A 57,671-nucleotide genomic window follows, 5' to 3' on the forward strand; every position below is an offset into this window, starting at 1 on the left:
GACTTCTGCGACCTACGCGCGCGTGCTGGTGCATCGGCGGCTGCGGATTGCGGCCGCCGCGCTGACGGGCGTGCTCGCGCTGACTGCGCTGACCGCGTGCAGCGACGACGGCTCCACGGACGACTCCGCGCCCAGCCCCAGCGCGTCGTCGGCCGACACCGGCGGTGGTACGGGCGGTGGCGGCAGCAGCGGGTCGCCGTCCGCGGCCGGCGACCTGCAGGGCAGTTGGCTCGCCACGACTGACGGCGAGGCGGTGGCGCTGGTGGTCACCGGTGACGACGCCGGGCTGTTCGCCACCGGCGGGACCGTGTGCAGCGGGCGCGTGGGCAAGGCCTCGGGCACGCCGACCATCCGTCTCACCTGCCCGGACGGGAGCAACGAACGCGGGACCGGCACGGTTGGCTCCGTCGGCGCCACGACTCTGAAGGTGACGTGGGAGGGCGGTCTCGGCTCGGAGACCTACACCAAGGCCGAGGGCGGAAAGCTGCCGTCGGGTCTGCCGACGGCAGGGCTCGGGTCGTCGTGATGTGACGCCCTGACAGTTGCGGTGGTCTATGACGGCCGGATCCGGGTCGTGAGGTCACGTCCCTGACCGCTGCGGTGGGCCGCGGTCGTCCGACGAGGGCGGCGTCGGGTCCAGGGCCTCGGAGAGTTCCGTGAGGCAACGGTTCAGCATGCGGGAGCCGTGGCGTACGACGGGGTCGTCGGCGATGCTCCACGTCGGGTCGTCGAGGGCGTCGCGTACGGCGTCCCAGCGTGGGATCCGGCGCTCGCGGACGGCCTTCGCGCCCTTTTCCGTGGCCGTACGCAGAGCGTCGGCGAGGCGGGCGGCAGGTGGGACGGAGCGGGCGCCGCGCTCCGGGAGATGGGCCTCCATCAGCATCGTCACGCGGCCCATCTGCATCAGGGCGTCCTCCGCGTCGTCGGCGGCGACCCGGGACAGGCCGCGTTGGCGTACGGGCTCGTCCGCGGCCCGGGCCACCGCCGCGTGCCAGGCCGCGCGGGCATCGCGCGCGGCCAGGAGGGCCTCGCGGACGTCGGGCGCTGCCTTGCCGACGGGTTCGGCGTAGTGCCGCACGACCGCGGCGGTGTACCGGCCCTGCGCGGCCAGCCAGTCGGCGAGGAGGGTGCGCAGGCGCGGTGTCTCCCAGGCCGGGTAAACGGCGTACGCGACCATCGCGAGGAGACCGCCGACAACGGTGAGCAGGATGCGTTCGGGGGCGGTCTGCGTCCACTGCTCGCCGGCCGTGCCGAGCAGGAACACGACGTACGCGGCGATGCAGGCCTGGGCCACGAACTGGGCGGAGCTCATCAGGAGGTACATCAGCCCGGCGCTCGCCACGGCCAGCGCGGCGGAGAGGTGCGGGCCGGCGTGGGTGGCCTGGAGTGCGCCGGTGGCCACGCCTACCCCGATGACCGTGCCGGCCAGGCGGGCGACCGCACGGCTGTAGGTCTGGGAGAAGTCCGGGCGCATGATCATGACCGCGGCGAGCGGTGCCCAGTAGCCGTGGCCGAACGGGAGGGCGGCGCCGAGGAGGTAGCCGGTGGCGGTGACGGCAGTGGAGCGGGTGGCGTGGCGGGTGACCGGTGAGTTCGGGTGGAGTTCCTTGCGGATGGACCTGAGGGCAGCGGGGATCAGTGCGGGGAAGGTGGGGGGAGGAGGGTCTTCGGGGAGGAGGGAGGGCCGGCTGACGCCTCGGGTGTCGCTACGGGCGGACGTTGCCCGGTGCCTCTGCCGCTCTCGGACGTCGCTACGGGCGGGCGCTGCCCGGTGCCTCCGCCGCCCTTGAGCGTCGATACCTGCTGGAGTCGCCCGGCGCCTCCCCCGCTCGCCGTCTCCACCACGTCCCCCAGCAGACGGCCCAGTCGCGACGCCGCGCGGTGGGCCGGGCCCGTCAGGACGGCGCCCGTGGCCGGGGTGCTGAACGCGGCCACCGCGGCCGGCGGGAGCTCGACCGGGTCGCCGCGGCGGATGGCGCCGGCGGCGGCGTCGAGGATGGTGGCCGCCGCACCGAGGAGTTCGCGGACGAGGTCGCGTGCGCGGCCCTCCTCGGGTACACCGACGGCCGGGTCGGCGAGGGAGGCGAGGACCGGGCGGATGCGCTCGGCCAGGCCGCGGGCGCCGTGCAGTTCGGCGGGGCGGCGGCGGGCCTGGCGGGGGTCACGGCGGCCGCTTCGCGGGCCACCATCAGGGCAGGGGTCGAAGGGTGCGACGGGGTCGTGGCGCAGCCGACGTGCGTAGTCGGCCTCGGCGGCCAGGGCGTCCGCGAGCGCGTCGCGATGGCGGCCCCAGCGTCGTACCGGAACAAGCACGATCAGTGCCGCCTGCACCAGACCACCGAAGATCATCATGGCCGCATGCCCCGCGGCCTGGGCGACCGAGGTCGGCAGGGTGACCGTCACCAGCATCATCGCCACGTTGGACGAGGCGATCAGGCCGGCCGTCGGGCCCGCGGCCCAGGTCAGGCCGGCCGCGAAGGTCCACAGCACCAGCAGGGCCACGAAGAGGGCGAGGTGGCTGATGGTGAGGTAGCCGAGGAAGGTCGAGACGGCCAGGCTGGTGCCGGAGGCCAGGGCCAGCTCGGGGCGCGGGCGCCAGCTGCGCTGGAAGGTGGCGATCGCCGCCTGGAACGCCCCGAAGGCCGAGCTGACCGCCGCCTCGGGCCCCAGCGCCCACATGCTCACCCAGACGGTGATCGCGAGTCCGGCCGCGCCGCGCAGCGCGAGCAGCGGTTCCAGCCGGGTCCGCTGCACACTGAGCCCCGAGCGCGCGGCCTTCCTCAGCGCCCGAAACCAGCTCATTCCGTCAGATTACGGTAGATGCGGTGCGCATCAGGGGGGACATGTGGGGTGCACCAGGGGCGTGATGGAACCGGGGCGCCGAGTGCCCCCTGGACGGCTTTCCCGGCCTCGGCCTGACCGCCGGCGGTACGTCGGTGGCCGTGCCCTCAGCGCAGGGGCCGACGCGGCTTCGTCTGCGCCCGGTCGGCCGCCTCGGAGCCCTCCGTCCAGCCCGCCTCGTCAGTGACGCCGCGCAGGCGGGTCGTGGTCGTCTCCGGGAACATGCGGTCCAGCCGGTCGGTGACCGCGACCTCGCGCGAGGCGAGGACCGGGAGCAGGTCCTGGGTCACCTGCGTCTGTGCCGCCGCGGCCAGGCGGGTGCCGATGCGGTGGGTGTAGGCCGCCAGGAAAGACTGCCGGAAGGTCTTGGTGCGCTTGCGGCCGCCCGCACGCTGGGCGGCCTCCGCCTTGGTCATCGCCGTCTGGGCCTGCACGAGGAGCGAGGTGTAGAGCAGCTCGACCGCCTCCAGGTCGGCCTCGAAGCCGACGACGGTGGAGAAGCCGAAGGGTTCGTTCCACACGGCACGGCAATGGTTGGCGGTCGCCACCGCGTCCAGCAGCACGACCTTCGCCTGCTCGTACGGCGGTTCGACGCCGATCCGACAGGCGCCGGGGACGTCGTGCGGGGTGTGGTCGCGGCTCGACAGCAGTGCCTCGTCGATGCTGTGCCGGGCCATCAGCTCCTGCGCCTTGGCGCTGAGCGCCTCCGCCTCCTGAGGGAACCCGGTCGCCTCCGCCTTCGCCAGCAGCGCGCGGATGCGGGCGAGCACGCGGGACTCGGACCTGCCCGTCTGCCGCGGTTCGTCCTCCAGTGGCTCCAGCGCAGGCAGGCGCAGCAGGAGGCGGTACAGCTCCAGGACGGCGGTCGCGTGCGAGAAGCGGTCGGTGCGGGGCGGGGCTTCGGCGGGCAGGTCGTCGAGCTGTGCATTCCAGCGGGGGCCGCGGGGGCGGTCGCACGGCTTCTGCGCGCAGATCAGCGCCGAGAGCAATCGTACGTGTACGTCGTCCAGCTCGCGCCGCACGAGCCGTACGACGTCCGCCGGCTGCCAGCCACGCCGCCAGGCCGCAGCGACGAACTCCTGGCCGCGGCGGGCGAGTTCGGCGTCCGCCGCGGGGTCGGCGGCGAGGAGGGAGGCGCCGGTGTCGAGGGCGGTGTCGGTGTCGGCGTACAGGGCGTGCCGGAAGGCTCGGTCGACGGTGCCGGGGGCGTCGCCCGGACTGCTCGTGCTGCTCACCGGGCGATGGTGCCATGGGGCGGGTGCCGAGCGGCTCCGGCCTTGTGCAGGCCGAGGGCCGCTGCTTCGCCGAGCCACCCCGAAGCGGTTGTCAACCTCGGATTGACGCCCTTCCCGTGTCAACCTACGGTTGACACATGTCGACGAACCCGCCCATCACGTCATCCGTACGTCTCGACGAACTCATCGCGGCCATCAAGAAGGTCCACGACGAACCCCTCGAACAGCTCCAGGACGCGGTGATCGCCGCCGATCACCTTGGTGAGGTGGCCGACCATCTGATCGGCCACTTCGTGGACCAGGCCCGGCGATCGGGTGCCTCCTGGACCGAGATCGGCAAGAGCATGGGGGTCACCCGGCAGGCCGCGCAGAAGCGGTTCGTGCCCAAGGAGTCGACCGACCTCGACCTCAGCCAGGGCTTCCAGCGGTACACCCCGCGCGCCCGCAATGCGGTCATGGCCGCCCACAACGAGGCCGTCGCCGCCCGCAACCCCGAGGGCCGCCCCGAGCACCTCGCCCTCGGGCTGCTGGCCGAACCGGAGGGCCTGGCCGCCAAGGCGATCACCGCGCAGGGCGTCCTCCTGGACACCGTGCGGCAGGCCGCCACTGCCGCACTGCCACCGGCCGCGGAGGAGGCGCCGGACCTCGTCCCCTACGGCTCCGGCGCCAAAAAGGTCCTGGAACTCACCTTCCGCGAAGCCCTCCGCCTCGGCCACAACTACATCGGCACCGAGCACATCCTGCTGGCCCTGCTGGAGTTCGAGAACGGCGAGGGGGTCCTGTCGGGCCTCGGCCTCACCAAGGCCGCGACGGAGGAGTACCTCGCTGCGACACTCGCCAAGCTCAAGGTGACATTCGACGAGCAGGGCGAAGCGCAGAGCTGACGGCGTTGTCAGTCCCGCCTGCCACACTCGCTTGCATGACCGACCGGTGGGCACTCGCTCCGGCCGAGGACGGTGGCGTGGAGATCGCCCCCCTCGGTCCGGACGGGCTGCTCACCGGGCCGGCGCGGTGGGCGGCGGATCCGGCCGAGGCCGTGCGCGGACGGCCGGAGGTCACGCGGTGGGTGTGGCGGTCCACCGCCGAGGTCTATCCGCGGCTGCTCGCCACGGGGGTGCGAGTGGAGCGGTGCTACGACATCGAGGACGCCGAGACGCTCCTGCTCGGCCACGAGGGGCGGTACGGGGAGCCGAGGTCGGCGGCCGCGGCCCTCGCCCGGCTGCGGGGCGGCCCCGTGCCGCCGGATCCGCCCCAGCGTGCGGCCGAACCGGGCTCGCAGTCCTTGCTCTTCGAGCCGCAGTCGGTGCACGTCCCGCTGGCCGACCTCGTCGAGGTGTACGCCGACCAGCAGCGGCGGCACGACGCGACCGCGCACCCGGAGCGGATGCGGCTGCTGACGGCGGCCGAGTCGGCGGGGATGCTCGTCGCCGCCGAGATGAACCGGGCCGGGCTGCCGTGGAGCGCCGAGGTGCACCGCCGGGTGCTGCACGAACTGCTCGGCGAGCGGTACGCGGGCGGCGGGGAGCCGCGGCGGCTGGCCGAGCTGGCGGACGAGGTGTCCGACGCGTTCGGGCGCCGGGTAAGGCCCGATCTGCCGGCCGATGTGATCAAGGCCTTCGCACAGGCCGGGATCAAGGTCAGATCGACCCGCCGCTGGGAGATCGAGTCCCTCGACCATCCGGCGGTGAAACCGCTGGTCGAGTACAAGAAGCTGTACCGCATCTGGGTCGCCCACGGCTGGTCCTGGCTCCAGGACTGGGTGCGCGACGGGCGCTTCCGGCCGGAGTTCCTCGCGGGCGGCACCGTCACCGGACGCTGGGTCACCAACGGCGGGGGCGGGCTCCAGATCCCCAAGGTCATCCGCCGTGCCGTCGTCGCCGACCCCGGCTGGCGGCTCGTCGTCGCAGACGCCGACCAGATGGAGCCGCGCGTGCTGGCGGCGATCTCGCGCGACCCCGGCCTGATGGAGGTGGCCGGCCGGGAGACCGACCTGTACCAGTCCGTCTCCGACCGTGCCTTCTCCGGCGACCGCGCCCAGGCCAAGCTCGCCGTGCTCGGCGCCGTCTACGGCCAGACCTCCGGCGACGGCCTGAAGAACCTCGCCGCCCTCAGACGCCGCTTCCCCAAGGCGGTGGCGTACGTCGACGAGGCCGCCCGGGCGGGCGAGGAGGGCCGACTGGTGCGGACGTGGCTGGGGCGGACCTGCCCGCCGGCCGCCGGGGCGAGCGAAGACGCGGCCGAGGAGGCGGGCATCCCCCAGGACGACCCCGGCGAGACCGTCGCCGGCGGCCAGGAATGGGTCCCCGGCTACGCCTCCACCAACGCCCGTGCCCGCGGCCGCTTCGCCCGCAACTTCGTCGTTCAGGGCAGCGCCGCCGACTGGACCCTGCTGCTGCTTGCCGCGCTACGGCGGACCTGCGCGGACCTGGCCGCCGAACTGGTCTTCTTCCAGCACGACGAGGTGATCGTGCACTGCCCTCAGGAGGAGGCCGAGATGGTCGTGGCGGCGATCCGGGAGGCGGCGGAGCTGGCCGCGCGGCTCACCTTCGGAGAGACACCGGTGCGGTTTCCGTTCACGACGGCGGTGGTGGAGTGCTATGCGGACGCGAAGTGACGTCAGGTGTGAGGACTCGAATGCGTCGGGTGCTTCGGCCGCTCGGCCTGCTCACTCAGCCGGGTCCGCTCCTGCGCCTGAGGAGATCAGCTCCCTGAGCTCCCCGACGACCGCCCGTTCGTCCGTTCCGTCCAGGGCAGCGAGGGCCGAGCGCCACTCCTCGTACGCCTCCTCGGCCCGCCCCTGGTCGCGCAGCAGCAGACCGTGCTGGTGGCGGGCGAGACCGTCGGTATATCGGTCGGCGCGGGCCTCCGCGCGGCGCAGCAGCTCCGCGCACTCGCGACCGGCGCGTTCGGCGAGACCGAGCAGCCGCAGGGCGCGGACCAGGCCGAGCCGGGTCTGGGACTCGCCGTGCCAGTCGCCATGACCGCCGAGGATGCGCAGGCTCTCCTCGAAGTGCTCCGCTGCGGCGTCCGGTTCACCGAGCGTGAGGTGGGCGTAGCCGATGTTGCAGTGCGCGGAGTGCTGCACGATGACGGCACCGACCTCGACGCCGATGGCGAGTGAGCGCCGGTGCTGTTCGATGGCGGCGCGGGGGTCCGTGTGCTCGTACAGGTTGCCGAGATGGCTGTAGGTGACGGCCTCGCCGTACGGGTCGTCCAGCTGCCGGGAGTACTCCAGGCTCTGCCGCAGCGCGTCCTCGGACTCGGCGTACCGGCCCAGCCCTTCCAGCAGCAGCCCGCGGTTGTTGAGGCAGCGCCGGATCCAGGAGACGGCACCGAGCCGCCGCCAGATCTCCAGCGCCCGGTCGTTGAGCGCAAGCGCCTCGCTCTGACGTCCGCTCAGGAAGTGCAGTCTGGCGAGGTCGCCCAGCGCGTACGCCTCGGCTGCCGCGTCCTGAAGCCGCCGCGCCAGATCGAGCGCGGCCCGCCCGAGCAACCCCATCTCGGCGACGCGACCGCTGCGCTGGACGTAAGGGAAGAGCAGACGGAGGAGGGTGGAGAGCCAGGCAGGTCGGTTGTCCGTGCGTCGGTTGTGGTCCGGGCCGCGGTCGCCCCATCCTCGACGCCGCGCGTCCAGCCGCCGATCAGCCGGCCGCCGGCCCTCGAGGCGTCCGTCGTCCGCGCCCGGGTCAGCCCCCGTGTGCGCGTGGCGCTCGACCAGTGCGACCACATTGGCGAGCTCGACATCCCCCCAGGCGAAGGCCGCTTCCGGGCTGTCGAACGGAGGAACCGTTCCCACCTGGGAGGCGTGTTCGGCGGGCTGGGTCGCGGTCGGGCGGCGGCGGTCGTCCTGGTCGAGGCCGGGTTCGACGATGGCGGTGAGGATGCGCTCGGCGACGGCGGCGTACCAGCGCAGGGCGGTCTCGGCCACGTCGTCGCCCTGGTCCGCCTCCGCAAGTTCCCGGGCGAAGTCCCGGACGAGGTCGTGGGGTGCGTAGCGGCCGTACGCCGTCTCCTCCAGGAGCGCCACGTCGACCAGCCGGTCCAGCGCGGCCTCGGCGCGCCGCTCGTCGGTGCCGGTGAGCCGGGCGAGCAGCGGCGCACCGTACGCGGGCAGATCCAGCGCGCCGACGCGCCGCAGCGCCAGCGCCGCGTCCCGGTCGGCTTCGCGGTCGGAGGCGGCGAGCGCGTCGTGCGCGACGGCGAGGGAGCGGCGCACGCTCAGGTCGTCGTACTCCAGATGGTGCAACCGCCCTTCAGCGGCGGCCAGTTGCCCGGCGAGCACGTCCGGGGTGAGCGCCCGGCGGGCGGCGAGCCGGGCCGCGACGACGCGCAGGGCGAGCGGGAGCCGTCCGGTGAGTTCGACGAGCGGGTGGGCGGCGTCGAGGCCGTCCCGTCCGGAGACGGCGCGCAGCAGCTCCGCGCTCTCCGCGTCGGTCAGCGGCGCGAGCGGGAAGCGGCGGGCGCCGTCGAGGGCGGTCAGCGGGGAACGGCTGGTGACGATCACCGCGCAGCCGGTGCCGGCCGGCAGCAGCGGCCGTACCTGCGCAGCGCTCGCGGCGTCGTCCAGCACCATCAGCGTGCGCGTCGGCGCGAGCAGGGAGCGCAGCAACGCGGCTGCTGCATCGGGGTGTTCGGGGATACGGCAGGGCTCGGTACCCAGGTCGCGGAGCAGGGCGGTGAGTGCTTGGCCGGGGGTGAGGGGGGTCATGCCCGGAGTGGCGCCGTGCAGGTTGACATAGAGCTGCCCATCGGAGAAACGTTCCGCCATCCCATGCGCCACATGCAGCGCGAGGGCGCTCTTGCCGACCCCGGCCATACCGCTGACGACGGCCACGGCGGCCGGCGCAGCGAGAGCTCGGCGCAGTGCGCCCCGTACGTAGTGCCGTCCGGTGAAGTGGCCCGGCGGGCGGGAGTTGGGAGGGACGGGCACGCGGGGCGCGGCGTCGGCCACCGGCCCGTCCCCCACGGACGGATCATCGGCACAGGTGGAACCACCGTCGCACGCCCCGCGGTCGTGCCGACCCTCACCACCCGCGGCCGTACCCTCCTTGACCTCGCCGGACGGCCCCGCGAACCGCCCTCTCGCGGCCCCCCGCAACACCTCCATATGCGCCTCCCGCACCCCCGCCCCGGCTCGACCCCCAGCTCCTCGACGAGCCGGGCGCGAAGATCGCGATGGACGGCCAGCGCCTCCGCACGGCGGCCGGTTCGGTGCAGGGCGAGCATCAGCTGGCGGTGGTACGCCTCCCGCAGCGGATACTCAGCAGCCAGTGCTGCCAACTCCGGTACGACACCGGCAAGTCGCTCACCACCGAGGGCCAGCTCGGCGTCGTACCGCCACTCCCGCAGGAGCAGCCGCGCCTCGATCAGCCGCTGCACGAAGGCGTACCCGCCCACCTCGGGCGGCAGCCCGCTCAGCGGCGCCCCCCGCCACAGCGCGAGCGCCCCCGCGCACTCGTGCACCGTGCGCTCCCAGTCCCGCCCGGCGTGCGCGGCGCGCGCCGCTGCGACATGCGCCTCGAAGACGTGGACGTCCAGCTCGCCCTGTTCGACCCGCAGCAGGTACCCCGGCTGCACCGCGCGCAACCGTTCGGGATCGTCGAGCAGCCGGCGCAGCCGGGCGACATGGTTGTGCAGGGAGGCGTGCGCGGACGCAGGGGGTGCCCCGCCCCACAACGCGTCCTTCAGCGACTCGGCCGGAACGACCCGACCGGCTTCCAACAGCAGCGCGGCGAGCAGAACACGAGCCTTGGCACTACGGACGGCACGCACCGCGAGCGCCGGCTGCCCGGCGCCCACGCCCGCGCTCCGTACTCCTTCCCCACCTGCGCTCGCACCCCACGCGCCCGCGCGCCGAGCAGCAACCGCACCGCCCGCACTCCCCGCGCCCCCGACACCACCAGCGGCCCCAGCAGCCCCAGCTGCCCCAATGTCTCCAACGCGCCCGGCTGCCCCAAGCTCCCCAGCGCCCGCGGCGCCGTCCGACCCACAGGGCTCGCACCACTCCGCCTCACACGGCTCGTACAGCACAGGCGGCCCCAGCAAACCGAACCGCAGTCCGAACCGAGGCCCGCACCGCAGTTCGCCCTGCATCACACCGCCCACAGCCTTCCCGCGCGCCCGCGCCGCCCGACCGCGCTCCACGACGGAGGACCACCATTCCTGGCGGATTTCCGCCCTCGTCACGGCGGTTTCCCGCCACCTGCACCATGACGGCCTCCGCCGGAGTCCGCTACCGTTCCGGCCGTTTCCCGGTACCGATCCCGGCGCAGCCGGGCGACTTCACGCCAATTGGCCGACAACAACATGGAGAACCGTTGGCCATATGTTAGCGATCCGTTGGTGGGGCCTGATGTGATCACCACAACGGATCTGGCCCGACGGTGCGCGCGTCACGCGTCGCTCGGGGGAGTGTCGCCGCCGCGGCCGGATTCGGGGACGCCTGTGGGCTCCGGTCGGCTGAGGTGAACGACCGGGGCCCGCGTCCCTCCACGCGGGATCGCCCGCCACCCTTGGGTGAGACACCGACACCCCGGGGAGAGAACCGACATGCGATTCCGCTGCGCCGTGCTCGACGACCACCAGAACGTCGCGACCTCCGTCGCCGACTGGTCACCGGTGAGCGACCGGGTGGAGGTCGTCACCTTCTCCGAACATTTCACCACCGAGGACGAACTCGCCACGGCCCTCGCGGACTTCGACTTCGTGGTGACCCTGCGCGAACGCGTCCGTTTCCCGGCCTCTGTCCTGAACCGTCTCCCCCGCCTCAAGCTGCTGATCGCCTCGGGCATGCGCAACTCGGTGATCGACTACGCCGCCGCCCGCGCAGGCGACGTCACCGTGTGCGGCACGGAGAGCTCCTCCACTCCCCCGGTCGAACTCACCTGGGCCCTGCTGCTGGGTCTGACCCGCGGAATCGTCCAGGAGAACAACGCCCTGCGCGCCGGCGGCCCCTGGCAGTCGACGGTCGGCGCCGACCTGCACGGCCGCAGGCTCGGCCTGCTGGGCCTCGGCAAGATCGGCAGCCGGGTCGCCCGGATCGGCCTCGCCTTCGGCATGGAGGTCACCGCCTGGAGCCAGAACCTCACCGAGGACCGGGCGGACGAGGTCGGAGTGCACCGGTCCGCCACCAAGGAGGACCTCCTCACGACCAGCGACTTCGTCTCCGTCCACCTGGCCCTCGGCGACCGCACCCGTGGCCTGCTCGGCCCCGCCGAACTCGCCCTCCTGAAGCCGACCGCCTACCTGATCAACACCTCGCGCGCGGCGATCGTCGACCAGGACGCCCTGCTCACCGCCCTGCACGAGGGCCGCATCGCCGGCGCGGCCGTCGACGTCTTCGACACGGAACCCCTCCCCACCGACCACCCGATGCGCACGGCCCCCGCCTCCTGGCCACCCCCCACCTCGGCTACGTCACCCAGGCCAACTACGAGCGCTACTACGGCCAGGCCGTCGACAACATCCGTGCCTACCTCGCCGGAAACCCGGTACGCCTCCTCGGCTGACCCGCCCCCGCCATCTCACGCAGCCAGGGCTCGAGCCCGCTCAGCGGGACCGGAGGGCCACAACAGCAGCAACGGTGCCCCCGCAGGGGCAAGTCTCTTCAGGCTTCTGCACCTCTGTGGCCGGCCCCTGGCTCGGCCGGCGCGTACCCGGTGGTCCGGCCGGTCAAGTACCGCAGGGCGTGGCCGGGCAGACCGATCGCCCCGACCACACCGTCGGGCAGGAGGGGGCTCACCGAGCGGCGTTCCGGCCGCCGGTCAGAGAGAGACGCTGACGCCGGCCTGCTGGTACTGGCCACGGCGCCGAGGACCTCGTTCTGGGCGGCGGCGGTTGCGCATTCAATGTGCTGAACGAAAAAAGCCCAGCTCGGACCGTGTCTGAGCTGGGCTTCAGTGGAGCCGCCTTCGGGATTCGAACCCGAGACCTACGCATTACGAGTGCGTTGCTCTGGCCATCTGAGCTAAGGCGGCGCGCCGTCCGCACTATGGTGCGATCAGCAACGTCGGTAAGTCTACACAGATTCCGGCGGTGCTCCGTACCAGCCCCGGAGCCCGAGGATGCCGGGGCTGGTGACGTGCGTCATGAGCAGCGCTTTCCCTCCGCCGGAGGGGTGCCGCGCAGAAGGTACGCGTTGATCGTGCGGTCGATGCAGTCGCTGCCGCGGCCGTAGGCGGTGTGGCCGTCGCCCTGGTGGGTGAGGAGGCGGCCGGAGGAGAGCTGGCGGGACAGGGACTGGGCCCAGCGGTACGGGGTCGCCGGGTCCCGGGTGGTGCCGACCACGACGATCGGGGCGGCGCCCTTCGCCTCGATGCGCTTCGGCTCGCCGGTGGCCGCGACCGGCCAGTACGCGCAGTTCAGGGCGGCCCAGGCGAGGGTCTCGCCGAAGACCGGGGATGCCTTCTCGAAGGCGGGGAGCGACTCACGGACCTGGTCCGGGGTGTCGAAGGCGGGCGGGAGGTCCAGACAGTTCACGGCGGCGTTGGCGAACATCAGGTTCGAGTATTCGCCGTCGGGGTCCCGCTCGTAGTACGTGTCGGACAGGGCCAGCAGACCCGCGCCGTCGTTCTTCTTCATCGCCGAGGTCAGCGCCTCGCGCAAGTGCGGCCAGGCCGCCTCGTCGTACATCGCCGCGATCACGCCGGTGGTGCCGAGGGACTCGGTGAGCCTGCGGCCGTCCGCGTCGCCGGTGGGCAGCGGCCTCGCGTCGAGCTTGTCGAAGAACGCCTTCAGGTTGCGTCCGACCTGCTCCGGTGGCGTCCCCGGCTTGCCGAGAGGACAGTCGGTGTGCCGTACGCAGTCCTTCGCGAACGCGGTCAGCGCCGTCTCGAAGCCCGCCGTCTGGTCGAGGTTCAGCCGACGCGCGGGCAGCGACGGGTCCAATGCGCCGTCCAGGACGAGCCGTCCCGCCCGCTGCGGGAAGAGCCCGGCGTACGTCGCTCCGAGGAATGTGCCGTACGACGCCCCCACATACGTCAGCTTCTCGTCCCCGAGGACCGCCCGCAGGACGTCCATGTCCCGGGCCGCCTCGACTGTCGAGATGTGCCGCAGCAGCTCGGGCGAGTGCTTGCCGCACCCTTCCGCGAACTCCTTGTAGGCGTCCACGAGTCCGTCGACCTCCCGCTTGTCGTCGGGCGTGACGTCGGTCTGCGTGTACGTGTCCATCTCTCGCGCGTCGAGACACTCGACGGGCTCGCTGCGGGCGACACCGCGCGGATCGACCGCGACCAGGTCGTAGCGGGCGCGGACCTCCGCCGGGTAGCCGACACCGGCGTACGACTGGAGGTAGGTGATCGCGGAGCCGCCCGGTCCGCCCGGGTTCACCAGCAGCGAGCCCAGCCGTTTGCCCGGGCCTGTGGCCTTCTTGCGGGCCACGGCCAGCCGCACGTCGCCCTCGGCCGGCTCGGCGTAGTCGAGTGGCACGCGCAGGGTGGCGCACTCGAAGCCGGGGACACCGCAGGCACGCCATTTCAGCTTCTGCCCGTAGTACGGAGCCAGGTCGGACGGGGTGGCCCGGGGCAGCGCGGTCAGCTCCGCCGCCCCGGCCGCGGAGCTGGCCGAACTCGTCGAGCTCCCGGAGGAACAGGCGGAGAGGAACAGCGCCGCGACGGCGACGAGGGTGGCTCCGGTACGGGACCTGGCACTGAACATGGTCCTTGACCAGCGGTGGGTGCGCCTTGTGTACATTCAGCGAGCGTAACGCTGTGCGATGGATTGGGCACGGCGTGTACCGCTTGTGCCACGGACGAGTGCGGGCTGTCCCTCGAACGAGGTATGCGTCAACACGACGCCCACGGCAAAGGGCTTCACTCCGCCTGACCGGCACGCGCCAGGTGCGCCACCGCGGCCGGCCCACGGCTGGGCGGCCCGCCACGTCACCCCGATCTGAGCGCCATCGTCATCGCCTCCACGGCCAGCAGGGGCGCCATATTGCGGTCGAGGGCGTCGCGGCAGGCGGCGATCGCCTCGATGCGGCGCAGGGTGGACTCGGGGGAGCTGCCGCGGGCGAGCCGCTCCAGGGTGTCCTCGGCGTCCGTGTTGGCGAGCGCGATCCGGGAGCCGAGCTGGAGGGCGAGGACATCGCGGTAGAAGGCGGTGAGGTCGGTGAGCGCGAGGTCGAGGCTGTCACGCTGGGTACGCGTCCTGCGGCGCTTCTGCTTGTCCTCCAGCTCCTTCATCACGCCCGCCGTACCGCGCGGCATCCGGCCGCCCTGGGCCGCGCCCAGCGCTGCCTTCAGCTCCTCGGTCTCCTTGACGTCCATCTCCTCGGCGAGCTGCTTGGCGTCCTCCGCGGCCGCGTCGACCAGCTCCTGGGCGGCCTTGAAGCAGCCGCCGATGTCATCGATACGGAGCGGCAGCTTCAGCACGGTGGCCCGGCGTTCTCGGGCAGCCGGGTCGGTGGCGAGTCGGCGGGCCCGGTCCACATGCCCCTGCGTCGCACGGGCCGCCGCGGCCGCGACATCCGGTTCGACGCCCTCGCGTCGTACGAGCATGTCGGCGACGGCGTCCACGGAGGGCGTGCGCAGGTTCAGGTGGCGGCAGCGGGAGCGGATGGTGGGCAGGACGTCTTCGAGGGAAGGGGCGCACAGCAGCCAGACCGTGCGGGGGGCGGGCTCCTCGACGGCCTTGAGGACGGCGTTGGCGGACTTCTCGTTCAGCCGCTCGGCGTCCTCGACAAGGATCACCTGCCAGCGGCCGTTCGCCGGTGAGGTGAACGACTTGCGCACCGTGTCCCGCATGTCGTCGACGAGGATCTGAGCGCCCACGGCCACGACGGTGGTGACGTCGGCGTGGGTGCCGACCAGCGCTGTGTGACACCCGTCGCAGAAGCCGCAGCCGGGGGCGCCGCCCAGCGCGCGGTCGGGGCTCACGCACTGCAACGCGGCGGCGAACGCCCGCGCCACCTGCGTCCGCCCCGCCCCGGGCGGCCCGGTGAACAGCCAGGCGTGCGTCATTCTGGACGCCTCGGGCAGCGGGGCGTCGGCCGCGGCTGCGGTCACCAGGGCGTCGGCGTCCCGGGCAGCGGCGGTGAGCTGCTCGCTCACCTTCTCCTGCCCGACGAGGTCGTCCCACACGCTCATGGGTCACGCCGCCCTTCCGTCACACTTCGCGGTACGCCATCCATTGTGGGGGCGACCACTGACAACGGAGCCCGCGCCGGCCTCCACCCCCGCAGTTCAGCGGTCCCTGCCCCGCCCTCGACGGCCCTGCTCCTCGTCGTACGCGTCCTCGCGGGGCCCGAGCAGCTCATCCGCCAGGGTGGGCAGATCGTCCAGCGGGGTCTCCTCGGCCCAGTCCGGCCGCGGGCGCCGCTGGAGCGTCCCCTCGGCGTCGACCTGGGGCAGCTCCCGCGTACGGTCCTCACCGCCGTCCGGTCCGGCCCCCGGCCGCTCGTCCCGGAAGAATCCCGGCGGAACCCGGTCCACGGGGTCCTCGCCCGGCACGGGAGGCAGCACCGAGGTCTCGTCCTCGGCGCCGGGCGCCACCGGCGGCAGTACAGCCGTCTCGTCCGCGGCACCCACCGGCGGCAGTACAGCCGTCTCGTCCGCCGCGCCCTGAGGCGTGGGCGGCTGCGGCAGTTCGGCGGTCACCTCGGGGTCTGCGCCGGAGTCACCGGAGGGCTCGTCAGCCCCCGGCGTTTCGTCCCGTACCGGCCGCAGGACCGTCGTCTCCTCCAGCGGCCCGCCCGTGGGCTTCACGACCGGCGTCGGGACGGTCACCGCCTCCGGCGGGACCGGCGGCGTGGCCGGAACCGTCGGCTGCCGGGGGCCCGCCGCGGCCGCCGCAGCGGCCTGCTCGGCCGCCCGCCGGGCCTCCTCGGCCCGCAACAGCGCATCCTCGGCCTTGCGCTGCTTCTCCAGCCGGCGTTCCTCAGCCTCGGCCCGCAGCCGGGCCTCCTCCTCGGCCTGCCTGCGGCGCCGTTCCTCCTCGGCCTTGCGCCGGGCCTCTTCCTCGGCCCGCGCCTTCTCCTCGGCCAGGAGTCGCACCCGCTCCTCCTCCGCCCGGCGGCGCGCTTCCTCGGCCCGCTGCCGGGCCTCCTCCGCCTGCCGTTCGGCCTCGCGCCGCTGCGCCTCCTCCAGCTCGCGCCGCTTGCGCTCCTCCTCCTCGGCGCGCAACCGCTCGAGCTGCTCCTGGCGCTCGCGCTCCAGGCGCTCCTCCTCAGCCTTGCGGGCGGCTTCTTCCTCGGCCTTGCGGCGGGCCTCCTCCTCGGCCTTCTTCCGCGCCTCCTCCTGGGCCTTCACCTCGGCCTCGGACAGCGGCAGCATCTGGTCCAGCCGGGCCCGGATCACCGTCGTCACGGCCTCGGGCTCCTGCCCGGCGTCGACGACCAGGTACCGCCCGGGGTCGGACGAGGCCAGTGTCAGGAAACCGGACCGCACGCGCGTGTGGAACTCGGCCGGCTCCGACTCCAGCCGGTCCGGCGCCTCCGTGAACCGCTCCCGCGCGGCCTCCGGCGAAACATCCAGCAGAACGGTCAGGTGCGGCACGAGCCCGTGCGTCGCCCACCGGTTGATGCGGGCGATCTCGGTCGGGGACAGGTCACGGCCCGCGCCCTGGTACGCCACCGAGGAATCGATGTAGCGGTCGGAGATGACGACCGCGCCGCGCTCCAGCGCAGGCCGCACCACCGTGTCCACGTGCTCGGCGCGGTCCGCCGCATACAGCAGCGCTTCCGCCCGGTGCGAGAGCCCGGCGCTCGACACGTCCAGCAGGATCGACCGCAGCCGCTTGCCCACCGGGGTCGCCCCGGGCTCGCGGGTCAGCACGACCTCGTGGCCCTTGGCCCTTATCCACTCGGCGAGCGCCTCGGCCTGGGTGGACTTTCCGGCACCGTCGCCGCCTTCCAGGGCGATGAAGAAACCGGAGGGCGTCGGAGCCTGCACCGGGTCATCACCGCCGAGCAGCGCGTCCCGCAGGTCGTGCCGCAGCGGTACGCCGGAGCGGTCGTCGAGTTTGGCCAGCACCAGCGCGGCCACCGGCAGCAGCAGCGCGCCGACCAGCATCAGCGTGAACGCCGCCCCGCCGTGCGCGAACACGAACTTGCCGTTCTCCAGCCGGTGCGGCCCGATCAGCGCCGCCACCAGGGGCGCGATCAGCGCGCCGAGCGCCACACAGACCCGTACCACCGCGTGCAGGTGCTCAGTGGTCCGGGCCCGCCGGAAGTCCTCGGCCTCCTGGTCGAGGAGCGCATGCCCGGTATTGGCGGCCATGCCCGCGCCGATGCCGGCCAGCGCGCCGATCAGCAGCACGCTGGTGACGTCCGGGACGAGCCCGGCGGCCAGCAGCGCCACGCCGGTGAAGGCGATCGCCAGCGCGAGCATCCGGCGCCGCGACAGCGACGTCAGCACCTTCGGTGCCGTACGGATGCCGACGGCGACACCGCCGGTCAGCGCGAGCACCAGCAGCCCGTACGTCACCGGGCCGCCGCCCAGGTCCTTGGCGTGCAGCACGGCGACGGCCACAGCGGCGGCGACCGCTCCGGCAACAGCGGCGCAGGCGAGCACCAGCAGCGGGATCGCGCCGGTGCGGCCCTTGTCGGCACCCGTGCCCGTCCTCGGGCGGCGCAGTCCCTCGAGCGGCGACCGCGCGCGGGGGGTACGTGTGCCGGGCAGCTCCAGGAAGGTCAGGACGGACAGGGACGCGGCGAACAGACCGGCCGCGACGTACGACCCGAGGGCCGCCTGGTGCTGGCCGAACCAGTCGATCCCCGCGCCCAGCAGATTGTTGAACAATCCCGCGACCACAAGCGCGGCACCCGCAAGGGGGACCGTCACGAAGGTGGTGCGCAGCGACAGGCGGCGCAGCGCGTCCATGTGGTCCGGCAGCGGTCGTACGGTCGCGCCCTCCGGGGGCGGGGCCGGCAGCAGCGCGGGGGCGGCGCTTTCGCGGCAGACCGTCCAGAAGCGCTCGGCGACACCGGTGACGAAGACGGTCACCAGGAGCACGGCGAGAGCGTCCTGGGGCATCCAGTCGATCCACAACGGCGCGACGATCAGCAGCGCGGCCCGCAGACCGTCCGCGCCGACCATGGTCCAGCGCCGGTCCAGCGGGCCGTCCTGGGAGGTGAGCGCGGTGAGCGGGCCGAGGAGCACGGCTCCGAAGAGCAGCGTCGCAAGGATGCGCACCCCGAACACGGTCGCCACTGCGAACGCCACGCCCCGGTAACCCCCGCCGAACGACCCCTCGGCGATCGCCGCCTGGAGGACGAGGACGACCAGCACGAGAAGCGCGAGGACGTCACCGACCCCGCTCACCAGCTGCGCGCTCCACAACCGCTTCAGTTGCGGTCGGCGCAGCAGCGCACGGACGGCACGCTCGCGGGAGTCCGCGACCAGCGTGTCGTCGGGGGCGGGGTGATGGGCCGTTGGTTGCTCGGCTCGCGTCATGCGTTCAGCCTATCGGGCCGCACCGACACTCCCGTGCGCATGCCCGAACGTCCGCACGCCCCGACACCGAAATGATGCCGGGGCGTTCGTTTCGCGAATCCGCGGTGAGGGGCGGCCCGTTGACGGCCGGCCTCGGTTCAGTCGTCCGACGCCGTCTTCGAAGCCGTCGCCTTCTTGGCGGCCGTCTTCTTGGCCGTCGTGGTCTTCTTCGCGGCGGTCGTCTTCTTGGCTGCGGTCTTCTTCGCGGCCGTCGCCTTCTTCGCAGGAGCCTTCTTCGCGGCCGCCTTCTTGGCCGTCTTCTTGGCGGGCCCCTTCGCACGCTTCTCGGCGAGCAGTTCGAAACCGCGCTCCGGGGTGATCGTCTCGACACTGTCGCCGGAGCGCAGGGTCGCGTTGGTCTCGCCGTCGGTGACGTACGGGCCGAAGCGGCCGTCCTTGACGACGACCGGCTTGCCGCTGACCGGGTCCTCGCCCAGCTCCTTCAGCGGCGGCTTCGCGGCCGCACGGCCACGCTGCTTCGGCTGGGCGTAGATCGCCTGCGCCTCCTCCAGCGTGATCGTGAAGAGCTGGTCCTCGGACTGCAGCGACCGCGAGTCCGTGCCCTTCTTCAGATACGGGCCGTAGCGGCCGTTCTGCGCGGTGATCTCGACGCCGTCCGCGTCGGTGCCGACGACCCGCGGAAGCGACATCAGCTTCAGCGCGTCCTCAAGCGTCACCGTGTCCAGCGACATCGACTTGAACAGCGAGGCCGTACGCGGCTTGACGGCGTTCTTGCCCGTCTTCGGGGTGCCCTCGGGCAGCACCTCGGTGACGTACGGACCGTAGCGGCCGTCCTTGGCGACGATCGTGTGGCCGGTCTCCGGGTCCGTGCCCAGCTCGAAGTCGCCGCTCGGCTTGGCGAGCAGCTCCTCCGCGAGTTCGACGGTGAGCTCGTCCGGCGCCAGGTCGGACGGGATGTCGGCGCGCTGGTGGCCCTCGGAGTCCTTCTCACCGCGCTCGATGTACGGCCCGTAGCGGCCGACGCGCAGCACGATGTCGTTGCTCACCGGGAACGAGGACACCTCGCGCGCGTCGATCGCTCCCAGGTCGGTCACCAGCTCCTTGAGGCCGCCGAGGTGGTCCCCGTCGCCGTTGCCGGCGTCCGCGGCACCGCCCGCCCCCGTGCCTTCGCCGAAGTAGAACCGCTTCAGCCACGGCACGGCCTGCGCCTCGCCGCGCGCGATGCGGTCGAGATCGTCCTCCATCTTCGCGGTGAAGTCGTAGTCGACGAGCCGCCCGAAGTGCTTCTCCAGAAGGTTGACCACGGCGAAGGACAGGAAGGACGGGACGAGTGCCGTGCCCTTCTTGAACACATAGCCGCGGTCGAGGATCGTGCCGATGATCGACGCGTACGTCGACGGGCGGCCGATCTCGCGCTCTTCCAGCTCCTTGACCAGCGAGGCCTCGGTGTAGCGGGCCGGGGGCTTGGTGGCGTGCCCGTCGACCGTGATCTCCTCGGCCGACAGCGGGTCGCCCTCGCCGACCTGCGGCAGTCGGCGCTCGCGGTCGTCCAGCTCGGCGTTCGGGTCGTCGGCGCCCTCGACGTAGGCCTTCAGGAAGCCGTGGAAGGTGATCGTCTTGCCGGACGCGCTGAACTCGACGTCCCGGCCGTCGGCCGCGGTGCCGCCGATCTTCACCGTGACGGAGTTGCCCGTCGCGTCCTTCATCTGGGAGGCGACCGTCCGCTTCCAGATCAGCTCGTACAGCTTGAACTGGTCACCGGTCAGGCCCGTCTCGGCCGGCGTACGGAAGCGATCACCCGAGGGACGGATCGCCTCGTGCGCCTCCTGCGCGTTCTTGACCTTTCCCGCATACGTCCGCGGCTGCGGCGGCAGGTAGTCGGCGCCGTACAGCTGCGTGACCTGGGCGCGGGCGGCGGCGATCGCCGTGTCGCTCAGCGTCGTGGAGTCCGTACGCATGTACGTGATGTAGCCGTTCTCGTACAGCTTCTGCGCGATCTGCATCGTGGCCTTCGCGCCGAAGCCGAGCTTACGGCTGGCCTCCTGCTGCAGCGTCGTCGTACGGAACGGGGCGTACGGCGAGCGGCGGTACGGCTTGGACTCGACGGACCGGACGGAGAACCGGGTGTCCTCCAGGGCGGCGGCGAGGGCGCGGGCGTTCGCCTCGTCGAGGTGGAGGGTGTTCGCGCTCTTGAGTTGTCCCAGGGAGTCGAAGTCGCGGCCCTGCGCAACCCGCCTGCCGTCGACGGTCTGGAGGCGGGCGACCAGCGACGACGGATCCGACGAGTCTCCCGCGCGGCCGGTCGCAAAGGTGCCCGTCAGGTCCCAGTACTCAGCCGAACGAAACGCGATGCGCTCGCGTTCCCGCTCCACCACGAGCCGGGTCGCGACCGACTGGACGCGGCCGGCCGACAGGCGCGGCATGACCTTCTTCCACAGGACCGGCGAGACCTCGTAGCCGTAGAGGCGGTCGAGGATGCGGCGGGTCTCCTGGGCGTCGACCAGCTTCTGGTTGAGCTGGCGCGGATTGGCCACGGCCTCCCGGATCGCGTCCTTGGTGATCTCGTGGAACACCATGCGCTTGACCGGGATCTTCGGCTTGAGGACCTCCTGGAGGTGCCAGGCGATGGCCTCGCCCTCCCGGTCCTCATCGGTGGCGAGGAAGAGCTCGTCGGAGTCCTTCAGCAGGTCCTTGAGCTTCTTGACCTGTGCCTTCTTGTCAGCGTTGACCACATAGATCGGCTGGAAGTCGTGCTCGACGTCCACACCGAGGCGCCGGACCTCACCGGTGTACTTCTCCGGCACCTCCGCGGCGCCGTTGGGGAGGTCGCGGATGTGCCCGACGCTCGCCTCGACGACGTATCCGGGGCCGAGATAGCCCTTGATCGTCTTCGCCTTGGCAGGCGACTCGACGATGACGAGTCGGCGGCCGCCCTGTGCGGTCTCGCTGGTCGGGGACAACTTCGCTCTTCTCTCCGGTCGACGCTGGGCCTCCCCAGGCCTTGCTCCCGGGGTCGGGACACCTTTCACGGCTGACGCTGCGGAGTGTGACGGTACATCCCGCCCCCGTGTCAAACGGGAAAAGCCCACAACGGCCACTCGAACGGTAACCCGACTACCGCCATTCCTGCCGCCCGGAGTGTCCACCGATCTGATCCGCCGTTCCGGAGCGTGATCTCTCAATTACTCAGGTGAACGCACCGTCGGCGGCCTCAGAAGCGGGTGAAGCACCACGTCCCGAGGGCCAGCGCGATCACCGCGACGACGCTCGCGACGGTCGCCGATGCGACGGGACTCACACCCTGGGCGACGGGCTCGCGCCGGTGCACCCGGGTCGCCGTCCACACCAGCAGCCCGCCTCCGAACAGGGCGAACACCAGTCCCGCGAAGATCGCCGGTCCGCTCTCCATGGCTCCCCGTGCCCCTTTTCTCCCGTTCGCGAGTGCGCAGTCCCCGGAGGTTGACACGCGCAGGCTGCGCCCAGGCGAACCTGACGTGAACGCGGGGCCGACGGACCTGTGCATCCACCTTCGGCCGGCCCCGGGCATATTTTTTCGGCCGATTTCGGCTGATCTCAGACTTCGCCGGGCGTCGGTATCTTTCCGGTCGTCTTCTTGTCGTCGATCCGGCTCACGGTGCACACGACCTTGTTGAAGCCGGCCTCCCAGTCCTCCTCGTCGGCCACCCAGCCGTAGACGGTCCGCTCCGCACCGGGCGCCCAGGTGGATTCGAACTTGTTCTCGCACAGCTCGGTCGCGTTGTCGCTGCCCTTGGCATAGCTCATGCTCGCGGGGGCCTGCACGGTCCCGATGACCTGTTCCGTGTGCGGCTTGTCGCAGTCGGTGAGAGGCGCCTCGTAGCCGTCGTCCAGTTCCTTGTAGGTCCAGCAGTCGCCGATGCTCATCTGGCCGACCCACAGGTCCGTGCCCGCGTCGCGGAACCGGCCCACTTCGCCGCCTATCGCGGCATGACGGCCGAGTACGAGACATGCCGTACCACTGCCCGCCGCGGTGAAGCCCTCCTCGGTCGGCACCACGGCGTAGACGTCCGCGTCCGGCAGCGCGTCGACGACCGTGCGGCTCTGCTCCTCGCACCGTTTCGCGCCGCCGGCGCGCGCGTCGGCGTGGTCCGTGGCCGTCTCGATACTCAGGACCTGGCCGTCCGGCCAGTCCTCGGCGCAGTCGACCACGCCGAGGTTCGGGGACGACTTGAACGGCGCCCCCGTCCAGACCGCCTGCACACAGTCGCCGGCTTCCAGCGGCCTGGTCAGGCCGACCACGTCCCCGTACGGCAGCACGGGCTCGGTCGGCGACGGCGACCCCTTCGTGCTGGGCGACGGCGACTTGCCCGCCGCGTTGTCGACACCGTTCTTGTCTCCGCCGGTCAGCGAGACGGCCGCCCAGGTGCCGCCGGCGATCACAAGGACGCCGGCGACGACGAGGGCGACGAGCGCGAGGCGCTTCCGGGCGCCTTTGGGTACCGGTGCCGACGGCCCGTCGCCGCCGCGACCGGGGCCGGCCTGCCCCCCGGAACCGCCCGTGTACGTCGGGGAACCGCTGCCCGCCGCGTACGGCGGCTGCCCGCCGCCGACGTAGAGGGAGCCGGGCGCCTGCGCGTAGGGGTTGCCCCGGTCGTAGGGACCCGGCGGGGCGGGCGGTGGCCAGGCGCCGTGCGCCGACCCACCAGGTGTGTCCGCGCCGCCGTCCTGGGCGCCGGACCCCGGCGTGTCCGGGCCCCAGCCGCCGCCAGGAGTGTTCGGCGTCGGTGGCGCGCCCGGCGTCTGCGGAGCCGACGGCGTACCAGGATTCCCGGGACCGCCCGCACCCCCCGCGGGAGGCGGTCCGAACGCCCCCGGCGGCGGGCCGAAGGCGCCGGCTCCCGCCAACGCGCCCGCGGCCTGCCCTGCGGGACCGGCATCCGGCGTCCCCTGTGCCACGCGCTCCAGGCTGCGCGCGACCACGTCCGGCGCGGACCTGCGCAGCGGGTCCTTGACCAGCAACCCGTGCAGGACGGGCGCCAGTTGGCCCGCACGGGCCGGCGGCGTCGGTTCCTCCCCGAGCAGGGCCGTCAGAATCGCGTACTCGTCATCGCGGTCGAAGGGGCCGCGCCCCTCCACGGCGGTGTACAGCGTGGCGCCCAGGGAGAACAGGTCGGCGGCCGGGGTGGGCGGCTCACCGCGGGCACGCTCGGGGGCGAGGTAGCCGGGGGTGCCCAGGATGCCCGCGGTCGCGGTGATCCTGGGCTCGCGCGATCCCGGCTGCAGCGCGATGCCGTAGTCGGTGAGCAGCACGCGCGCGTACGGGTCGCCGGAAGAGTTGGGGGCCAGAAGGATGTTGGCCGGTTTCACATCCCTGTGGAGGATGCCGATACGGTGCCCGGTGTTGAGCGCGTCGAGCACGGCAAGGCCGATACGGGCCACCTGCGCGGGCGGCAGCGGGCCCGAACTCCGGATCACCGCCTGCAGATCGACCGCGTCGGGCACGTACTCCATGACGATCCACGGCAGTCCTTCGTGCTCCACCACGTCGCGCACCGTCGCCACATGGGGATGACCGCGCAGGCGTGCCGCGTGCCGGGCCTCGCTGCGGGCCCGTGCGATGCGCTGGGCGGGCTCGCTCGCGTCCATCGGCACATCCGGAAGCGCGATCTCCTTCATCGCGACTTCGCACGCCAACTCCTCGTCGTGCGCGAGCCACACGCGGCCCATGCCGCCCGCGCCGAGTGTGCGCAGCAGTCGGTACCGGCCGTTGATGACCCGGCCCTCGCCCTGGTCCGGCGTCTCCCCCGCCATCACGCCTCCCCCGAGACAGCGCGCCTCCCCCGAGGACGCGTCCGAGTCTGTCTCTCGAAGGTAGCTTCGCACGCGCCACTGACAGGAGACCTTCACAGGATCAATCCCTGAAGATCTGCTCGCACCAAGTCCATGCGCCTCATGAGCCACTCAAACCTCAGAGGCAACACGCCAAGCAACTCACGCACGCCGTCACTCCCGGCGTACGCCCCACCCTCACGCGCCCCGAGCCGGGCGTACAACACCCCCCGGCCGACGATCACCCCGCCGGTTCAAGGAACCCCTGTTCCACCAGCAACCGAATCTGCGCCGGCGTCCGATCCCGCAGCAACACCGGGTCCTCACCCACCAGTTGGGCGATGGCGTCCAGGATCCGGCCCGCGGTCAGGGAGCCGTCGCAGACACCCGCGAAGCCCGCACCGACCGTGTCCACCTTCGTGGCCCGGCGCATACCGCGGTTCTGACGCAGCACCACGTGTTCCGGGTCCTCGGCGCCGGGGAGCCCGACCTGCTCCTGGACGACCTCCGCAGCGAGCCGGAAGCGCTCTTCGAGCAGGGCGGCGTCATCGCGTGCCCGCAGGTAGTCGAGGCGTTCGAAGTGCGCCCGGACCGTGTCACCGAGCGGCTGCTCGACCGGATGCGGCCACTCCTCCACGGTGATCGAGGGCACCGCGGCTCCCGACTTGCGCAGGGTGATCCAGCCGAACCCCACGGCCTTCACCTTGCGCGCCTCGAACTCGTCCAGCCAGGCGTCGTACCGCGCCTCGTACTCGGCCACGTCACCGCGGTGGTCGCCCGCATCCCGCAGCCACAGCTCGGCGTACTGCGTGACGTCCTGCACCTCGCGCTGCACGATCCACGCGTCGCACCCGCGTGGCACCCACGACCGCAGCCGCTCCTGCCAGTCCTCCCCCTCCACGTGCTGCCAATTGGCGAGGAACTGCGCGAATCCGCCCCTGTTCAGGCGGGCGCCCGTCTGTTGAACGAGCGAGCGGCACAGATCGTCCCCACCCATTCCGCCGTCGCGGTACGTCAGCCGGGCGCCGGGAGAGATCACGAAGGGCGGATTGGACACGATCAGGTCGTACTTCTCGTCGTCCCGGAGCGGCTCGAAGAGCGATCCCTCGCGCAGGTCCGCGGCAGGGGCGCCGGACAGCGCGAGCGTGAGCGCGGCGATGTGCAGCGCGCGCGGATTCACATCGGTCGCCGTCACGCGCGTGGCGTGCCGGGCGGCGTGCAGGACCTGAATGCCGGAGCCGGTGCCCAGGTCGAGGGCCGAGGCCACGGGCGTGCGGACGGTGAGGCCGGCCAGGGTGGTGGAGGCACCGCCCACTCCCAGGACGACGCCTTCGTCCCGCCGTCCGATCCCCCCTGCGCCGCCGACCGCGCATCCCAGGTCGGACACGATGAACCAGTCCTCGCCGTCCAGGCCGCCGTACGGCCGTACGTCCACGGTCGCGGCGAGCTCGTCCCCGCCGACCCGCGTGAGCCACCCGCTCTCCAGGCACTCGGCGACGGGCAGAACCCCCTCCACGCGCGCGTGCGGCACGGGCTGCTGGAGCAGGAACAGCCGTACGAGCATCTCCAGCGGCGTGTCCCCGCGGGTCGCCCGGAGTGCGGGCACGGTCTCGCCGCGGGCCAGCGCCGCGTACGCGGGGGCGCCGAGCAGTTCGAGCAGTCCGTCGGCGGTGAAGGCGGCCCCGAGCAGGGCGTCGCGCAGCCGAGCGGTGACGTCGGGACGGTCGGCGGAGGGCAGCGGGGAGAGGCTGGCGTTACTCACACCCCCCATTGTGACCACCTCGGACGGTCACCGCGCACGGCTCACCGCGGTGACGCAGCGGCGGCAGGCGAACGTCAGCCCTGCGTCACGGACGGCGAGGCGGATGCGCCCTGGCAGCTCTCCTGCTGGGCCATCGCCTGTCCGACCTCGCCCTCCTCCAGAGTCCTGAGCGCGTCGTTGCCGCTCTGGCTGAGCTTGTCCAGCTCGGTGGCGATGTCCTTGAGGCCGTCGGCGAACTTGGCCTGGTCCTTGGTGTCGAGCGCGTCGACCTGCTTCCTCAGGGAGGCGTACGACGAGGAGATGCCGTTGAGCTCCTTGACCGCGTCCTGCTGCTTCTTCTCACCGTTCTCGACGTCCGGCGGGCCGGCCTTGTTCACGGCGGTCCCGATCGCCTTGTAGGCGTCGGACATGTCCTGGAAGGCCTGCGCGTCGGTCTTCTGGACCTCCGCCGGCGTGCTGCTGTCCGAGGTCTCCTTCTGGATCGCGGCGTTCGCGGCCGCGATCTTCTTCGCCTGCGGCTGCACGGCGTCGCAGACCTGCTTGGCCCAGGCATCCAGCTTCTCGTTGCCGTCGTCGCCGCCGCATCCCGACAGCGCCAGTACCAGTACCGCACCGCCGGACAGTGCGGCCGCGAGCTTCTTGTTCACCGGATTGGTCCCTTCCATGGCTCTCGGCCCCGGAACATACACGCCAAGCGGGCGACAACCGCATGACGAGCGTCCAATATGACCATAATTACGCCATTCGCGCCAGGAGAGAGAAGGCTCACGGCGAGAGCGTGGACACAGCGGGGCGGGCGGGCGACGCGTCAACACGCGCCTCCCGCCCGCCCTTTGAGCCGGGACTTGTCCGACAGCCTACGAAACCACCGCAGTGTCGGCCGACTTGGAGCTCCGGTCGGGCTCTTCGTCCCCCATGGCGATGCCGCGCCGCTTGGAGACGTACACCGCGCCGACGATCACCACAAGGGCGAGCACCGCGACCAGAATCCGTACGCCGAGGTTCTCGTCCTCGCCGTAGCTGAACTTGATGACGGCGGGCGCGATGAGCAGCGACACCAGGTTCATCACCTTCAGCAACGGGTTGATCGCGGGACCGGCGGTGTCCTTGAACGGGTCGCCGACCGTGTCACCGATCACCGTCGCGGCGTGCGCCTCGCTGCCCTTGCCGCCGTGGTGGCCGTCTTCGACGAGCTTCTTGGCGTTGTCCCAGGCGCCGCCGGAGTTGGCGAGGAACACCGCCATCAGTGTGCCGGCCCCGATCGCGCCCGCCAGATAGGCGCCCAGAGCGCCGACGCCGAGCGTGAAGCCGATGAAGATCGGCGCCATGACCGCGAGCAGACCCGGCGTGGCCAGCTCCCTGAGCGCGTCCCTCGTACAGATGTCGACGACTTTTCCGTACTCCGGTTTCTCGGTGTAGTCCATGATCCCGGGCCGCTCACGGAACTGCCGCCGCACCTCGAACACCACCGAACCCGCTGACCGCGACACCGCATTGATCGCCAGCCCGGAGAAGAGGAAGACGACCGCCGCGCCCGCGATGAGGCCGACGAGGTTGTTGGGCTGCGAGATGTCCATCGCCAGCGTCATCGGCGAACCCTCGCCGCTGAGCTTCTCGCCCACGTCCCGCGCGCCCGTGGTGATCGCGTCGCGGTACGAGCCGAAGAGCGCCGACGCCGCCAGGACGGCGGTGGCGATGGCGATGCCCTTGGTGATGGCCTTGGTGGTGTTGCCCACCGCGTCCAGGTTGGTGAGCACCTGTGCGCCCGCGCCCTCGACGTCCCCGGACATCTCGGCGATGCCCTGGGCGTTGTCGGAGACCGGCCCGAAGGTGTCCATGGCGACGATCACGCCGACCGTGGTGAGCAGACCGGTGCCGGCCAGCGCGACCGCGAACAGCGCCAGCATGATCGACGTACCGCCGAGCAGGAAGGCTCCGTAGACGCCGAGGCCGATCAGCAGAGCGGTGTAGACGGCCGATTCGAGGCCGACCGAGATACCGGCGAGGACGACGGTGGCAGGGCCGGTGAGCGAGGTCTTGCCGATGTCCTTCACCGGGCGCCGGTTGGTCTCGGTGAAGTAGCCGGTGAGCTGCTGGATCACGGCGGCGAGCAGGATGCCGATCGCCACCGCGACGAGCGCCAGGATCCGCGGGTCGCCGTCCTTGGCCCGGATCGCGGCGTCGGTGACGCCGTCGAGGTCGGCGTACGACGACGGCAGATAGACGAACACGGCGATCGCCACCAGGACGAGCGAGATCACCGCGGAGACGAAGAAACCGCGGTTGATCGCGCTCATCCCGCTGCGGTCGGCGCGGCGCGGCGCCACGGCGAAGATGCCGATCATCGCGGTGACCACACCGATCGCGGGGACGAGCAGCGGGAACGCCAGTCCGGCGTCGCCGAAGGCCGCCGTGCCCAGGATCAGCGCGGCCACCAGGGTGACGGCGTACGACTCGAAGAGGTCGGCCGCCATCCCGGCACAGTCGCCGACGTTGTCGCCCACGTTGTCGGCGATGGTCGCGGCATTGCGCGGATCGTCCTCCGGAATGCCCTTCTCGACCTTGCCGACCAGGTCGGCGCCGACGTCGGCGGCCTTGGTGAAGATGCCACCGCCGACACGCATGAACATGGCGATGAGTGCGGCCCCGAGGCCGAAGCCCTCGAGCACCTTCGGCGCGTCGGCCGTGTACACCAGCACCACGCAGGAGGCGCCCAGCAGACCGAGCCCCACCGTGAACATGCCGACGACGCCGCCCGTACGGAAAGCGATCTTCATGGCTTTGTGCGAGACGAGGGTGAGATCCTTTTCCGGCTCGCCCTCCGCCGGAGTCGCTTCCCGGGCCGCCGCGGCGACCCGCACGTTACTGCGTACGGCGAGCCACATGCCGATATATCCGGTGGCTGCCGAGAACGCCGCGCCGATCAAGAAGAACACCGATCGTCCGGCGCGCTGATTCCAGTCGTCCGCGGGCAGCAGCATGAGCAGGAAGAACACGACAACGGCGAATACGCCGAGCGTGCGCAGCTGTCGGGCCAGATAGGCGTTCGCGCCTTCCTGGACGGCCGCTGCGATCTCCTTCATGCTGTCGGTGCCCTCGCCCGCCGCGAGCACCTGGCGCAACAGCACGCCGGCGACCACGAGCGCAGCCAACGCGACGGCCGCGATGACCATCACCATGACGCGGTTGTCGTCGGTCAGCACTGCGGCTGCGAAGGTTGTGGTGTGGTCTGCGGTGTGGTCCAACCGATGAGGGGTAGAAAGCCCCGCCATTCGTCCTCCTTGACGCTTGGGCTGAGCTCAAGATGTGGACGGATTGTAGGGAGCCGGACCTGATCAAAACAGGGCGCGGCAAACGGAATTTGCCTTCACATGCTCTGGAGCAAATGATCGCAGGAGACCGCGGAACCCGAAAGTCGTAATGCCCCAGACTCGTTGGACGCTTGATCGAATTCACCCCCTGATCAAGGCCACGGAGCAGCGATTGATCGTGAATTCCTTCACGAATTACGGTGCCCTTTGCGAAAAAACACCCGAGGGCCCTGCTCAGCAGGGCCCTCGGGTGTACGGCTGTTCGGGTTGTGTGTCAGGGGAGCGGCGCGGCCGGCGGCGGAGTGGTCGGCCATGTCATACGGATCAGGCCGCCGTGCTCCCCGGTGGAAACCTCCACATCGTCGACCAGGCCGCTGATGACGGCGAGGCCCATCTCATCCTCCTCGGCCTCCGCATCGGGGTCGTCGACGGCGGCTCCGGGTTCTCCGTCCCTGGGGGCGGCGTGCGGCACCTCGTCGCCGACCTCGATGGAGAACTGTTTCTCCTCTTCGATCAGCGCCACCTTCACCGGCGCCGTGATCCCGCTGCTCTGGTGCAGGCCCACGGCACGGGAGCAGGCCTCGCCGACAGCGAGCCTGACCTCGTCGAGGACGGCCTCGTCCACCCCGGCCCTGCGCGCCACTGCCGCCGCCACCAGTCGGGCGGTCCTGACATGCTCGGGCAGCGCACTGAAGCGGAGTTCGACGGTGGCCATGCATCCCCCTCGGAGCTACGGGCGTGCTGTCAGGGGGCCGGGCCGCCGACAGCCCAGCCCCCGTCTTCAACTCTTCCGCCCGGGCACACGGCCCGGTGCGGCGATCAGTCGGTGGCCGCCACCGCTTCCTCGACCGAGGTGTGAATCGGGAACACCTTGGTGAGGCCGGTGATACGGAAAATCTTGAGAATGCGCTCCTGGTTGCAGACCAGGCGCAGTGAGCCCTCATGGGCCCGCACTCGCTTCAGGCCGCCGACCAGCACGCCGAGCCCGGTGGAGTCGAGGAAGTCCACGCCCTCCATGTCGACGACGAGGTGGAAACTGCCGTCGTTCACCAGCTCGACCAGCTGCTCGCGCAGCTTGGGCGCGGTATATACGTCGATTTCGCCACCGACCCTGACGATCGTGCGATCGCCGATGGTCTCGGTCGACAGGGACAGGTCCACGGATCCTCCAGCACCTTGCTATCGAGCGGTCGTCCTCGGGACATCTCGGCAGAGCCCCCTGGACGGTTCGCCAGCCGCGATGGCATTCAATCACTTACCGGCAGGCGTGCACGACGCCTTGGACCCATTGTCCGTCACGCCGGTGACACACTCGGTGCCGATGGCCAAGAATCACCGATCCGATCGAACCCCGACGGACACCGCCTCCCGCCCCGCGCCGGGCACGGTCCTGGACCGGCTCGCCTCGGGGCCGAGCCGGGCTTCGCGCATCACTCATACGGAGCACTTGCCCCCGCGGGCGGGCCGCCATGCAGTCTGGCCCGACCGGATCCGCTCCGAGGTCATCGCGGCGGTGCAGGCCGCGGGCATCGAACACCCCTGGGCCCACCAGGCCCGGGCGGCCGAGCACGCCCTGGACGGCGACTCGGTCGTCGTCGCCACCGGCACGGCGTCGGGCAAGTCCCTGGCCTACCTCGTCCCCGTCCTCTCGACGCTCCTGGACGGCTCGGCGGCTCCGAACGGCCGCGGCGCCACGGCCCTCTATCTGGCCCCCACGAAGGCACTTGCGGCGGACCAGTGCCGAGCCGTGAAGGAACTTTCACATCCCCTGGGCCAGGCAGTACGGCCGGCCGTGTACGACGGCGACACCCCGTTCGAGGAACGCGAGTGGATCCGCCAGTACGCCACGTACGTCCTCACCAACCCCGACATGCTGCACCGCGGCATATTGCCGTCCCACCCACGCTGGGCCTCCTTCCTGAAGTCGCTGAAGTACGTCGTCATCGACGAGTGCCACACCTACCGCGGCGTCTTCGGCTCGCACGTCGCCCAGGTGCTGCGCAGGCTGCGCAGACTGTGCGCGCGCTACGGCGCGTCGCCGGTCTTCCTGCTGGCCTCCGCGACCGCCGCCGAGCCCGCCGTGGCCGCCGGCCGCCTCACCGGCCTTCCGGTGGTGGAGGTGGCCGACGACGCCTCCCCGCGCGGTGAGCTGGTGTTCGCCCTCTGGGAGCCCCCGCTCACCGAGATGCGGGGCGAGAAGGGCGCGCCGGTACGGCGCACGGCGACCGCCGAGACGGCCGACCTGCTCACCGACCTCACCGTGCAGGGCGTGCGCTCCGTCGCCTTCGTACGCTCACGGCGAGGCGCCGAGCTGATCTCCGTGATCGCCCAGGAGCGGCTCGCAGAGATCGACCGCTCGCTGTCCCGGCGCGTGGCCGCGTACCGCGGCGGCTACCTCCCGGAGGAGCGCCGTGCCCTGGAGCGCGCCCTGCACTCCGGCGAGCTCCTCGGACTGGCCGCGACCACCGCCCTGGAGCTGGGCGTCGACGTCTCGGGCCTGGACGCGGTCGTGATCGCCGGTTATCCCGGTACGCGCGCGTCCCTGTGGCAGCAGGCCGGCCGGGCGGGCCGCTCGGGCCAGGGCGCCCTGGCCGTCCTGGTCGCCCGTGACGACCCACTGGACACGTTCCTGGTCCACCACCCAGAGGCCCTGTTCGACCAACCGGTGGAATCCACCGTCCTCGACCCCGACAACCCCTACGTCCTCGCACCCCACCTGTGCGCCGCCGCCGAGGAGCTCCCCCTGGTCGAGGACGACCTGGAGCTGTTCGGCCCTGCATGCGCAGAGCTGCTCCCGCAACTGGAGGCCGCGAAGCTGCTGCGCCGCCGGACGAAGGCCTGGCACTGGACCCGTCGGGAGCGGGCGGCCGACCTGGCCGACATCCGCGGCGAGGGCGGCCGACCCGTCCAGATCGTCGAGGCCGGCACCGGCCGGCTGCTGGGCACGGTGGACGCCGGCGCCGCGCATACGACCGTGCACGAGGGCGCCGTCCACCTCCACCAGGGCCGTACGTATCTGGTCCGCTCCCTCGACCTGGACGACTCGGTCGCCCTGGTCGAGGAGGCCAACCCGCCGTACTCGACGGTCGCCCGCGACACGACGTCGATCTCCGTGCTGGAGACGGACGTCGAGATCCCCTGGGGCGAGGGCCGCCTGTGCTACGGCTCCGTGGAGGTCACCAACCAGGTCGTCTCCTTCCTCCGCCGCCGCCTCATCACCGGCGAGGTCCTGGGCGAGACCAAACTCGACCTCCCTCCTCGTGCGCTCCGCACACGCGCGGTGTGGTGGACGCTCACCGACGACCAGCTGGACGAGGCCCGCATCAGCCCGGAGATCCTCGGCGGCGCGCTGCACGCCGCCGAGCATGCGTCCATCGGCATGCTGCCGCTGTTCGCGACCTGCGACCGCTGGGACATCGGCGGCGTGTCCGTCCCGCTGCACCCGGACACGCTCCTGCCGACGGTCTTCGTGTACGACGGCCACCCCGGCGGCGCGGGCTTCGCGGAGCGCGCCTTCCGCACCGCCCGCGCCTGGCTCACCGCCACCCGCCAGGCCATCGCCTCCTGCGAGTGCGACGCCGGCTGCCCGTCCTGCATCCAGTCCCCCAAGTGCGGCAACGGCAACGATCCGCTGCACAAACGGGGAGCAGTGCGGCTGCTCACGGTGCTGTTGCGGGGGGCGCCCGAGGGGAAGGCGGGGGAGCCGGAAGGTCCGTCGGCGGGACCGGCCCCGCAGGACCCGCCCGCGCCCTGATCTCCGCACGCCAACGAACGCCCCCGCCCGGCCGCCGCTGTCACGTCCGAGACCTCACCCACGAGCACGCACCTCACCAGCCGTGTGCCCTGCGCCCGCGCCACCCGGTCCGCCCGGGCGCAGGCCGCCGTGCTGCCCTGCGCCCAGTGGTCCGCCGCGGCGAGGGCCGCGAGGTCCGCGCCGCCGGCCGCGCGATGCCGGGTCACGACGGCCTGCCCCAGAGCGAGTACGACGCCGAACACCACACACAGGACAGCGATCGCACCGACGCTCCAGACGGTGGCGGACCCGCGGTCCGATTCACCGCCCCTCATCCGCCCGCCTCCGCCGTCTCCTCGGCGGCCGCGACGGCCTCCTCCCGCACCTCGTAGGACAGACTGCCCAGCGCCGGTGCCTCGGCCACCACCACGACCCGGACCTGATCGCCCTCCCGGCTGAGCGTGACCTTCGCCCCGGGCGGGGCAGCCTCACGAGCCACTTCGACGACCGCGTCGTGCGGGTCCTGCCGGGCCGCCGCACGGGCGCCCGTCCGTGCCGCGTCCACGCACTGGATCTGCGCGGCCACGACGAGCAGTCCCCACACCAGCCCCATCGCGAACATCACCAGCACGGGCAGCACCACGGCCGCTTCCGCCGTCACGAACCCCTGGTCCGCGCACCGCGCACGCCGCTCACATCCGCGCATCGAGGGCATCCTTCACGATCTCCTGCAGCTCCGCGCTGACCTGCCCGCTCGTCACCACCTTGTAGAGGAGCACCGCGAAGGCCACCGCCGCGACGATTCCCACCGCGTACTCGGAGGTGACCATTCCGGCCTCCTTCCGCCCGCCGCGCATCCCGCACACCAGGGCGCGCACACGCGCCTGCACTGCCTTGTTCATCTCAACCCCCGTGAGGTTCCGTGCCGTTGATCGCTTGCCGATCATTGGTTGAGCGCTCAGCGCTCACTGCTGTGGTCAATTGCTGTCCGCCGTACGTCCACACCCTCGCCGCCCCTCAACCACCACCCCCTCCCAGCACCCCGCCCGCCAGCCCGATCACCAGGGGCAGCACGCCGACCGCGATGAACGAGGGCAGGAAGCACAACCCGACGGGAGCGGTGACCATGACGGCCGCCCGCCGGGCCCGAGCCGTCGCGGTGCGGGACCATTCGGCGCGGGCGTCCGCGGCGATCTTTGCGACGGGTCCGGCCGCGGGGAGCCCGGAGACGCCGGCCTGTTCCAGCAGCCGTGCCAGGGCGGCGGCGCCCGGTGTCGCGGCCAACCTCCGCCAGGCTTCGGCCGGTTCGCCGCCGAGCCGTACCTCCGCCGCACCCCGGGCGAGCGCCTCCCCGACGGGGCCGCCCAGGGCCTCACCGACGGCCTGTGCGGCGATCGCCGGACCGGCGCCGGCCGCGATGCAGGCCGCCAACAGATCTGCGGCGAGCGGAAGTTGCCGGGCGGCCGTATGGGCTTCGGACTCCTCACTCCGGTCCGGCACGGCTCGCCGGTGACGCCACCGCCACAACCCGACCGCACCGACGAGTCCCACGAGGGCACCTGCGCCCCCACCGACCAGGACCCATCCGGTGCCCACCACACCGACCGTCGGCCACCACCGCCGCACCACGCCCACCACCTCGAATCGCGGGCCGGCGACCGTGGTGTCCAGGGCCAGCAGTCCGGCCAGCCGCCGCCGTACCCGGCGTTCCCGCCGCGCGACCTCCATCCGCCGCAGCAACCACGCCAGGACCAGCGCGACCCCCAGGGCCGCCCCCAGCCTGTGGACAACGTCCGCGCTCATGTCGACTCGGCTCCCTTCACGATCCGCAGCGCCCACCACAACCCCACGCCCTCCAGCACCCCGCCGATCAGCAGGCAGCCCAGCCCGGCGCCGGTGTGCAACAGGACGTGCAGCGGGTCTGCGCCCAACGCGGCGCCGAGGAGCAGGCCGAGGGCGGGCAGCGCGGCGAGCATCACCGCCGTGGCGCGGGAGCCGGACAACTGGGCGCGCAGCTCGGCACGTTGGTCCCGTTCGGCGCGCAGCGCCGCTTCGAGCCGGTCGAGCCCGGCCGCGAGGCCCGCGCCCCGGTCCACAGCGACCCGCCAGCACGCCGCGAGGCCCAGCAGCCCGTCGGCCCCCGGCTGCCGTGCCGCGGCCGCCAGCGCCCCCGGCACGTCCCCGCCGAACCGCGCCGCCGCCAGCACGGCTGTCTGCGCGTCCCCGAGCCCTCCGGAGTCACGCGCGGCCCTCAGCAACGCCTGTCCCGGCTGCCGTCCGGCCCGCACCTCGCCGGCGAGCGTCCCGCACAGCACGATCACCTCGTCCGCCCGGCGCTCCCGTGTCCGTCGCGCCTCCCCGGCCAGCCGTGCCCGGCGCAACAGTGGCACTCCGGCCGCCCCCGCGACGACCGGCAGCACCGACGCCCCCAGCACCGCGAGCACCGCACCGGCGACCACCGCCCACCACTCGGTCTGCAGCCGCCCCCGCACCCGCCGCAGCTCGCCGGCCAGCCGCCGCCACCCGGGAGGCCCACTGCCCACCACCCCGCCGTCGGCAAGCAGCAGTTGCGCCCGCCGCGCTCCGGAATACCGGCCACCCATCAGCCACACCGCCGCCCCGGCACACACGACGGCCGCGCTCAACGCCGTCTCACCCATACCGTTCACCGCCCTTCTCGTTCCTGCTGCGAAACAGCTCCCGCTCGTTCCCACCGCCAAGCAGCCCCCGCTCATCCCTGCTGCCAGGCAGCCCCCGCTCTGTCCCTCCGCCGATCAGCTCCCGCTCATTCCCACCGCCAAGCAGCCCCGCTGGTCCCTGCCGTAGAGCACCTCCTCCTCATCCCTGCCGCAGGCCGACTCCCACTCGTCCCCGCCGGAAAGCAGCTCCGCCTCACCCGCCCCGCCGGAAGGCAGCCCCGCCTCACCCGCCCGCCGGAAAGCAACCCCGCCCCGCCGAGCAACGCCCACAACCGCTCCCAGCCCCGCTCGCGAACAAACGCCTCCGCGCCCCACCGCAGCGCCGGTACCGTCCTGACCAGCCCCGAAGGGTCCCGCTCCAGCACATGGACCTCGGCGATCCGCCGCCGCCCGGTCCTGTCGCGGACGAGGTGCAGTACGACCGACAGAGCAGCCGCCAACTGGCTGTGCAGCGCAGCCCGGTCGAGCCCGGCCGCCGTGCCGAGCGCTTCCAGGCGGGCCGGTACGTCGGCCGCCGCGTTGGCGTGGACGGTCCCGCAGCCGCCCTCGTGGCCGGTGTTCAACGCGGCCAGCAGATGCACCACTTCGGGTCCGCGCACCTCTCCCACGACCAGCCGGTCCGGCCGCATCCGCAACGCCTGCCGCACCAGGTCCTGGAGCGTGACGAGCCCGGCACCCTCCTGGTTGGCGGGTCTGCTCTCCAGGCATACGACATGCGGGTGGTCCGGCCGCAACTCGGCCGAGTCCTCGGCGAGCACGATCCGTTCACCCGGCCCGACCAGCCCCAGCAGCGCGCTCAGCAGCGTCGTCTTGCCACTGCCCGTCCCGCCGCTGATCAGGAAGGACAGCCGCGCCCGGAGCAGTGCCCGCAGCACACGGTCCCCGCCCGGCGGCACCGTGCCCGCCGCCACGAGCTCGTCGAGCGTGAACGCGCGCGGGCGCACGACACGCAGGGACAGGCACGTACAGCCCATGGCGACCGGCGGCAGAACCGCATGCAGTCGTGTGCCGTCCGGCAGTCGGGCGTCGGCCCACGGCCTGGCGTCGTCCAGGCGCCGCCCGGCCACCGCGGCCAGGCGTTGCGCGAGCCGTCGCACCGCCGCCGCATCCGGGAAGGAGACGGACGTCAGCTCCAGACCGCCACCCCGGTCCACCCAGACCCGGTCGGGAGCGGACACCAGTACGTCGGTCACGGACGGATCGGCGAGCAGCGGCTCCAACGGCCCGCTGCCTACCAGTTCGCACCGCAACTGCTCGGCGGCCCCCAGAACTTCGGCGTCTCCGAGCACCCGCCCCTGCTCGCGCAGCGCCTGCGCCACGCGCGCGGGGGTGGGTTCGGCGCCGCTCTCGGCCAGCCACTGCCGCACGCCGTCCAGCAGTGGCCCGGTGACAGTGTTCATGCGGCACCCCCCTCGACCAGCGCCCGCTCCCAGAACCCCGTGCAGAAGCGCGCCAGCGGACCGCGGGCCGCGCCGGGCGGCGCCTTGCCCTCGTGGGGGCGCAGCAGCCCCGTCTCGACGGGCACCTCGCCGGCCAACGACAGTCCGAGCAGTCGGGCCACCTCGCGGTCGTCCAGCCCGGGCGCGTACGGCCCCCGTACCGCCACCCGCAGGTCCCGCAGCACCATGCCGGCCGCGGACGCCACCCGCCCGGCCGCTGCGACCGCGCGCAGCTCGGCCGGGACCACGAGGAGTCCGATGTCGACCTGGGCGAGGGCCTCGGCTACCGAGTCGTCGATGCGGCGCGGCAGATCGACCACGACGGTGCCGCCCCGGCGTCGGCCCGCGGCGAGCACCGCCCGTACGGCCTGCGGCGGGATGGCGACGCAGTCGCCGCGGTCCCAGCTCAGCACCCGCAGCGAGTGCAGTCGGGGCAGCGACTCCTCCAGGGCGCCGCTGCCCACCCGCCCGCGCGAGGCGGCGAAGGCGGGCCAGCGCAGTCCCTCGGCGGTCTCGCCGCCGAGGAGTACGTCGAGTCCGCCGCCGAGCGGATCGGCGTCCACCAGGAGGGTGCGCAGTCCCTCGCGTGCGGAGGTGACGGCGAGTGCGCAGGCCAACGTGGACGCTCCGGCGCCGCCGCGGCCGCCGATGACGCCGACGGTGAGCGCGGGCCGGCCGACACCCTCGGCGACGTCGGCGATGCGGTCGACCAGCCACTGCTCGCCGTCGGGCAGCATCAGGACGTGGTCGGCACCGATCCGGACGGCCCGCTTCCACACACCGGGATCGTCCTGGTCACGGCCGACCAGCACCACTCCGTGTCTGCGCGCGGCCCCTCGCACCCGCCGCGCGGCGTCGTCCCCCACGAGAACGAGTGGTGCCGCCTCCCAGCCGCCGCCCCGCTCCGGCACACAGTGGTGGACCTCCGGTGTGGCTCCGGCCGCCGCGCACAGGCGCAGCAGGTCGTCGAGGAGTTCGGCGTCCTCGGTGATGATCAGTGGTCGGCTCTGCGGCCCTCCGGTGGCCGACGGCGGATCGTCTGTGAAGGTTCCGGTCACGGTTTCCTCCCCCTTCGCTGCTTGTCTGCTTCGTTCGCGCAGCCCCTGCGGCCCCGCGATTCCCGAACGCGTGAAGAACCGGCCGGCGGCCTCCATATGAACAGCCGACAGAAACCGGCCATACGCCTCCGGCAAACGGAACCGGTCAGGAACTCGCCGCGAGCGGCTGCGCAGGAATCACGGTGCAGCGATCCCGGAAATCGTGTGGATCTTGGTCGATAACTGTGGACAACTCGATGGTTGTGAATATCGCCGTCACCCATACCGGTGAGCCCTGCACCATCTCCTGTGCGACTTCCGGAGAGCAGTCCGACGACTACCGAAAGTGACGGATCATGGGCATGCAAAAGAGGCGGCCGCAGCCGCCTCGAAGCCGCACCGCGGCCACAGGGAGAACGAGAAAACCCACCCGGACATGCGACGACCCCCGCCGGGGGGGAGAGCGGGGGTCGTCCCCACGGCCGACTCGGGGGGGGAGGAGTCGGACCGGGTTAGCACGGTCGCGAACGATCCGTGACTTCCATGGTGTACCCGAGAGCCCTCTCAGGCAAACCCACGCGCCCCACCTTACGCCGAATGGGCTGCCCCTATGCTCTGGGGCGTGGAAAACCACTCCTTGCCCCGCACAGCGGCCTTCTTTGATCTGGACAAGACGGTCATTGCGAAGTCCAGCACGCTCACCTTCAGCAAGCCGTTCTACCAAGGCGGACTGATCAACCGCCGGGGTGTCCTGCGATCCGCATATGCCCAGTTCGTGTTCCTGGCGGGCGGCGCCGACCACGACCAGATCGAGCGTATGCGCGCATACCTGTCCGCGCTGTGCCGCGGCTGGAACGTCCAGCAGGTCAGGGAGATCGTCGCCGAGACGCTGCACGACATCATCGACCCGATCATCTACGACGAGGCCGCATCCCTCATCGAGGAGCACCACACCGCCGGACGCGATGTGGTGATCGTGTCCACGTCGGGTTCCGAGGTGGTCGAGCCGATCGGCGAACTGCTCGGCGCCGACCGCGTGGTCGCCACGCGCATGGTCGTGGGCGACGACGGGTGCTACACGGGCGAGATCGAGTACTACGCCTACGGCCCGACGAAGGCGGAGGCCGTCAGGGAGCTGGCCGCGTCCGAGGGGTACGACCTGTCGCGCTGCTACGCCTACAGCGATTCGGCGACCGACCTGCCGATGCTGGAGTCCGTCGGCCGTCCGCACGCCGTGAATCCGGACCGCGCACTGCGCCGTGAGGCACTCGCGCGCGGGTGGCCGATTCTCGACTTCCACCGCCCGGTCCGGCTCAAGCAGCGGCTGCCCGCCCTCTCCGTACCGCCGCGTCCGGCGCTCGTCGCGGCCGCCGCCATAGGGGCCGCGGCGGCCACCGCCGGCCTTGTCTGGTATGCGAACCGGCGCCGGGCGACGGCCGTCTGACCTGGCCACACCCACGCCAGGAAAACCGGCGCCCGTTTAATACGGCTTTAGTGCTAAAAGTAAAGAAGTGCAGCCACCACTTCCACTCACTCTGGACCTGGAGTACAAAGGACTTAACGGCCCGCGAGACCAAGGCCATCCGAAGGGATCAACCTAAATTCGCACACTGGCCCCACGGACCGAGCATGAACACTGGGCACCCACGCGACGTCGACCCGTCGATTACGGGCCAGCCGCACCAGGTGACGGGCAAAGTTCCCGACCTGATGGGCGACATATCGAGGACGCTTGGTAACCCGGCGCTCATGCCAGCGGCGGTACGAGAACTCGTACCGCCGCAACCCTTTTCGGACGGTTACGCCGCCCCGCGCTGGAGTGCCTCGCACACCGCCGTCGACTCGCGCACGCCCAGCTCGACCGCCCTGCCGCAGTGGGCGATCCACGCCGTCATGCCCTCCGCAGTGCCGGAGAGGTAGCCGTCGAACGCCTCCCGATAGGCCGTGCGGCCCAGCTCGGCGTGCCCCACCTCGGCCGGACAGACGGACTTCGGGTCGAGGCCGCTGCCCACCAGGACGATCCGCTCGGCCGTGCGCGCGACCAGGCCGTTGTGCGAGACGAAGGGGCGCAGCGCGAGCAGCTCACCGTGCACGACGGCCGCCGTGACCAGCGCGGGAGCCGAACTGCCCGCGATGATCAGTTCGGCCAGGCCTTCCAGGCGCCCGGACACCTCGGCCGCATCCGGCAGCGGCTGCTCTATCAGCGGCTCGTCGACGGGCTCGCCCGGCCGGCGGGGCCGCCCCACCTGCTCGGCCTTGTCCGCGGCGGCCACCAGGTGCAGCCTGGCCAGCACACGCAGGGGCGACTGCCGCCAGATGGACAGCAGTTGACCGGCCTCGGCGGTCAATCGGAGCGCCGCACCCACGAGCCGCGCCTCGTCGTCCCCACTGAAGTCGGTGCGCCGACGCACCTCCTCCAGGGCCCAGTCCGCACCGGACAGCGCCGCGGAACCGCGGGCGCCACGCAGCGCCGCCTCGGAGGTGATCTCGTTGCTCCGCCGACGCATGATCCGGTGCCCGTAGACCCGGTCCACGGCCTTGCGCACGGACTCCACCGACTCGGCCACACCGGGCAGCGCACCCAGGGCCGCGAACGGATCGGCGGTCCCACCTGTCGTACTCATGAGTACGACCCTAGCCACCCCGGGCGCACACCCCACGATGGAGTGGTCTTCTTCACCTGCACCTGCCACGCACCGCCAGCACGCCACTACCCTTGGTGAACATGAAAATTGCTTTCGTCGGGAAGGGCGGCAGCGGCAAGACCACCCTGTCCTCCCTGTTCATCCGCCATCTGGCGGCCTCGGGCGCCCCGGTCATCGCGATCGACGCCGACATCAACCAGCACCTCGGGGCCGCGCTCGGCCTCGAGGAAGCGGAGGCCGCCCGACTGCCCGCGCTGGGCGACCGGCTCGCCCTGATCAAGGACTACCTGCGCGGTTCCAACCCGCGCATCGGCTCGGTCGATTCGATGATCAAGACCACGCCGCCGGGCGAGGGCTCGCGACTGCTCCGGGTGCGCGAGGACAATCCGGTCTACGACGCCTGCGCCCGGCCGGTGGAACTCGACGGCGGGGCCGTCCGTTTGATGGTCACCGGCCCCTTCACGGATGCCGACCTGGGGGTCGCCTGCTACCACTCCAAGACCGGAGCGGTGGAGCTGTGCCTGAACCACCTGGTGGACGGCCGCGACGAGTACGTCGTGGTCGACATGACCGCAGGCTCGGACTCCTTCGCCTCCGGCCTGTTCACCCGCTTCGACATCACGTTCCTCGCCGCCGAGCCGACCCGGAAGGGGGTCTCCGTCTATCGCCAGTACAAGGAGTACGCCCGCGACTTCGACGTTGCACTGAAGGTCGTCGGCAACAAGGTTCAGGGCCAGGACGACCTCGACTTCCTCCGCGCCGAAGTCGGGGACGACCTGCTCGAGACCATCGGGCACTCGGACTGGGTACGCGCCATGGAGAAGGGCCGGCCGCCCCGGTTCGAGCACCTGGAGGACATCAACCAGCAGGCCCTGCGCACGTTGCGCACGGCCGCCGACGCGACGTACGAACTGCGCGACTGGGAGCGCTACACCCACCAGATGGTGCACTTCCACCTGAAGAACGCCCAGTCCTGGGGCAATGAGCGCCTCGGGGTCGACCTGGCGGCGCAGATCGACCCCGGGTTCGTGCTCAGTGAGAGTGTCGCCACCCCCGCGTGACGACTCCTACTGCCTGTCCGCCGGCGCCCCGGGGACTCCCTTCGGGGCCGGGGCGGGGCGCACGGACAGGAAGGACGCCCAGCCGTGCTTCGGGGCCTGACCGACCTTCAGCGTGCGCAGTTTCGCGAGGGTCTTCGGGTCCTGGGCGTCCAGCCAGTCCGCGAGCTGCCGGAAGGAGACACAGCGCACCTCGGGTTTGGTGCACACCTGCTCGATGACCTCCTCGACGGCGCGCATGTAGGTGCCGCCGTTCCAGGACTCGAAGTGGTTGCCGATGATCAGCGGTGCGCGGTTGCCGTTGTATGCCCGCTGGAAGCCCTGGAGCAGGCCGTCGCGCATCTGGTCGCCCCAGAACTCGTACTTGGCGGGGTCGCCCTGGGTGGTGGTGCCCGACTGGTTGACCATGAAGTTGTAATCCATGGTCAGCTGTTCGTAGGTGTGCCCGGGGAATGGCACGAGCTGCATCGACAGGTCCCACAGGCCCTCCTTCTTGCCGGGCCAGACCTGGTTGTTGACGCCGCTGGTGTCGTAGCGGAAGCCCAGCTCGCGGGCGGCCTTCATGAAGTTCTTCTGGCCCTCCAGGCAGGGAGTGCGCGCTCCGATCAGCTCCTTGTCGTAGTCGAAGGGCAGGGGGGAGACGTCCTCCATACCGGCGTTGGTCTTCCAGGACTTCACGAACTTCTTCGCCTGGACGATCTCCTCCTTCCACTCCTCCACCGACCACTCACCGACGCCACCGCTGCCGCAGAAGTGACCGTTGAAGTGGGTGCCGATCTCATTGCCCTCCAACCACGCCAGCCGCAGTTGCTTCACGGTGTCGGCGATGCCCTGGCGGTCGTTGAAGCCGATGTCGGAGCGGCCGGGCGAGTGCTGCGGTGGGCGGTAGAGGTCCTTCTTGTCCTCGGGCAGCAGGTACACGCCGCTGAGGAAGTACGTCATCGTGGCGTTGTTCTCCCTGGCGACCCTGCGGAAGTGGGAGAACAGGCGCTGACTGTCCTCGCCGGCGCCGTCCCAGGAGAACACCACGAACTGCGGGGGTTTCGCACCGGGCTTCAGCCGCTCGGGCCGGGGCAGATGCGGCTGCGCCCCGGTGAACGCGGTGGAGCCGTCACCGATCAGGCGGACCGGGCTCCTGGGTACCCCGGCGCCCTGCTGCGGGCCGGGGGCCCCCTCCTCCGAACTGTCGGAGCCGGTCGTGCAACCGACGAGCGATGCGGCACAGGCCGCGGCGACCACAGCGACCGCGGCGATCCTCTGGGTGGCGGCCATGTTCCGCCCACCTTCCTTCTCCAGTCGATGAGTTGGCAGCGCGGCCAAGGTCGCATGAGAAGGAGAAGGAATTAGTACGACAAGCCGATCAAAAGCTCGTTTCACTCACTGAGGCGACGATCTAACCCATTTGCCGGGAAAATCCATGCCTGACCTTTACTCTGCATTACGATTCATTTACTGAGAGTTGCCACATCCCGCTGCTGCACGCCGTGACCCACGGCCGCGACCCAACCCCGCCGCCGGGCGGGACCACCTGTTCCGCGACCGCGCTGCCCCGGAGGAGACGGGAAACATGTCAGCTTGCGTCCCCACCCGCACCACCGACCCCTACGGCCCCGAACACACCCGCCCACGCACAGCCCGCCACCACCCCGGCACCGCCGCTTCCCCGTCGCCGGCGCCGATGTCTCGGCCTCCATCGCCGTCTTCCTGATCGCCCTGCCGCTGTCCCTCGGCATCGCCCTCGCCACCGGCGCGCCCCTGCAGGCCGGTCTCGTCGCCGCCGCCGTGGGCGGACTCGTCGTCGGCCGGCTCGGCGGCGCCCCCCTCCAGGTGAGCGGCCCCGCAGCCGGGCTGACAGTAGTCACCGCCGACCTCATCCAGCGCTACGGCTGGCGTACGACGTGCGCCATCACCGTCCTCGCCGGTCTCACCCAAGTCGGCCTGGGCTTCCTGCGCGTGGCACGCACCGCGCTCGCCGTCAGCCCCGCCATCGTGCACGGCATGCTCGCAGGTATCGGCGTCACCATCGCCGTGGCCCAGCTGCACATCGTCCTCGGCGGCGCCCCCCACAGCTCTGTCGTCGACAACGTGCGCGAACTGCCCGCCCAGCTGGCCGACCTGCATCCGACTGCTCTGTCCATGAGCGTCCTGACCCTGGCCGTCCTGCTCGCCTGGCCGCGGATCCCCGGGCAGATGGGGCGAGTCGTACGGCTGGTCCCGGCGGCGCTCGCCGCGGTGGCGGCGGCCACCGCTGTGGCCGCACTCGGCGGGCTGCGACTGCCCCGGGTCGACCTGCCGTCGTGGAGCAGTCACGCCCTGGCCGGGCTGCCGGAAGGACCGGTGCTCGGGCTCGTCGCCGCCGTATTGACGATCACGCTGGTCGGCGGCGTCGAGTCGCTGCTGTCCGCGGTGGCCGTGGACAGGCTGGCCGCCTCCCGCCCCGGGGGACCGCCCGTGCCACGCGCCGACCTCGACCGGGAGCTGCGCGGCCAGGGCGCCGCCAACATGGTCTCGGGCGCCCTCGGCGGACTACCCGTCACCGGGGTCGCGGTGCGCAGCGCGGCGAATGTGCGAGCCGGTGCCGTCAGCCGGAACTCCACGATGCTGCACGGCGTTCTCGTAGTAGTCGCCGCGCTGCTGATGGTCCCGATCCTGGAGCTCATCCCGCTCGCCTCGCTCGCCGCCCTGGTGATGGCCGTCGGCATCCAGATGGTGTCCCTGCACCACATCCGCACGGTGACCCGCCACCGAGAGGTGCTGGTGTACGCCGTCACCACCCTCGCCGTGGTGCTCCTCGGCGTCCTGGAGGGTGTGGCGCTGGGGATCGCCGTGGCCGTCGGTGTCGCCCTGCACCGCCTCACCCGCACACGTATCACGCACTACGAGACGGAAGGAGTCCATCACGTACACGTACGAGGGCAGCTGACGTTCCTCGCGGTGCCAAGGCTCAGCCGGGCCCTGCACCTCGTGCCCCACGGGGCGGACGTGGTCGTCGAATTGGACGGCTCGTTCATGGACCACGCGGCGTACGAGACCCTGCACGACTGGCAGAAGACGCACACCGTACGAGGCGGTTCCGTCGAACTGACGGGCCGCCGTGCCGGGGTCCAGATCGCCGAGCCCACCGGCGCCTCCGGCCGCCACGGAGGTTCCTGGACCCCCGAGCCGGCCGACTCGGGCGGCTGCCGATGCCGGCCCTGGACGCCCTGGCGCAACCACCAGTGCGAGCAGGACCGCCCGCCGTCCGCGCAGCCGGCCGGTGAGCAGCCGGGCGGAACGGACGGCCCCGAGACCGTCGGGGACGGTTCGGGCACGTGCGGTGAGGGCGTCCACGTCAGCGTCATGCGCGACCGGGAGGGGCTGCCCGGGCCGGGTGACGCCGGCGGTCAAGAGCCGAGCAGTCATCAACTGGTGCGCGGGATCAGCGCGTTCCAGCGCAACACCGCTCCTCTGGTGCGGGGCGAGCTGGCCCGACTGGCCCGGGAGGGGCAACGGCCGTCCCAGCTCTTCCTCACCTGCGCCGACTCACGCCTGGTCACCTCGATGATCACCTCCAGTGGCCCCGGGGACCTGTTCGTGGTGCGCAATGTGGGCAACCTCGTCCCTCCCCCAGCTAACGCTGGGAGGTGCCCCCAGCCCGGCGAGGAGAGCGGGGACGACTCGGTGGCGGCGGCGATCGAGTACGCGGTGGACGTGCTGAAGGTGCGGTCCATCACGGTGTGCGGGCACTCCGGGTGCGGGGCCATGCAGGCGCTGCTCAACGCCGAGCCGGACGGCACGCGGACGCCCCTCAGGCGGTGGCTGCGGCACGGTCTGCCCAGCCTCGAGCGCATGGCCGACACCGGGCGGCCCTGGGGTCGGCTGGCCGGGCGCGCGCCCGCCGACGCGGTCGAGCAGCTCTGCCTGACCAACGTGGTGCAGCAACTGGAGCACCTGCGCGCCCACGAGTCGGTGTCCCGCGCGCTGCGCGAGGGCGCGCTGGAGCTGAACGGGATGTACTTCCACGTAGGGGAGGCGCAGGCATATCTGCTCCTCGATGCGGAGGAGGAGAAGGTGTTCGACACCGTGCGGCCGGTGGACCTGTCCGCATGACGCGTGGCCCGGGTCCGGAGGTGTGAGGGGCGTTACAGGACTGAACCGGGTCCGCGCGCGGTCCGTGGGAAGGGATGACCGGCGTCGGAAGCGGTTCGAGGCCGGCCCGGTCACCCATGGGTGCGACCCTCGACAGGTCTAAACCAATATTCAGTCGACCCTTGTCATCGGACCACCAGGTCTGATGAGCTGTGGCCTGGGACACAACGGACACCCTTCGAGAGGGAGATGTCGTGAGCAACGAGAGCCTGGCCAACCTGCTTCGTGAGGAGCGTAGGTTCGCACCCCCCGCCGACCTGGCCGCCGACGCCAACGTCACGGCGGAGGCGTATGAACGGGCCAAGGCTGACAGGCTCGGCTTCTGGGCCGAGCAGGCCCGTCGGCTGACCTGGGCCAAGGAGCCGAGCGAGACACTGGACTGGTCGAACCCGCCGTTCGCGAAGTGGTTCAAGGACGGCGAGCTGAACGTCGCGTACAACTGCGTCGACCGGCATGTCGAGGCCGGGCAGGGTGACCGCGTCGCCATCCACTTCGAGGGCGAGCCCGGAGACAGCCGCGCCATCACCTATGCCGAGCTCAAGGACGAGGTCTCCAAGGCCGCCAACGCCCTGCTGGAACTGGGAGTTCGCAAGGGCGACCGGGTCGCGGTCTATATGCCGATGATCCCCGAGACCGCGATCGCGATGCTGGCCTGCGCCAGGATCGGCGCCGCGCACTCCGTGGTCTTCGGCGGCTTCTCGGCCGACGCGCTCGCCACCCGCATCCAGGACGCCGACGCACGGGTCGTCATCACCTCCGACGGTGGCTACCGGCGGGGCAAGCCGTCCGCGCTCAAGCCGGCCGTCGACGACGCGATCGCACGTGTGGACAACGTCGAGCATGTGCTCGTGGTGCGCCGCACCGGCCAGGACATCGCCTGGAACGACGAGCGGGACGCGTGGTGGCACGAACTCGTCGAGCGGCAGTCCGCCGAGCACACCCCGGAGGCGTTCGAGGCCGAACACCCGCTGTTCATCCTCTACACATCCGGTACGACGGGGAAGCCGAAGGGCATCCTGCACACCTCCGGCGGCTACCTCACCCAGGCTGCCTACACCCACCACGCCGTCTTCGACCTCAAGCCGGCCACCGACGTCTACTGGTGCACCGCCGACGTCGGCTGGGTCACCGGGCACTCGTACATCGTGTACGGTCCGCTCGCCAACGGCGCCACGCAGGTGATGTACGAGGGCACGCCGGACACCCCGCACCAGGGCCGGTTCTGGGAGATCGTGCAGAAGTACGGGGTGACGATCCTGTACACGGCGCCGACCGCGATCCGTACGTTCATGAAGTGGGGCGACGACATCCCCGCGAAGTTCGACCTGTCCTCCCTGCGTGTCCTCGGCTCCGTCGGTGAGCCGATCAACCCCGAGGCGTGGATCTGGTACCGCAAGCACATCGGCACCGACCGTACGCCGATCGTGGACACCTGGTGGCAGACCGAGACCGGCGCGATGATGATCTCGCCGCTGCCCGGCGTGACGGAGACCAAGCCGGGTTCCGCGCAGACGCCGCTGCCCGGCATCTCGGCGACGGTCGTCGACGACGAGGCGAACGAGGTGCCGAACGGCGGCGGTGGCTACCTGGTGCTGACCGAGCCGTGGCCGTCGATGCTGCGCACGATCTGGGGCGACGACCAGCGGTTCATCGACACGTACTGGTCGCGGTTCGAGGGCAAGTACTTCGCCGGTGACGGGGCGAAGAAGGACGACGACGGCGACATCTGGCTGCTGGGCCGGGTGGACGACGTGATGCTGGTGTCCGGCCACAACATCTCCACGACCGAGGTGGAGTCGGCGCTCGTGTCGCACCCGTCCGTCGCCGAGGCGGCCGTGGTCGGCGCCGCCGACGAGACGACCGGGCAGGCGATCGTCGCCTTCGTGATCCTGCGCGGTACGGCGGCGGAGACCGAGGACCTGGTGGCCGAGCTGCGCAACCACGTGGGCGCCACCCTCGGCCCGATCGCCAAGCCGAAGCGGATCCTGCCGGTGGCGGAGCTGCCGAAGACCCGCTCCGGCAAGATCATGCGTCGGCTGCTGCGGGACGTCGCGGAGAACCGCCAGCTCGGCGATGTCACAACGCTGACCGACTCCACGGTCATGGATCTCATCCAGGCGAAGCTCCCGGCGGCATCCAGCGAGGACTGAGAACGCTCGAGGGCTGAGGGCGGCCCGACAGGGCACCCGGCGAAAGACGCCTGACAGGCGCGCCGGGTGCCCTTTTTGCGCCTAACGTGAAGTTCACCGGACCGGTCCGCCGCATCTTAGGTAAGCTAAGAAAAGCGTCAACAACGCAACAGTGATCTCAGGTGCGCCGGGAAGTCTGGTCGGCATGTGCTCCGTGCTGCCCACCGACCGGAGGTCTCGCCGTGACCGCGCCCCTCAACCCTCGCAAGGTATTCGCACGCCTGTCGCTGCCCGAGCGGACCTTCGTCGTGGACGCGCTGCGCACCGAGACCGTCGGCGGTGTGCTGCTGCTCCTCGCCGCCGTCACCTCGCTGCTCTGGGCGAACATACCCGCGCTGCACGACAGTTACGAGACCGTCAGCCACTTCCACCTGGGCCCCGCGGCCCTCGGCCTCGACCTCTCGATCGAACACTGGGCGGCCGACGGCCTCCTGGCGATCTTCTTCTTCGTCGCCGGTATCGAGCTCAAGCGTGAGCTGGTCGCCGGCGATCTGCGCGATCCCAAGGCGGCCGCCCTGCCCGTGGTCGCCGCCCTGTGCGGCATGGCCGTACCGGCGCTCGTCTACACGCTCACCAACATCCTCGGCGGCGGCTCCCTGGACGGCTGGGCCGTGCCCACCGCCACGGACATCGCCTTCGCGCTCGCCGTGCTCGCCGTCATCGGCACATCCCTGCCGAGCGCGCTGCGCGCCTTCCTGCTCACCCTCGCCGTCGTCGACGACCTCTTCGCGATCCTCATCATCGCGGTCTTCTTCACCGAGACGATCGACTTCGCGGCACTCGGCGGCGCGGTCGTCGGCCTCGGCGTCTTCTGGCTGCTGCTGCGCAAGGGAGTACGCGGCTGGTACGTGTACGTCCCGCTCGCCCTGGTGATCTGGGCGCTGATGTACAACAGCGGCGTCCACGCCACCATCGCCGGCGTCGCCATGGGCCTGATGCTGCGCTGCACCACCCACAAGGGTGAGGACCACTCCCCCGGCGAGCACATCGAGCACCTGGTGCGCCCCCTGTCCGCGGGCCTGGCCGTACCGCTGTTCGCCCTGTTCAGCGCAGGCGTCTCGATCTCCGGCGACTCCATGAAGGACGTGTTCACCAAGCCGGAGACCCTGGGGGTCGTCCTCGGTCTGGTCGTCGGCAAGACGATCGGCATCTTCGGCGGTACCTGGCTCACCGCCCGCTTCACCCGGGCCACGCTCAGCGACGACCTCCAATGGGCCGACGTCTTCGCCGTCGCGTCGCTCGCCGGCATCGGTTTCACCGTCTCGCTGCTCATCGGTGAACTGGCCTTCGAGGGTGACACGGTCCTGACGGACGAGGTGAAGGCGGCCGTACTGACGGGCTCCCTCATAGCGGCCCTGGTCGCCGGCACGCTGCTGAAGGTGCGCAACGTCAAGTACCGCCGGCTGTGCGAGGCCGAGGAGCGCGACGACGACCTCGACGGCATCCCGGACATCTACGAGGAGCACGACCCGGCGTACCACCTGCGGATGGCGGAGATCTACGACCGCAAGGCCGCGGAGCACCGCAGGCTCGCCGCGGTCAGGGAGGCGGAGCGACGCGAGCTTGCCGAAGTCGCGGGCGGGGCAGGCGAGGAGAACGACGGTCCGGCATGATCTGACGGGACGGTACAAAAGTCGGGACCGTACGCAATCAGGCATGGACGGACCCGTACGCAGAAGAGGGAGACCGCGATGAGCGCACCCGACGGCAGCCCGGTCGGCGCCGAACGCAGCATCGGCCAGTTGTTCGCCTCGGCGACGACCGAGATGTCGGCGCTGGTGCACGACGAGATCGCACTGGCGAAGGCGCAGATCAGGCAGGACGTCAAGCGCGGAGCGACGTCCGGGGGCGCGTTCGTCGCGGCCGCCGGACTCCTCGTCTTCTCCCTGCCGATGCTGAACTTCGCCCTGGCCTACGGCATCCGGACCTGGAGCGACTGGAACCTCGCGGTCTGCTTCCTGCTGTCCTTCGCGGCGAACGTCCTCATCGCTCTCGTCCTCGCCCTGATCGGCCTCGTGTTCGCGAAGAAGGCCAAGAAGGGCCGCGGCCCGCAGAAGGTCGCCGCGTCGGTGAAGGAGAGCGCGGGCGTCCTGCAGAAGGCCAAGCCGCATCCGCGACCGGATCGCCCGGAACTTCCCGAGCTGCCCCGGGACCGCGTGCCCGAGGCCATCGAGGCTGTGGCACGCTCGTCGTCATGACGGAACCCGACACCCCTTCGGCGCAACCCGCCTCGGTCGTACGACCCGAAGGTCCCTGGCTGCACCGGGACGTCGCGGCGAACGGCGCGCGGTTCCACATCGCGGAGCTGGGCGACGGACCGCTGGTACTGCTGCTGCACGGCTTCCCGCAGTTCTGGTGGACCTGGCGGCACCAGCTGGTGGCGCTCGCCGACGCCGGGTTCCGGGCCGTCGCCATGGACCTGAGGGGCGTCGGCGGCAGCGACCGCACGCCACGGGGTTACGACCCGGCCAACCTCGCCCTCGACATCACGGGCGTCGTACGGTCCCTGGGCGAACCGGACGCCGCGCTCGTCGGCCATGACCTGGGCGGTTATCTGGCGTGGACGGCGGCCGTGATGCGTCCGAAGCTCGTCCGGCGCCTCGCGGTCGCGTCGATGCCGCATCCGCGGCGCTGGCGCTCGGCGATGCTCTCCGACGTCAAGCAGACGGCCTCGAGTTCCCACATCTGGGGGTTCCAGCGGCCGTGGATCCCGGAGCGGCAGCTCCTCGCGGACGACGGGGCGCTGGTGGGCCGGCTGATCCGGGACTGGTCCGGCCCGCGGCTGCCGGAGGACGGGGCCGTGGAGACGTACCGGAGGGCGATCTGCATCCCTTCGACGGCGCACTGCGCCATCGAGCCGTACCGCTGGATGGTGCGATCCCTCGCCCGGCCCGACGGCATCCAGTTCAACCGGCGCATGAAGCGGCCCGTGCGCGTGCCGACGCTGCATCTGCACGGCTCCCTCGACCCGGTGATGAGGACCAGGAGCGCGGCCGGTTCCGGAGAGTACGTCGAAGCGCCGTACCGCTGGCGGCTGTTCGACGGTCTCGGCCATTTCCCGCACGAGGAGGATCCGGTGGCGTTCTCCTCCGAGCTCGTCAACTGGCTGCAGGATCCCGAGCCCGACCGATGAAGCACGCCGGGGCCGCGGCCCCGGCCGGCTGAAAGACCCGAACCCGATCGGCGACCGAGCCGATGCGCCCGGTATGCGGTTCTGAACGCCTGTACTACGAACTGCCAAATGCCTGGCGCATAGGCCAATTGGACGCCTCGGCGGCGGTTATCGACCTTGGGCCAGGGGCAGACGTCGGGGTATGGGCTGGACGCACGACTACAGTGACGCAGCACGCACTCGCCGCTCGGGCAATGGCCTGAGCTCCCACCAGCGGGGCACCCCGCAACTGGCGGGCACGGAACTCAGGGTGGGCATCCCACACATTCTGCGCCGGCGTGCGCGCTGGGTCTCGATGCGCCTGCGTCACCCGCGCGGCTGATCCCTCGAACGGCCCTCACAGGGCGCAGCTGTCGCTGCCCACCTGCTGATTGGCCGTACGCCCCTTGGTGATGTCCTCGCGGATCTCGTCCACGGTCAGCGCGTACCCCGTCTCGGCGTCGTCGAGGGACTTCGCGAAGACCACGCCGTAGACCTTGCCTTCGGGTGTGAGCAGCGGGCCGCCGGAGTTGCCCTGGCGGACGATCGCGTACAGCGAGTAGACATCACGGCGGACCGTGCCCCGGTGGTAGATGTCCGGTCCGTTGGCCGTTATGCGCCCGCGTACGCGCGCGGAGCGCACGTCGTACGCGCCGTTCTCCGGGAAGCCCGCGACGATCGCGCTGTCGCCGCTGGCCGCGTCCTCGGAGGTGAACTCGAGGGCGGGCGCGTCCAGGTCGGGTACGTCGAGTACGGCGATGTCACGCTCCCAGTCGTACAGGACGACCGTCGCGTCGTACCGCCTGCCCTCGCCGCCTATCTGGACGGTGGGCTCGTCGACGCCCCCGACGACATGCGCGTTGGTCATGACCCGGCGCTCGTCGAAGACGAAGCCGGTGCCCTCCAGGACCTTGCCGCAGCTCTGGGCGGTGCCCATCACCTTGACGATGGAGCGCTGGGCGCGGGCGGCGACGGCACTGTTCGCGAGGGCGGGGTCCGGGGGCTGGACATCGGTGATCGGCTCGTTCGAGAACGGGCTGAAGACCTGCGGGAAGCCGTTCTGCGCAAGGACCGAGGAGAAGTCCGCGAACCAGGTGTCGGCCTGTGCGGGCAGGGCCCGGGACACCCCGAGCAGCACCTTGGAGTTGCGCACCTCCTTGCCGAGGGTCGGCAGCGTGGTACCGGCCAGCGCCGAGCCGATCAGCCACGCCACCAGCAGCATGGCGACGACGTTGACGAGGGCGCCGCCGGTCGCGTCCAGGGCGCGGGCCGGGGACCAGGTGATGTACCGGCGCAGCTTGTTGCCGAGGTGAGTGGTCAGGGCCTGGCCGACCGAGGCACAGACGATCACGACGACGACGGCGACCACGGCGGCGGTCGTGTTCACCTCGGAGTTGTCGGTGAGCGCGTCCCAGATGACGGGCAGGGCGTAGACGGCGACGAGGCCGCCGCCCAGGAAGCCGATCACCGACAGGATGCCGACGACGAAGCCCTGGCGGTAGCCCACGATCGCGAACCACACGGCGGCGACCAGCAACAGGATGTCCAGCACGTTCACCGCTTCAAGCCTCGCCTCATCACTTCGCGATCACTCCTGGTCGGCCGGGGGCCCGGCAACAGCACGAGGGCCACCCTGTCATGACCGCCAGTCCAGCGGGACCTGCTTGTCGCGGTCCCACGGCCTCTCCCAGCCCGCGAAGTGCAGCAGGCGGTCGATGATTCCGGCTGTGAAGCCCCACACCAGGGCCGATTCGACCAGAAATGCCGGGCCCCGGTGACCGCTGGGGTGAACGGTGGTCGCGCGGTGGGCGGGGTCCGTGAGATCCGCCACGGGAACCGTGAAGACCCGGGCGGTCTCGTTCGGGTCCACGACGCCGACCGGGCTCGGCTCGCGCCACCAGCCGAGTACCGGCGTGACGACGAATCCGCTGACCGGGATGTAGAGCTTGGGCAGCACACCGAACAGCTGCACACCGGACGGGTCGAGGCCGGTCTCCTCCTCGGCCTCGCGCAGAGCGGCCCACAGCGGCCCGTCCGCCGTGGGGTCGCCGTCCTCGGGGTCGAGAGCACCGCCGGGGAAGGAGGGCTGGCCGGCATGCGAGCGCAGTGAGCTCGCCCGCTCCATCAGCAGCAGCTCGGGGCCGCGCTCGCCCTCGCCGAACAGGATGAGTACGGCTGACTGGCGGCCGGCGCCGTCCGCCGGAGGCAGGAAGCGGCTCAACTGCAACGGCTCGACCGTCTCCACGGCGTGCACCACCGGGTCCAGCCAGGCGGGCAGACCCTCCTTGCTGAGCGTCACCGAACCGCCCTGAGTATGACCCGCACGTGTCATCGCCACCCCCGTCGTCCGCTTACGTCCAACGCCGGACGGCACCGAGATCGTTCCGGCCGCTCCGAGGTCTGTGCAGTGTGCGCCGCTTCTCCCGTCATCCGGCCCCCAGCGGCGGGGCCGGCTTGCCGCCCGCGTCCAGATAGGCCTGCGGGGGCTTCAGCCGCTGGCCGGGGTAGCCGCCCTTCTCGTACTTGAGCAGCTTCTTCGCCTTCTCCGGGTCCGTCTCGCCCTCGCCGTACGCGGGGCAGAGCGGGGCGATGGGGCAGGCGCCGCAGGCGGGCTTGCGGGAGTGGCAGATACGACGGCCGTGGAAGATCACATGGTGCGAGAGCATCGTCCACTCGCTCTTGGGGAAGAGCGCGCCGACGGCGGCCTCGATCTTGTCCGGGTCGCTCTCCTCGGTCCACTGCCAGCGCCGCACCAGCCGCTGGAAGTGCGTGTCCACGGTGATGCCGGGACGGCCGAAGGCGTTGCCGAGCACCACGAACGCGGTCTTGCGGCCGACGCCGGGCAGCTTCACGAGGTCCTCGAGCCGTCCGGGGACCTCACCGCCGAACTCCTCCACCAAGGCCTTCGACAGCCCCATCACCGACCTGGTCTTGGCCCGGAAGAATCCGCACGGCCGCAGGATCTCCTCGACCTCCTCCGGGTTGGCGGCGGCCAGGTCCTCGGGGCCCGGGTATTTGGCGAACAGGGCCGGGGTCGTCTGGTTGACGCGCAGGTCCGTGGTCTGGGCGGACAGGACTGTGGCGACCAGGAGCTGGAAGGGGTTCTCGAAATCGAGCTCCGGGTGCGCGTACGGGTAGACCTCGGCGAGTTCGCGATTGATGCGGCGGGCGCGGCGGACCAGGGCCGTACGGGACTCGTTGCTGGGCGGCTTCGGGGCGACGGTCTTCGTGGGCGGGGCCTTTTTGACGGCGGCAGAGGCCTTCTCGGGGGCGGCGACGACCTTCTTCCGCCCGAGGGTCGCCTTCCGGGTCACGGCGGTGGCCGTCCCGGCGGCCGCGGACTTCTTCGCGGGGGCCTTCTTCGCCGCCGGCTTCTTCGTCGGCGTCTTCTTCGCCGTGGCCTTCTTGGCCGGCGTCTTCTTCGCGGTCGCTTTCTTCTCGGTCGCGCTTTTTACCGACGCCCCTTTTGTCGCTTTTGCCGCTTTCTTTCCGCCATCGGGCTCCTGTTCGCCCACGGCAGAATCCCGACGTACAACCACCCGTGCAGCCCCCTAGGCCTGTGCTCTCACCGGCTATTTGGACACCCGGCCAGCCTAAGGCCCTGCACCGACATCCGCCCTGGACCCCGAAGATCGGCGCCCAATTGGACCCCTGCCGCTTACCTGGGGACAGCCGTGCGGCATCCTTGTGACAGATCACACTGTTTGGTCCGTCCGGCAAAATGGGCACCAGGGTCCCCTGGTACACACGGGGGAGCAAGATTCCCCTGAGCAGGTCGACAAGGAGAAAACTCGTGGACGACGTTCTGCGGCGCAATCCGCTCTTCGCGGCGCTCGACGACGAGCAGGCCGCGGAGCTGCGCGCCTCCATGAGTGAGGTGACCCTCGCGCGGGGTGACTCCCTGTTCCACGAGGGCGACCCGGGCGACCGGCTCTACGTGGTCACCGAGGGCAAGGTCAAGCTTCACCGCACGTCCCCCGACGGCCGCGAGAACATGCTGGCCGTCGTCGGACCGAGCGAGCTCATCGGCGAGCTGTCGCTCTTCGACCCGGGCCCGCGTACCGCGACTGCCACCGCGCTCACCGAGGTCAAGATGCTCGGCCTCGGCCACGGCGACCTCCAGCCCTGGCTGAACGCCCGCCCCGAGGTCGCCTCCGCGCTGCTGCGCGCCGTCGCCCGTCGGCTGCGCAAGACCAACGACGCGATGTCCGACCTCGTCTTCTCGGACGTCCCGGGCCGTGTGGCCCGCGCCCTGCTGGACCTCTCCCGCCGGTTCGGCGTGCAGTCCGAGGAGGGCATCCACGTCGTCCACGACCTGACGCAGGAGGAGCTGGCCCAGCTGGTCGGCGCGTCCCGCGAGACGGTCAACAAGGCGCTGGCGGACTTCGCTCAGCGCGGGTGGCTCCGCCTGGAGGCGCGTGCGGTGATCCTGCTGGACGTGGAGAGGCTGGCGAAGCGCTCGCGCTGAGCGTTGGCAGGCCTCGTTGTGGTCGTCGCCCTGGGGGCAGCCGCCCCCAGGCCCCACTTCGGCCTGAACGGCCTCGTCCTCCAACGCCGGACGGGCTGTTTGACGCCGGCGCGATGAAAATCCACCGCACGTACGGGCCGGCCACGGCACAGTGACCCCATGGCCGGAACCGTTCCCCCCAAAGGCCTCGACTCCCAGGGCTACCTCACCCGCGAGGGCTCCCTCGAGCGCGTCCAGTCCCCCTTCCGTCCCGTCGTCGCCGCCGCCCGGGACCGGCTGCCGGACGTCTTCGGGACGCGGCTGCACAGCGCGTACCTCTACGGGTCGATCCCGCGCGGCACCGCGCGCGTGGGGCGCAGCGACCTGGATCTGCTGGTCGCCCTGTGCGAGGAGCCCGGTGACGCGGACCGCGCCGCCACTCGTGCCCTGGGCGAGGCCCTCGACGAGGAGTTCCCCGAGATCGACGGCGTCGGGACGCTGCTGTACAGCCGTACGCGGCTGCTGAGCGAGCTGGAGACGCACGACCTGGGGTGGTTCGTCGCCTGTCTGTGCACGCCGCTGCTCGGGGAGGATCTCGCCGAGTACCTGCCGCGCTACCGGCCCGATGGCCTCCTGGCCCGCGAGACCAACGGCGATCTCGCCCTTCTCCTGCCCCGCTGGCGCGAGCGGATCGCCGCCGCCGACGACACCGACGAGGCCCGCAGGCCGCTCGTGCGCTTCATGTCCCGGCATCTCGTCCGCACCGGCTTCACGCTCGTCATGCCCCGCTGGGGCGGCTGGACCAGCGATCTGACGGAGATGGCCGAGATCTTCGGCGCGTACCACCCCACGCGCGCGGAGCAGATGAAGACCGCGGCCGTCGCCGGGTACGAGCCGACGGGAGACCCTGCCCTTCTCAGGTCGTACGTCGACGACCTCGGGCCGTGGCTCGCTGGGGAGTACGCGCGCGTGCACGGCGTCAAGGCGCCCCGCCCCGACTGAGCCACCGGGCCGGCCGAGCTAGATGAGCCCGTGCTCCTCGAGGTAGTCCAGCTGCGCCCGTACCGACAGCTCCGCGGCCGGCCACAGGGAGCGGTCCACGTCCGCGTACACGTGGGCGACGATCTCGGCCGGCGTCCGGTAGCCGTCCTCGACGGCCGTCTCCACCTGGGCGAGCCGGTGGGCACGATGGGCGAGGTAGTACTCCACGGCGCCCTGAGCGTCGTCCAGGACCGGTCCGTGGCCCGGGAGCACCGTGTGGACGCCGTCGTCGACCGTGAGGGACCTCAGGCGCCGCAGGGAGTCCAGATAGTCGCCCAGGCGGCCGTCGGGGTGCGCCACGACCGTCGTACCGCGCCCCAGGATGGTGTCGCCGGTCAGGACGGCCCGGTCGGCCGGGAGGTGGAAGGAGAGGGAGTCCGCGGTGTGGCCCGGCGTCGGCACCACCCTGAGCTCCAGGCCACCGACCGTGACCACGTTCCCGGCGGCCAGACCCTCGTCGCCCAGCCGCAGCGCCGGGTCCAGCGCCCGCACCTTGGTGCCGGTCAGCTCGGCGAAGCGGGCGGCGCCCGCCGCGTGGTCCGGGTGACCGTGGGTCAGGAGGGTCAGGGCGATGCGCCGGCCGGCCTGTTCGGCGGTGTCGACGACAGTGCGCAGGTGGCCCTCGTCCAAGGGGCCCGGGTCGATCACGACGGCCACCGAGGAGTCGGGTTCCGCCAGGATCCAGGTGTTGGTGCCGTCCAGGGTCATTGCGGACGCGTTGGGCGCGAGGACGTTGACCGCCCGCGGGGTGGCGGGG

38 protein-coding genes, 1 tRNA gene and 4 pseudogenes (2 of these 43 cut by a window edge) are annotated in these 57,671 nt (G+C 71.5%); 15 read left to right on the top strand and 28 right to left on the bottom strand.

Features of this window, described 5'->3' with window-relative positions:
- On the top strand, positions 1 to 526 hold the 3' portion of the coding sequence (locus tag StrepF001_RS19625) for a hypothetical protein (RefSeq protein ID WP_240797583.1). Its footprint begins 2 nt before the window's first position; the window shows 526 of its 528 coding nt (coding positions 3-528); its start codon straddles the left edge of the window (only 1 of its three bases is visible, at position 1); the stop codon is at positions 524 to 526.
- A 54-nt stretch (positions 527 to 580) separates the two neighbouring features.
- Here StrepF001_RS19625 and StrepF001_RS48060 read toward each other — a convergent pair.
- Together StrepF001_RS48060 and StrepF001_RS19640 are read right to left on the bottom strand one after the other, a co-directional pair.
- Positions 581 to 2,802, bottom strand: a pseudogene (locus StrepF001_RS48060) (FUSC family protein).
- A gap of 146 nt (positions 2,803 to 2,948) precedes the next feature.
- Positions 2,949 to 4,076: a DUF2786 domain-containing protein gene (locus StrepF001_RS19640; RefSeq protein ID WP_129799527.1), complete on the bottom strand. Its 1,128-nt coding sequence runs from the start codon at positions 4,074 to 4,076 to the stop codon at positions 2,949 to 2,951.
- 137 nt (positions 4,077 to 4,213) lie between these two features.
- Here StrepF001_RS19640 and StrepF001_RS19645 point away from each other — a divergent pair, with 137 nt between their 5' ends.
- Together StrepF001_RS19645 and StrepF001_RS19650 are read left to right on the top strand one after the other, a co-directional pair.
- Entirely contained in the window at positions 4,214 to 4,960 is a 747-nt protein-coding gene (locus StrepF001_RS19645; RefSeq protein WP_129799528.1) for a Clp protease N-terminal domain-containing protein, read from the top strand.
- 35 nt (positions 4,961 to 4,995) lie between these two features.
- Positions 4,996 to 6,690: a bifunctional 3'-5' exonuclease/DNA polymerase gene (locus StrepF001_RS19650; protein ID WP_129799529.1), complete on the top strand. Its 1,695-nt coding sequence runs from the start codon at positions 4,996 to 4,998 to the stop codon at positions 6,688 to 6,690.
- Between the two features lie 51 nt (positions 6,691 to 6,741).
- On the opposite strand, the pseudogene StrepF001_RS19655 reads toward StrepF001_RS19650, so the two are convergent.
- A pseudogene (locus tag StrepF001_RS19655) lies at positions 6,742 to 9,875 on the bottom strand (BTAD domain-containing putative transcriptional regulator).
- Positions 9,876 to 10,625: 750 nt separating this feature from the next.
- Between StrepF001_RS19655 and StrepF001_RS19665 the strand changes: the two are divergent.
- Positions 10,626 to 11,584, top strand: a pseudogene (locus StrepF001_RS19665) (D-2-hydroxyacid dehydrogenase family protein).
- A 391-nt stretch (positions 11,585 to 11,975) separates the two neighbouring features.
- On the opposite strand, the gene StrepF001_RS19670 reads toward StrepF001_RS19665, so the two are convergent.
- The 12 genes from StrepF001_RS19670 to bldG form a co-directional block, all read right to left on the bottom strand.
- Positions 11,976 to 12,052, bottom strand: a tRNA-Thr gene (locus tag StrepF001_RS19670).
- A gap of 109 nt (positions 12,053 to 12,161) precedes the next feature.
- Complete coding sequence (locus StrepF001_RS19675) at positions 12,162 to 13,766, bottom strand: alpha/beta hydrolase (RefSeq protein WP_129799531.1); 1,605 nt, start codon at positions 13,764 to 13,766, stop codon at positions 12,162 to 12,164.
- A 188-nt stretch (positions 13,767 to 13,954) separates the two neighbouring features.
- The gene (locus tag StrepF001_RS19680; RefSeq protein ID WP_129799532.1) at positions 13,955 to 15,160 is read right to left on the bottom strand and encodes a DNA polymerase III subunit delta'; all 1,206 of its coding nucleotides are present in this window, start codon (positions 15,158 to 15,160) and stop codon (positions 13,955 to 13,957) included.
- Between the two features lie 96 nt (positions 15,161 to 15,256).
- Complete coding sequence (gene tmk, locus StrepF001_RS19685; RefSeq protein WP_129799533.1) at positions 15,257 to 18,466, bottom strand: dTMP kinase; 3,210 nt, start codon at positions 18,464 to 18,466, stop codon at positions 15,257 to 15,259.
- Between the two features lie 137 nt (positions 18,467 to 18,603).
- A complete protein-coding gene (gene topA, locus StrepF001_RS19690; RefSeq protein ID WP_129799534.1) occupies positions 18,604 to 21,426 on the bottom strand; it encodes a type I DNA topoisomerase in 2,823 nt (940 codons plus the stop codon).
- 251 nt (positions 21,427 to 21,677) lie between these two features.
- Positions 21,678 to 21,875, bottom strand: coding sequence for a hypothetical protein (locus StrepF001_RS19695; protein WP_129799535.1), 198 nt, complete (start codon positions 21,873 to 21,875; stop codon positions 21,678 to 21,680).
- Between the two features lie 164 nt (positions 21,876 to 22,039).
- Positions 22,040 to 24,256, bottom strand: a complete 2,217-nt coding sequence (locus StrepF001_RS19700) for a serine/threonine-protein kinase (protein WP_129799536.1) — start codon at positions 24,254 to 24,256, stop codon at positions 22,040 to 22,042.
- A 259-nt stretch (positions 24,257 to 24,515) separates the two neighbouring features.
- Positions 24,516 to 26,045 carry a class I SAM-dependent methyltransferase gene (locus StrepF001_RS19705; protein ID WP_206306894.1) on the bottom strand — a complete coding sequence of 510 codons (1,530 nt, stop codon included), beginning with the start codon at positions 26,043 to 26,045 and terminating at the stop codon, positions 24,516 to 24,518.
- Positions 26,046 to 26,110: 65 nt separating this feature from the next.
- Complete coding sequence (locus tag StrepF001_RS19710) at positions 26,111 to 26,701, bottom strand: small secreted protein (RefSeq protein ID WP_129799538.1); 591 nt, start codon at positions 26,699 to 26,701, stop codon at positions 26,111 to 26,113.
- A 192-nt stretch (positions 26,702 to 26,893) separates the two neighbouring features.
- Positions 26,894 to 29,308, bottom strand: a complete 2,415-nt coding sequence (locus StrepF001_RS19715; RefSeq protein WP_129799539.1) for a sodium-translocating pyrophosphatase — start codon at positions 29,306 to 29,308, stop codon at positions 26,894 to 26,896.
- A gap of 313 nt (positions 29,309 to 29,621) precedes the next feature.
- On the bottom strand, positions 29,622 to 30,062 hold the full coding sequence (locus StrepF001_RS19720; RefSeq protein ID WP_129799540.1) for an ATP-binding protein: 441 nt from the start codon (positions 30,060 to 30,062) through the stop codon (positions 29,622 to 29,624).
- A 104-nt stretch (positions 30,063 to 30,166) separates the two neighbouring features.
- The gene (bldG, locus tag StrepF001_RS19725) at positions 30,167 to 30,508 is read right to left on the bottom strand and encodes an anti-sigma factor antagonist BldG (RefSeq protein WP_024885807.1); all 342 of its coding nucleotides are present in this window, start codon (positions 30,506 to 30,508) and stop codon (positions 30,167 to 30,169) included.
- A gap of 79 nt (positions 30,509 to 30,587) precedes the next feature.
- On the opposite strand from bldG, the gene StrepF001_RS19730 reads away from it, so the two are divergent.
- Positions 30,588 to 33,101 carry a DEAD/DEAH box helicase gene (locus tag StrepF001_RS19730; protein WP_129799541.1) on the top strand — a complete coding sequence of 838 codons (2,514 nt, stop codon included), beginning with the start codon at positions 30,588 to 30,590 and terminating at the stop codon, positions 33,099 to 33,101.
- Here the strand turns inward: StrepF001_RS19730 and StrepF001_RS19735 are convergent.
- From StrepF001_RS19735 to ssd, 7 genes and pseudogenes are all read right to left on the bottom strand, one after another.
- A pseudogene (locus StrepF001_RS19735) lies at positions 33,007 to 33,415 on the bottom strand (Rv3654c family TadE-like protein). The gene StrepF001_RS19730 and the pseudogene StrepF001_RS19735 overlap by 95 nt on opposite strands.
- A complete protein-coding gene (locus StrepF001_RS19740; protein WP_165396305.1) occupies positions 33,412 to 33,786 on the bottom strand; it encodes a TadE family type IV pilus minor pilin in 375 nt (124 codons plus the stop codon). The pseudogene StrepF001_RS19735 and the gene StrepF001_RS19740 overlap by 4 nt, the downstream one beginning before the upstream one ends.
- Positions 33,773 to 33,982, bottom strand: coding sequence for a DUF4244 domain-containing protein (locus tag StrepF001_RS19745; RefSeq protein ID WP_129799543.1), 210 nt, complete (start codon positions 33,980 to 33,982; stop codon positions 33,773 to 33,775). Before StrepF001_RS19745 ends, StrepF001_RS19740 begins: the two co-directional genes overlap by 14 nt.
- Positions 33,983 to 34,097: 115 nt before the next feature.
- Entirely contained in the window at positions 34,098 to 34,883 is a 786-nt protein-coding gene (locus StrepF001_RS19750; RefSeq protein WP_129799544.1) for a type II secretion system F family protein, read from the bottom strand.
- Positions 34,880 to 35,740 (bottom strand): type II secretion system F family protein, encoded by an 861-nt coding sequence (locus tag StrepF001_RS19755; protein WP_129799628.1) that lies wholly within the window; start codon positions 35,738 to 35,740, stop codon positions 34,880 to 34,882. The genes StrepF001_RS19750 and StrepF001_RS19755 overlap by 4 nt, the downstream gene beginning before the upstream one ends.
- A gap of 125 nt (positions 35,741 to 35,865) precedes the next feature.
- Entirely contained in the window at positions 35,866 to 37,179 is a 1,314-nt protein-coding gene (locus StrepF001_RS19760; RefSeq protein ID WP_240797584.1) for a TadA family conjugal transfer-associated ATPase, read from the bottom strand.
- Positions 37,176 to 38,276 (bottom strand): septum site-determining protein Ssd, encoded by a 1,101-nt coding sequence (gene ssd / locus StrepF001_RS19765; protein ID WP_129799545.1) that lies wholly within the window; start codon positions 38,274 to 38,276, stop codon positions 37,176 to 37,178. The genes StrepF001_RS19760 and ssd overlap by 4 nt, the downstream gene beginning before the upstream one ends.
- A gap of 589 nt (positions 38,277 to 38,865) precedes the next feature.
- Between ssd and StrepF001_RS19770 the strand changes: the two genes are divergently transcribed.
- Complete coding sequence (locus StrepF001_RS19770) at positions 38,866 to 39,699, top strand: HAD-IB family hydrolase (RefSeq protein ID WP_129799546.1); 834 nt, start codon at positions 38,866 to 38,868, stop codon at positions 39,697 to 39,699.
- A gap of 355 nt (positions 39,700 to 40,054) precedes the next feature.
- On the opposite strand, the gene StrepF001_RS19775 is transcribed toward StrepF001_RS19770, so the two are convergent.
- A complete protein-coding gene (locus tag StrepF001_RS19775; RefSeq protein WP_129799547.1) occupies positions 40,055 to 40,879 on the bottom strand; it encodes a Fic family protein in 825 nt (274 codons plus the stop codon).
- Positions 40,880 to 40,980: 101 nt separating this feature from the next.
- Here StrepF001_RS19775 and StrepF001_RS19780 point away from each other — a divergent pair, with 101 nt between their 5' ends.
- Positions 40,981 to 41,961: an ATP-binding protein gene (locus StrepF001_RS19780; RefSeq protein WP_165396306.1), complete on the top strand. Its 981-nt coding sequence runs from the start codon at positions 40,981 to 40,983 to the stop codon at positions 41,959 to 41,961.
- A gap of 6 nt (positions 41,962 to 41,967) precedes the next feature.
- Here StrepF001_RS19780 and StrepF001_RS19785 read toward each other — a convergent pair whose 3' ends face one another.
- Positions 41,968 to 43,230 carry a hypothetical protein gene (locus StrepF001_RS19785; RefSeq protein ID WP_129799549.1) on the bottom strand — a complete coding sequence of 421 codons (1,263 nt, stop codon included), beginning with the start codon at positions 43,228 to 43,230 and terminating at the stop codon, positions 41,968 to 41,970.
- Positions 43,231 to 43,650: 420 nt separating this feature from the next.
- Between StrepF001_RS19785 and StrepF001_RS19790 the strand changes: the two genes are divergently transcribed.
- The 6 genes from StrepF001_RS19790 (at position 43,651) to StrepF001_RS48065 (ending at position 51,769) form a co-directional block, all read left to right on the top strand.
- The gene (locus StrepF001_RS19790; RefSeq protein WP_240797591.1) at positions 43,651 to 46,047 is read left to right on the top strand and encodes a SulP family inorganic anion transporter; all 2,397 of its coding nucleotides are present in this window, start codon (positions 43,651 to 43,653) and stop codon (positions 46,045 to 46,047) included.
- Positions 46,048 to 46,280: 233 nt separating this feature from the next.
- Positions 46,281 to 48,236: an acetate--CoA ligase gene (gene acs, locus StrepF001_RS19795; RefSeq protein WP_129799551.1), complete on the top strand. Its 1,956-nt coding sequence runs from the start codon at positions 46,281 to 46,283 to the stop codon at positions 48,234 to 48,236.
- A gap of 221 nt (positions 48,237 to 48,457) precedes the next feature.
- On the top strand, positions 48,458 to 49,888 hold the full coding sequence (gene nhaA, locus StrepF001_RS19800; protein ID WP_129799552.1) for a Na+/H+ antiporter NhaA: 1,431 nt from the start codon (positions 48,458 to 48,460) through the stop codon (positions 49,886 to 49,888).
- A 78-nt stretch (positions 49,889 to 49,966) separates the two neighbouring features.
- Positions 49,967 to 50,473 (top strand): phage holin family protein, encoded by a 507-nt coding sequence (locus StrepF001_RS19805; RefSeq protein WP_129799553.1) that lies wholly within the window; start codon positions 49,967 to 49,969, stop codon positions 50,471 to 50,473.
- Positions 50,470 to 51,408, top strand: a complete 939-nt coding sequence (locus StrepF001_RS19810) for an alpha/beta hydrolase (RefSeq protein WP_129799554.1) — start codon at positions 50,470 to 50,472, stop codon at positions 51,406 to 51,408. The genes StrepF001_RS19805 and StrepF001_RS19810 overlap by 4 nt, the downstream gene beginning before the upstream one ends.
- A 181-nt stretch (positions 51,409 to 51,589) precedes the next feature.
- Positions 51,590 to 51,769, top strand: coding sequence for a hypothetical protein (locus StrepF001_RS48065; protein WP_129799555.1), 180 nt, complete (start codon positions 51,590 to 51,592; stop codon positions 51,767 to 51,769).
- A gap of 15 nt (positions 51,770 to 51,784) precedes the next feature.
- Here the strand turns inward: StrepF001_RS48065 and StrepF001_RS19820 are convergent, their stop codons facing one another.
- The 3 genes from StrepF001_RS19820 to nth all read right to left on the bottom strand — a co-directional run bounded on the left by StrepF001_RS19820 (position 51,785) and on the right by nth (position 54,941).
- The gene (locus tag StrepF001_RS19820) at positions 51,785 to 52,984 is read right to left on the bottom strand and encodes a MarP family serine protease (RefSeq protein ID WP_129799556.1); all 1,200 of its coding nucleotides are present in this window, start codon (positions 52,982 to 52,984) and stop codon (positions 51,785 to 51,787) included.
- Positions 52,985 to 53,062: 78 nt separating this feature from the next.
- The gene (locus tag StrepF001_RS19825) at positions 53,063 to 53,758 is read right to left on the bottom strand and encodes a CoA pyrophosphatase (RefSeq protein WP_129799557.1); all 696 of its coding nucleotides are present in this window, start codon (positions 53,756 to 53,758) and stop codon (positions 53,063 to 53,065) included.
- A 94-nt stretch (positions 53,759 to 53,852) separates the two neighbouring features.
- Positions 53,853 to 54,941: an endonuclease III gene (gene nth, locus StrepF001_RS19830; RefSeq protein WP_129799558.1), complete on the bottom strand. Its 1,089-nt coding sequence runs from the start codon at positions 54,939 to 54,941 to the stop codon at positions 53,853 to 53,855.
- Positions 54,942 to 55,219: 278 nt separating this feature from the next.
- Between nth and StrepF001_RS19835 the strand changes: the two genes are divergently transcribed.
- The gene (locus tag StrepF001_RS19835) at positions 55,220 to 55,894 is read left to right on the top strand and encodes a Crp/Fnr family transcriptional regulator (protein ID WP_129799559.1); all 675 of its coding nucleotides are present in this window, start codon (positions 55,220 to 55,222) and stop codon (positions 55,892 to 55,894) included.
- Between the two features lie 159 nt (positions 55,895 to 56,053).
- Positions 56,054 to 56,875 carry a nucleotidyltransferase domain-containing protein gene (locus StrepF001_RS19840; RefSeq protein WP_129799560.1) on the top strand — a complete coding sequence of 274 codons (822 nt, stop codon included), beginning with the start codon at positions 56,054 to 56,056 and terminating at the stop codon, positions 56,873 to 56,875.
- An 18-nt stretch (positions 56,876 to 56,893) separates the two neighbouring features.
- Here StrepF001_RS19840 and StrepF001_RS19845 read toward each other — a convergent pair whose 3' ends face one another.
- A protein-coding gene (locus tag StrepF001_RS19845) for an MBL fold metallo-hydrolase (RefSeq protein ID WP_129799561.1) crosses the window boundary here: on the bottom strand, positions 56,894 to 57,671 show its 3' portion. It continues 53 nt past the right edge of the window; the window shows 778 of its 831 coding nt (coding positions 54-831); its start codon lies beyond the right edge, outside the window; its stop codon occupies positions 56,894 to 56,896.

It is taken from the genome of Streptomyces sp. F001 (genome assembly GCF_004187715.1).
In the GTDB taxonomy this organism is placed as follows: domain Bacteria; phylum Actinomycetota; class Actinomycetes; order Streptomycetales; family Streptomycetaceae; genus Streptomyces; species Streptomyces flavusporus.

Coding starts and splice junctions, on each gene's coding strand:
- StrepF001_RS19645 (WP_129799528.1), top strand. CDS start 4,214: ATGTCGACGAACCCGCCCATCACGTCATCCGTACGTCTCGACGAACTC.
- StrepF001_RS19650 (WP_129799529.1), top strand. CDS start 4,996: ATGACCGACCGGTGGGCACTCGCTCCGGCCGAGGACGGTGGCGTGGAG.
- StrepF001_RS19675 (WP_129799531.1), bottom strand. CDS start 13,766: ATGTACACAAGGCGCACCCACCGCTGGTCAAGGACCATGTTCAGTGCC.
- StrepF001_RS19680 (WP_129799532.1), bottom strand. CDS start 15,160: ATGAGCGTGTGGGACGACCTCGTCGGGCAGGAGAAGGTGAGCGAGCAG.
- tmk (WP_129799533.1), bottom strand. CDS start 18,466: ATGACGCGAGCCGAGCAACCAACGGCCCATCACCCCGCCCCCGACGAC.
- StrepF001_RS19695 (WP_129799535.1), bottom strand. CDS start 21,875: ATGGAGAGCGGACCGGCGATCTTCGCGGGACTGGTGTTCGCCCTGTTC.
- StrepF001_RS19700 (WP_129799536.1), bottom strand. CDS start 24,256: ATGGCGGGGGAGACGCCGGACCAGGGCGAGGGCCGGGTCATCAACGGC.
- StrepF001_RS19705 (WP_206306894.1), bottom strand. CDS start 26,045: ATGGGGGGTGTGAGTAACGCCAGCCTCTCCCCGCTGCCCTCCGCCGAC.
- StrepF001_RS19710 (WP_129799538.1), bottom strand. CDS start 26,701: ATGGAAGGGACCAATCCGGTGAACAAGAAGCTCGCGGCCGCACTGTCC.
- StrepF001_RS19715 (WP_129799539.1), bottom strand. CDS start 29,308: ATGGCGGGGCTTTCTACCCCTCATCGGTTGGACCACACCGCAGACCAC.
- StrepF001_RS19720 (WP_129799540.1), bottom strand. CDS start 30,062: ATGGCCACCGTCGAACTCCGCTTCAGTGCGCTGCCCGAGCATGTCAGG.
- StrepF001_RS19730 (WP_129799541.1), top strand. CDS start 30,588: ATGGCATTCAATCACTTACCGGCAGGCGTGCACGACGCCTTGGACCCA.
- StrepF001_RS19740 (WP_165396305.1), bottom strand. CDS start 33,786: ATGCGCGGATGTGAGCGGCGTGCGCGGTGCGCGGACCAGGGGTTCGTG.
- StrepF001_RS19745 (WP_129799543.1), bottom strand. CDS start 33,982: ATGAACAAGGCAGTGCAGGCGCGTGTGCGCGCCCTGGTGTGCGGGATG.
- StrepF001_RS19750 (WP_129799544.1), bottom strand. CDS start 34,883: ATGAGCGCGGACGTTGTCCACAGGCTGGGGGCGGCCCTGGGGGTCGCG.
- StrepF001_RS19755 (WP_129799628.1), bottom strand. CDS start 35,740: ATGGGTGAGACGGCGTTGAGCGCGGCCGTCGTGTGTGCCGGGGCGGCG.
- StrepF001_RS19760 (WP_240797584.1), bottom strand. CDS start 37,179: ATGAACACTGTCACCGGGCCACTGCTGGACGGCGTGCGGCAGTGGCTG.
- StrepF001_RS19770 (WP_129799546.1), top strand. CDS start 38,866: ATGCTCTGGGGCGTGGAAAACCACTCCTTGCCCCGCACAGCGGCCTTC.
- StrepF001_RS19775 (WP_129799547.1), bottom strand. CDS start 40,879: ATGAGTACGACAGGTGGGACCGCCGATCCGTTCGCGGCCCTGGGTGCG.
- StrepF001_RS19780 (WP_165396306.1), top strand. CDS start 40,981: ATGAAAATTGCTTTCGTCGGGAAGGGCGGCAGCGGCAAGACCACCCTG.
- StrepF001_RS19785 (WP_129799549.1), bottom strand. CDS start 43,230: ATGGCCGCCACCCAGAGGATCGCCGCGGTCGCTGTGGTCGCCGCGGCC.
- StrepF001_RS19805 (WP_129799553.1), top strand. CDS start 49,967: ATGAGCGCACCCGACGGCAGCCCGGTCGGCGCCGAACGCAGCATCGGC.
- StrepF001_RS19810 (WP_129799554.1), top strand. CDS start 50,470: ATGACGGAACCCGACACCCCTTCGGCGCAACCCGCCTCGGTCGTACGA.
- StrepF001_RS48065 (WP_129799555.1), top strand. CDS start 51,590: ATGGGCTGGACGCACGACTACAGTGACGCAGCACGCACTCGCCGCTCG.
- StrepF001_RS19825 (WP_129799557.1), bottom strand. CDS start 53,758: ATGACACGTGCGGGTCATACTCAGGGCGGTTCGGTGACGCTCAGCAAG.
- StrepF001_RS19840 (WP_129799560.1), top strand. CDS start 56,054: ATGGCCGGAACCGTTCCCCCCAAAGGCCTCGACTCCCAGGGCTACCTC.